The organism is Arthrobacter sp. ISL-65 (genome assembly GCF_018613795.1).
Taxonomy (GTDB): domain Bacteria; phylum Actinomycetota; class Actinomycetes; order Actinomycetales; family Micrococcaceae; genus Arthrobacter.
The window spans coordinates 40,293-96,183 of sequence record NZ_JAGGPN010000004.1; the positions used below are offsets into that span (position 1 = coordinate 40,293).

Annotated in this window: 52 protein-coding genes, 1 pseudogene and 2 riboswitches (1 of these 55 running past the window's edge); of the genes and pseudogenes, 22 read left to right on the plus strand and 31 right to left on the minus strand. The window is 67.3% G+C overall.

Translation table 11 applies throughout. The features are described from left to right. Positions 1–178: 178 nt before the first annotated feature. Positions 179–442, minus strand: a complete 264-nt coding sequence (locus tag J7I85_RS01040; RefSeq protein WP_214845513.1) for a DUF4235 domain-containing protein — start codon at positions 440–442, stop codon at positions 179–181. A 36-nt stretch (positions 443–478) separates the two neighbouring features. Then, positions 479–1,030, minus strand: coding sequence for a heme-degrading domain-containing protein (locus J7I85_RS01045; RefSeq protein ID WP_214845515.1), 552 nt, complete (start codon positions 1,028–1,030; stop codon positions 479–481). A 119-nt stretch (positions 1,031–1,149) separates the two neighbouring features. Next, positions 1,150–1,293, plus strand: a riboswitch (TPP riboswitch). A 71-nt stretch (positions 1,294–1,364) separates the two neighbouring features. Between J7I85_RS01045 and J7I85_RS01050 the strand changes: the two genes are divergently transcribed. The 3 genes from J7I85_RS01050 to J7I85_RS01060 are packed head-to-tail and all read left to right on the plus strand — an operon-like array spanning position 1,365 to position 4,437. After that, on the plus strand, positions 1,365–1,985 hold the full coding sequence (locus J7I85_RS01050; RefSeq protein ID WP_214845517.1) for an ECF transporter S component: 621 nt from the start codon (positions 1,365–1,367) through the stop codon (positions 1,983–1,985). Beyond that, positions 1,985–3,637: an ABC transporter ATP-binding protein gene (locus J7I85_RS01055; RefSeq protein WP_214845519.1), complete on the plus strand. Its 1,653-nt coding sequence runs from the start codon at positions 1,985–1,987 to the stop codon at positions 3,635–3,637. Before J7I85_RS01050 ends, J7I85_RS01055 begins: the two co-directional genes overlap by 1 nt. After that, complete coding sequence (locus J7I85_RS01060; RefSeq protein WP_214845521.1) at positions 3,634–4,437, plus strand: energy-coupling factor transporter transmembrane protein EcfT; 804 nt, start codon at positions 3,634–3,636, stop codon at positions 4,435–4,437. Before J7I85_RS01055 ends, J7I85_RS01060 begins: the two co-directional genes overlap by 4 nt. On the opposite strand, the gene J7I85_RS01065 is transcribed toward J7I85_RS01060, so the two are convergent. Together J7I85_RS01065 and J7I85_RS01070 are read right to left on the minus strand one after the other, a co-directional pair. Next, a complete protein-coding gene (locus J7I85_RS01065) occupies positions 4,434–4,946 on the minus strand; it encodes a GNAT family N-acetyltransferase (protein ID WP_214845523.1) in 513 nt (170 codons plus the stop codon). The two genes, J7I85_RS01060 and J7I85_RS01065, sit on opposite strands and share 4 nt — an antisense overlap. A gap of 29 nt (positions 4,947–4,975) precedes the next feature. Beyond that, positions 4,976–5,947 (minus strand): hypothetical protein, encoded by a 972-nt coding sequence (locus J7I85_RS01070; RefSeq protein ID WP_214845525.1) that lies wholly within the window; start codon positions 5,945–5,947, stop codon positions 4,976–4,978. A 239-nt stretch (positions 5,948–6,186) separates the two neighbouring features. Here J7I85_RS01070 and J7I85_RS01075 point away from each other — a divergent pair, with 239 nt between their 5' ends. The 3 genes from J7I85_RS01075 (at position 6,187) to J7I85_RS01085 (ending at position 9,883) form a co-directional block, all read left to right on the plus strand. Continuing rightward, on the plus strand, positions 6,187–7,710 hold the full coding sequence (locus J7I85_RS01075) for a UDP-N-acetylglucosamine 1-carboxyvinyltransferase (protein WP_214845527.1): 1,524 nt from the start codon (positions 6,187–6,189) through the stop codon (positions 7,708–7,710). 121 nt (positions 7,711–7,831) lie between these two features. After that, on the plus strand, positions 7,832–9,067 hold the full coding sequence (locus J7I85_RS01080) for a glutamate--cysteine ligase (RefSeq protein ID WP_214845528.1): 1,236 nt from the start codon (positions 7,832–7,834) through the stop codon (positions 9,065–9,067). Between the two features lie 162 nt (positions 9,068–9,229). Next, positions 9,230–9,883: an aspartate/glutamate racemase family protein gene (locus tag J7I85_RS01085; protein WP_214845535.1), complete on the plus strand. Its 654-nt coding sequence runs from the start codon at positions 9,230–9,232 to the stop codon at positions 9,881–9,883. A 31-nt stretch (positions 9,884–9,914) separates the two neighbouring features. On the opposite strand, the gene J7I85_RS01090 is transcribed toward J7I85_RS01085, so the two are convergent. From J7I85_RS01090 to J7I85_RS01110, 5 genes are all read right to left on the minus strand, one after another. Further along, positions 9,915–12,467 carry an AMP-binding protein gene (locus tag J7I85_RS01090; protein ID WP_214845537.1) on the minus strand — a complete coding sequence of 851 codons (2,553 nt, stop codon included), beginning with the start codon at positions 12,465–12,467 and terminating at the stop codon, positions 9,915–9,917. 182 nt (positions 12,468–12,649) lie between these two features. Continuing rightward, entirely contained in the window at positions 12,650–13,033 is a 384-nt protein-coding gene (locus tag J7I85_RS01095; RefSeq protein WP_214845539.1) for a YegP family protein, read from the minus strand. 326 nt (positions 13,034–13,359) lie between these two features. Further along, positions 13,360–14,568 carry an O-succinylhomoserine sulfhydrylase gene (locus tag J7I85_RS01100; RefSeq protein ID WP_214845541.1) on the minus strand — a complete coding sequence of 403 codons (1,209 nt, stop codon included), beginning with the start codon at positions 14,566–14,568 and terminating at the stop codon, positions 13,360–13,362. A gap of 1 nt (position 14,569) precedes the next feature. Next, positions 14,570–14,980 (minus strand): rhodanese-like domain-containing protein, encoded by a 411-nt coding sequence (locus tag J7I85_RS01105; RefSeq protein WP_214845548.1) that lies wholly within the window; start codon positions 14,978–14,980, stop codon positions 14,570–14,572. Continuing rightward, positions 14,977–15,285: a DUF1737 domain-containing protein gene (locus J7I85_RS01110; protein WP_214845550.1), complete on the minus strand. Its 309-nt coding sequence runs from the start codon at positions 15,283–15,285 to the stop codon at positions 14,977–14,979. Before J7I85_RS01110 ends, J7I85_RS01105 begins: the two co-directional genes overlap by 4 nt. 13 nt (positions 15,286–15,298) lie before the next feature. Then, positions 15,299–15,413, minus strand: a riboswitch (SAM riboswitch). A gap of 300 nt (positions 15,414–15,713) precedes the next feature. Between J7I85_RS01110 and J7I85_RS01115 the strand changes: the two genes are divergently transcribed. The 3 genes from J7I85_RS01115 to J7I85_RS01125 are packed head-to-tail and all read left to right on the plus strand — an operon-like array spanning position 15,714 to position 19,751. Further along, positions 15,714–17,009 carry an NtaA/DmoA family FMN-dependent monooxygenase gene (locus J7I85_RS01115; protein ID WP_214845552.1) on the plus strand — a complete coding sequence of 432 codons (1,296 nt, stop codon included), beginning with the start codon at positions 15,714–15,716 and terminating at the stop codon, positions 17,007–17,009. 52 nt (positions 17,010–17,061) lie between these two features. Beyond that, positions 17,062–18,705, plus strand: a complete 1,644-nt coding sequence (locus J7I85_RS01120) for an aromatic amino acid ammonia-lyase (protein WP_214845812.1) — start codon at positions 17,062–17,064, stop codon at positions 18,703–18,705. Continuing rightward, positions 18,702–19,751: a PLP-dependent cysteine synthase family protein gene (locus tag J7I85_RS01125; RefSeq protein ID WP_214845554.1), complete on the plus strand. Its 1,050-nt coding sequence runs from the start codon at positions 18,702–18,704 to the stop codon at positions 19,749–19,751. The genes J7I85_RS01120 and J7I85_RS01125 overlap by 4 nt, the downstream gene beginning before the upstream one ends. A gap of 52 nt (positions 19,752–19,803) precedes the next feature. Here J7I85_RS01125 and J7I85_RS01130 read toward each other — a convergent pair whose 3' ends face one another. Further along, positions 19,804–20,901, minus strand: a complete 1,098-nt coding sequence (locus tag J7I85_RS01130) for an EAL domain-containing protein (protein ID WP_214845556.1) — start codon at positions 20,899–20,901, stop codon at positions 19,804–19,806. Positions 20,902–21,069: 168 nt separating this feature from the next. Next, complete coding sequence (locus tag J7I85_RS01135; RefSeq protein WP_214845557.1) at positions 21,070–22,002, minus strand: aminodeoxychorismate lyase; 933 nt, start codon at positions 22,000–22,002, stop codon at positions 21,070–21,072. Between the two features lie 96 nt (positions 22,003–22,098). Here J7I85_RS01135 and cls point away from each other — a divergent pair, with 96 nt between their 5' ends. Then, positions 22,099–23,571, plus strand: a complete 1,473-nt coding sequence (gene cls, locus J7I85_RS01140) for a cardiolipin synthase (protein ID WP_251023797.1) — start codon at positions 22,099–22,101, stop codon at positions 23,569–23,571. A 66-nt stretch (positions 23,572–23,637) separates the two neighbouring features. On the opposite strand, the gene pabB is transcribed toward cls, so the two are convergent. The 5 genes and pseudogenes from pabB to J7I85_RS25470 all read right to left on the minus strand — a co-directional run bounded on the left by pabB (position 23,638) and on the right by J7I85_RS25470 (position 28,333). Beyond that, positions 23,638–25,704, minus strand: a complete 2,067-nt coding sequence (pabB, locus tag J7I85_RS01145) for an aminodeoxychorismate synthase component I (RefSeq protein ID WP_214845561.1) — start codon at positions 25,702–25,704, stop codon at positions 23,638–23,640. 143 nt (positions 25,705–25,847) lie between these two features. After that, positions 25,848–26,375 (minus strand): annotated as a pseudogene (locus tag J7I85_RS01150) (low molecular weight protein-tyrosine-phosphatase); the annotation flags it as partial. 115 nt (positions 26,376–26,490) lie between these two features. Continuing rightward, positions 26,491–27,114, minus strand: a complete 624-nt coding sequence (locus tag J7I85_RS01155; protein ID WP_214845565.1) for a LysE family transporter — start codon at positions 27,112–27,114, stop codon at positions 26,491–26,493. 171 nt (positions 27,115–27,285) lie between these two features. Next, the gene (locus J7I85_RS01160; protein WP_214845567.1) at positions 27,286–28,098 is read right to left on the minus strand and encodes a class I SAM-dependent methyltransferase; all 813 of its coding nucleotides are present in this window, start codon (positions 28,096–28,098) and stop codon (positions 27,286–27,288) included. Between the two features lie 103 nt (positions 28,099–28,201). Beyond that, positions 28,202–28,333 carry a hypothetical protein gene (locus J7I85_RS25470; RefSeq protein WP_285289496.1) on the minus strand — a complete coding sequence of 44 codons (132 nt, stop codon included), beginning with the start codon at positions 28,331–28,333 and terminating at the stop codon, positions 28,202–28,204. Between the two features lie 48 nt (positions 28,334–28,381). Here J7I85_RS25470 and J7I85_RS01165 point away from each other — a divergent pair, with 48 nt between their 5' ends. The 6 genes from J7I85_RS01165 to J7I85_RS01190 all read left to right on the plus strand — a co-directional run bounded on the left by J7I85_RS01165 (position 28,382) and on the right by J7I85_RS01190 (position 35,961). After that, positions 28,382–28,768: a hypothetical protein gene (locus J7I85_RS01165; RefSeq protein WP_214845568.1), complete on the plus strand. Its 387-nt coding sequence runs from the start codon at positions 28,382–28,384 to the stop codon at positions 28,766–28,768. Between the two features lie 236 nt (positions 28,769–29,004). Beyond that, positions 29,005–30,879, plus strand: coding sequence for a molecular chaperone DnaK (dnaK, locus tag J7I85_RS01170; protein ID WP_214845570.1), 1,875 nt, complete (start codon positions 29,005–29,007; stop codon positions 30,877–30,879). Positions 30,880–30,881: 2 nt separating this feature from the next. Next, positions 30,882–31,553 carry a nucleotide exchange factor GrpE gene (locus tag J7I85_RS01175; protein ID WP_214845572.1) on the plus strand — a complete coding sequence of 224 codons (672 nt, stop codon included), beginning with the start codon at positions 30,882–30,884 and terminating at the stop codon, positions 31,551–31,553. A 95-nt stretch (positions 31,554–31,648) separates the two neighbouring features. Beyond that, positions 31,649–32,623, plus strand: a complete 975-nt coding sequence (locus J7I85_RS01180; protein WP_214845574.1) for a DnaJ C-terminal domain-containing protein — start codon at positions 31,649–31,651, stop codon at positions 32,621–32,623. Between the two features lie 15 nt (positions 32,624–32,638). After that, complete coding sequence (locus J7I85_RS01185) at positions 32,639–33,061, plus strand: heat shock protein transcriptional repressor HspR (protein ID WP_214845576.1); 423 nt, start codon at positions 32,639–32,641, stop codon at positions 33,059–33,061. 143 nt (positions 33,062–33,204) lie between these two features. Further along, the gene (locus J7I85_RS01190; RefSeq protein WP_214845578.1) at positions 33,205–35,961 is read left to right on the plus strand and encodes a PEP/pyruvate-binding domain-containing protein; all 2,757 of its coding nucleotides are present in this window, start codon (positions 33,205–33,207) and stop codon (positions 35,959–35,961) included. A gap of 76 nt (positions 35,962–36,037) precedes the next feature. Here J7I85_RS01190 and J7I85_RS01195 read toward each other — a convergent pair whose 3' ends face one another. From J7I85_RS01195 to J7I85_RS01215, 5 genes are all read right to left on the minus strand, one after another. Then, positions 36,038–36,994, minus strand: a complete 957-nt coding sequence (locus tag J7I85_RS01195; RefSeq protein ID WP_214845579.1) for a D-2-hydroxyacid dehydrogenase family protein — start codon at positions 36,992–36,994, stop codon at positions 36,038–36,040. A gap of 93 nt (positions 36,995–37,087) precedes the next feature. After that, the gene (locus J7I85_RS01200) at positions 37,088–37,480 is read right to left on the minus strand and encodes a universal stress protein (RefSeq protein ID WP_214845586.1); all 393 of its coding nucleotides are present in this window, start codon (positions 37,478–37,480) and stop codon (positions 37,088–37,090) included. Further along, positions 37,477–39,153, minus strand: coding sequence for a tripartite tricarboxylate transporter permease (locus J7I85_RS01205; RefSeq protein WP_214845588.1), 1,677 nt, complete (start codon positions 39,151–39,153; stop codon positions 37,477–37,479). The genes J7I85_RS01200 and J7I85_RS01205 overlap by 4 nt, the downstream gene beginning before the upstream one ends. Beyond that, the gene (locus J7I85_RS01210; protein ID WP_214845590.1) at positions 39,154–39,657 is read right to left on the minus strand and encodes a tripartite tricarboxylate transporter TctB family protein; all 504 of its coding nucleotides are present in this window, start codon (positions 39,655–39,657) and stop codon (positions 39,154–39,156) included. After that, positions 39,654–40,664 (minus strand): tripartite tricarboxylate transporter substrate binding protein, encoded by a 1,011-nt coding sequence (locus J7I85_RS01215; protein WP_214845592.1) that lies wholly within the window; start codon positions 40,662–40,664, stop codon positions 39,654–39,656. The genes J7I85_RS01210 and J7I85_RS01215 overlap by 4 nt, the downstream gene beginning before the upstream one ends. Positions 40,665–40,940: 276 nt before the next feature. On the opposite strand from J7I85_RS01215, the gene J7I85_RS01220 reads away from it, so the two are divergent. Together J7I85_RS01220 and J7I85_RS01225 are read left to right on the plus strand one after the other, a co-directional pair. Continuing rightward, complete coding sequence (locus J7I85_RS01220) at positions 40,941–42,515, plus strand: sensor histidine kinase (RefSeq protein ID WP_214845814.1); 1,575 nt, start codon at positions 40,941–40,943, stop codon at positions 42,513–42,515. 12 nt (positions 42,516–42,527) lie between these two features. Continuing rightward, positions 42,528–43,196: a response regulator gene (locus J7I85_RS01225; protein ID WP_214845594.1), complete on the plus strand. Its 669-nt coding sequence runs from the start codon at positions 42,528–42,530 to the stop codon at positions 43,194–43,196. A 33-nt stretch (positions 43,197–43,229) separates the two neighbouring features. On the opposite strand, the gene J7I85_RS01230 is transcribed toward J7I85_RS01225, so the two are convergent. Then, positions 43,230–43,811 carry an adenylate kinase gene (locus J7I85_RS01230; RefSeq protein WP_214845596.1) on the minus strand — a complete coding sequence of 194 codons (582 nt, stop codon included), beginning with the start codon at positions 43,809–43,811 and terminating at the stop codon, positions 43,230–43,232. 166 nt (positions 43,812–43,977) lie between these two features. On the opposite strand from J7I85_RS01230, the gene J7I85_RS01235 reads away from it, so the two are divergent. Continuing rightward, the gene (locus tag J7I85_RS01235) at positions 43,978–44,532 is read left to right on the plus strand and encodes a cysteine hydrolase family protein (protein WP_214845598.1); all 555 of its coding nucleotides are present in this window, start codon (positions 43,978–43,980) and stop codon (positions 44,530–44,532) included. 101 nt (positions 44,533–44,633) lie between these two features. Here the strand turns inward: J7I85_RS01235 and J7I85_RS01240 are convergent, their stop codons facing one another. The 4 genes from J7I85_RS01240 to J7I85_RS01255 all read right to left on the minus strand — a co-directional run bounded on the left by J7I85_RS01240 (position 44,634) and on the right by J7I85_RS01255 (position 47,855). After that, the gene (locus J7I85_RS01240) at positions 44,634–45,920 is read right to left on the minus strand and encodes an RNA polymerase sigma factor (RefSeq protein WP_214845600.1); all 1,287 of its coding nucleotides are present in this window, start codon (positions 45,918–45,920) and stop codon (positions 44,634–44,636) included. A 46-nt stretch (positions 45,921–45,966) separates the two neighbouring features. Next, on the minus strand, positions 45,967–46,395 hold the full coding sequence (locus J7I85_RS01245; protein ID WP_214845602.1) for a YciI family protein: 429 nt from the start codon (positions 46,393–46,395) through the stop codon (positions 45,967–45,969). Positions 46,396–46,535: 140 nt separating this feature from the next. After that, positions 46,536–46,904: an SgcJ/EcaC family oxidoreductase gene (locus tag J7I85_RS01250; protein WP_308159353.1), complete on the minus strand. Its 369-nt coding sequence runs from the start codon at positions 46,902–46,904 to the stop codon at positions 46,536–46,538. Positions 46,905–47,003: 99 nt separating this feature from the next. Further along, positions 47,004–47,855 carry a Rieske (2Fe-2S) protein gene (locus J7I85_RS01255; RefSeq protein ID WP_214845604.1) on the minus strand — a complete coding sequence of 284 codons (852 nt, stop codon included), beginning with the start codon at positions 47,853–47,855 and terminating at the stop codon, positions 47,004–47,006. A 108-nt stretch (positions 47,856–47,963) separates the two neighbouring features. Here J7I85_RS01255 and J7I85_RS01260 point away from each other — a divergent pair, with 108 nt between their 5' ends. After that, entirely contained in the window at positions 47,964–49,196 is a 1,233-nt protein-coding gene (locus J7I85_RS01260) for a benzoate/H(+) symporter BenE family transporter (RefSeq protein WP_374102417.1), read from the plus strand. Here the strand turns inward: J7I85_RS01260 and J7I85_RS01265 are convergent. From J7I85_RS01265 to J7I85_RS01285, 5 genes are all read right to left on the minus strand, one after another. Then, positions 49,193–50,050, minus strand: coding sequence for a prephenate dehydratase (locus J7I85_RS01265; protein WP_214845606.1), 858 nt, complete (start codon positions 50,048–50,050; stop codon positions 49,193–49,195). The genes J7I85_RS01260 and J7I85_RS01265 overlap by 4 nt on opposite strands. A 48-nt stretch (positions 50,051–50,098) precedes the next feature. Beyond that, entirely contained in the window at positions 50,099–50,461 is a 363-nt protein-coding gene (locus J7I85_RS01270) for a cupin domain-containing protein (protein ID WP_214845608.1), read from the minus strand. Between the two features lie 122 nt (positions 50,462–50,583). Beyond that, complete coding sequence (locus tag J7I85_RS01275; protein ID WP_214845610.1) at positions 50,584–51,879, minus strand: ATP-binding protein; 1,296 nt, start codon at positions 51,877–51,879, stop codon at positions 50,584–50,586. A 296-nt stretch (positions 51,880–52,175) separates the two neighbouring features. Then, complete coding sequence (locus tag J7I85_RS01280) at positions 52,176–52,400, minus strand: sigma factor-like helix-turn-helix DNA-binding protein (RefSeq protein ID WP_214845612.1); 225 nt, start codon at positions 52,398–52,400, stop codon at positions 52,176–52,178. Positions 52,401–52,471: 71 nt separating this feature from the next. Continuing rightward, positions 52,472–53,215: a FadR/GntR family transcriptional regulator gene (locus J7I85_RS01285; protein ID WP_214845614.1), complete on the minus strand. Its 744-nt coding sequence runs from the start codon at positions 53,213–53,215 to the stop codon at positions 52,472–52,474. 214 nt (positions 53,216–53,429) lie between these two features. Between J7I85_RS01285 and J7I85_RS01290 the strand changes: the two genes are divergently transcribed. Together J7I85_RS01290 and J7I85_RS01295 are read left to right on the plus strand one after the other, a co-directional pair. After that, complete coding sequence (locus J7I85_RS01290) at positions 53,430–54,794, plus strand: MFS transporter (protein WP_214845616.1); 1,365 nt, start codon at positions 53,430–53,432, stop codon at positions 54,792–54,794. Positions 54,795–54,964: 170 nt separating this feature from the next. Continuing rightward, a protein-coding gene (locus J7I85_RS01295) for a dihydroxyacetone kinase family protein (RefSeq protein ID WP_214845618.1) crosses the window boundary here: on the plus strand, positions 54,965–55,891 show its 5' portion. The gene runs 846 nt beyond the window's last position; the window shows 927 of its 1,773 coding nt (coding positions 1–927); its start codon is at positions 54,965–54,967; its stop codon lies beyond the right edge, outside the window.

The following is a 55,891-nucleotide window of genomic DNA, read 5'->3' on the forward strand; positions in this document are numbered from 1 at the left end:
ACGGTTGCGGCGCCGGGTCCGAATGTTGCGAGCCCGGCCGAGGTCATCAGCACTGCCAGGTTCAGAACAGGTACAGATTGCCCTGTCGGGCTTGGAGGAACCCGGTCAGCAGGTGGAACCGGCGGTGGCGGACCCACCCCATGTGGGGGAGCCCAGGCCGCGTTGAGGGGTGCAGGGACTAGACGATGTCCTGGGTCTTGGCGAAGCGGGTGATGGCCCGCTGGGTGCCGCGGTTGGCCAGGACCTGGATGACCGCGCTCACAGATGCGGAGATAAGGGCGAACGTCAGGGCCGTGCGCAGCGTGGTGGGGACGTCGTCCTTGTCCCCCTTGGGGGGCTTCCGGCCCGTGATTTTTTCCCAGATGGTGTCGACGGCCTTGGTGCCGGCGAACCCTGCCAGCAGGCTGATGCCTGTGCCAAGCAGTTTGATGAAGAAACTCATTGCGGAACTCCTCGCGTGATGAACACTGGTCTTTCCTTAGCCTAGCCGCATAGACCGGTGGATCTCCCGCAACGCCTGCACCACGAGGTCGTGGTCCGCCTTTTGCGGCAGCCCGGACACGGTGACCACAGCCACCGCCCCCACGTCCCGCACATAGACGGGAAAAGCTCCGCCGTGGGCAGCATAGGTGGATTGGTCGAACCACGCATTGTCCTCGATGCGGCCTCCGCCAACCCTGCCGCGCAGGCCCACCAGCAGCGACGGCTCCTCGTAGCGCACGGCAGTCCGCTGCTTTGCCCGCACCCAGCCCTCGTTATCCGGGGTGGCACCCTCGAGCGCCACATGGAAGAGAACCTGTTCCCCCTTGGTGATGTCGATGGCGATTGGCATGTTTTCTTCCTTGCCGCGTTCCACCAGCTCGAGGCCCAGGGCGAGGGCATCGTCCTTGCTGAACCTCGGGAACTGCAGTTCGGCTATTTCGCCCTCGATTTGCCCGATCAGGGCTTCCAAGGATCCCGCCGGCTGAGCCTCGGCGGAATCGGGGTCGAAGGCGGGCAGGGCAGCGCTGCCGGAGTCCTGTTGCGTCATGGCCCCAATGTACTCCGGACGGCTGTTCCGACGGCGCAGGGAGACTCCCGGATTGTGACGCTGGCCCCGGGTTTGCGGGCCCGCCGAGGTGTAAACTGGACCAGCCCACAAGGGCAGATTTATCACGACAGGGGAGCGCCGCCGTCGGGATGCAAAGGCAACTGCCAGCGCAACCGCGGATGGGCGCTGAGAGTGCGGACCGCCGCAGACCCTCGAACCTGATCCGGCTAGTACCGGCGCAAGGGAGTCGAGTTCTCAGAGCGCCCGGCAGCAAGTGGCCCAGCCACCGGCACCGGGGGAACGCTTTCCCCTCCTGTTCCTCAGGAGGACCATCATGACAACTGCAGCAATCAAGAAGACCGGCTACAACTGGCGCGTGGCGGACATCGTGGTGGCGGCGCTCATCGCCGTTGCCGGCGGCGTCATCTTCTGGGCCTGGTCCCAGGGCGCCAACCTCATCTCCACCCCCATCAACGCCGTCTACCCGCCGCTGACCGGTCTCTACGCCGGCGGCTGGATGATTCCGGCGGTCCTGGGCATGCTCATCATCCGCAAGCCCGGCGCGGCACTGTTCTGCGAAACGGTGGCCGCCACCGGCGAGCTGCTCATGGGCTCGCAGTACGGCACCACGGTGCTCATCTCCGGTGTCCTCCAGGGCCTGGGCGCGGAGCTCGTGTTCGCCGCCCTGGTGTACCGGAAGTTCAACCTTCCGGCTTCGCTGCTCGCGGGTGCCGGCGCCGGGCTGTTCTGCGGGCTCAACGACTCCTTCGCCCCCTGGGGCTGGAACATCGCCTACGCGGCGGGTGACAAGCTCGCCTACATCGTGTTCTGCGCCATCTCCGGCGCGGTCATCGCCGGTGCTCTGTCCTGGATCGCCACCCGCGGCCTGGCCAAGACCGGAGTGCTGAGCTCCTTCGCCTCCCGCAAGGCAGCCACGGAGCCCGTCTTCAGCTGATGCCCGCACTTCACGACGGCGGCGTCCGCCCCGCCGCGGTCACCGCCCGCGGCTGGGGCTGGCGCCATGCCGGCCGCACCAAACCAGCGGTCCACGCCCTTGACCTGGAAATTCGACCCGGCGAGCGGGTCCTGCTGCTGGGCCCCTCCGGTGCCGGCAAGTCCACGCTGCTCCACGCCCTGGCCGGTGTGCTGGGGGACAGCGACGCGGGTGCCAGTTCCGCTGGGGGGAGTTCCGCGGACGACGCCGGGACTCCCGACGCCGGGACACGGGCCAGCGACGACGCGGACGAGAGCGGAGAGCTGCTCATCGACGGCGCGCCGCCCCGTTCCCGGCGCGGCCGCGCCGGGCTCATGCAACAGGACCCGGAAACCCAGGTTGTGCTGTCGCGCCTCGGTGACGACGTCGCCTTCGGTGCCGAGAACCTGTCGGTGCCCCGCGACGAGATCTGGCGCCGCGTGCATGAGGCGCTGGAGGACGTCGGGCTGGCGCACCTTCCGCTGAACCACCCGACGTCGTCCCTGTCCGGCGGCCAGAAGCAGCGCCTCGCGCTCGCTGGCATCCTGGCGATGCGGCCGGGACTCATCCTGCTGGACGAGCCGACCGCGAACCTCGACCCCGCCGGCGTCCTGGAAGTCCGCGACGCCGTGGGCCGCTGCCTCGACAAGACCGGGGCCACCCTGGTGGTGGTGGAGCACCGGGTCGCGGCCTGGAAAGACCTGGTGGACCGGATCGTCGTGCTGCAGCCGGGGTCCGCCGCGGACGGCGCGGTGCTGATCGACGGCACCCCGGACGAGGTCCTCGAACAGGCCCGCGGGATGCTCACAGCCGCCGGCGTCTGGGTCCCCGGCTACGTTCCCGAAACCCGGCGCCGTTCAAGTGCCGGTGTTCCGCCCTCCTCTGGACACAACACCGGCCAGCTACTGCTGGCGGCCGAAAAGCTTGCCGTGTCGCGGGAACGTTTCCGGCGCCGCGGCTTCCGCTCGGTGCCTCCGGAACCGGTGCTGCGGGACGTCACGGTACAGGTCCGGGCGGGCGAAGCGCTCACCGTCACAGGTCCCAACGGCGTCGGCAAATCCACGTTTGCGCTGACCCTCGCCGGGCTGCTCCCGCCGGTGGCCGGCAAGGTGTCCGCGACTATCGAGCTGAGCGGCGGAGCCGGTATCGACCCCTACAAGTGGAGGGCGGAGCAGCTGATCGCCCGGATCGGTACGGTGTTCCAGGAGCCCGAGCACCAGTTCGTCACCGGCCGCGTCCTGGACGAGCTGCAGTTCGGCCCCCGCCATCTGGGCCACGGCGAAGAGCGCGTCGACGAGCTGCTGGAGCGGCTGCGCCTCACGCATCTCGTGGACGCCAACCCTTACACCCTCTCCGGCGGGGAGAAACGCAGGCTGTCCGTGGCCACCGTCTTGGCGGCGCACCCGCAGGTGCTGGTGCTGGACGAGCCCACCTTCGGCCAGGACGCCAACACCTGGGCGGAGCTTGCCTCATTCCTTTCCGAACTCCTTGACGCCGGCACGGCCGTGGTGTCCGTGACCCACGACGAGGAGTTCACCCATGTGCTCGGCGGCACCGAGCTGCGGCTGGGCCCCGGGCTGGGCATCAACGCGCCCAGACCCGCTGAACCAACGTCAGAACAGACGGTGACATGAGGGAGGCACTGACACTTGCCGGAAACCGGTCGGTACTGACGCGCGCCAATCCATTGGCGAAATTTGCCGCGGTCTTCCTGGTCACCCTCGTCCTGGCGCTGTCCATCGACTGGATGTCGGCGTCGGTGGCGCTCGTGTGTGAGCTGCTGGTCTTCCCCTTGGCCGGCCTGACTTTCTCGCTGCTGTGGCAGCGCGGCTGGCCCCTGATCCTCGCGGCCGCCGTCGGCGGCTGGAGCACCTCCATCCTGTCGCCGGACAGCGGGAGGATACTGCTCGACGTCGGACTCTGGTCCATGAGCGAGGGTTCCCTTCAGCTGGGGCTGGCTTTTCTGCTGCGGGGCCTGGCGATTGCCCTGCCTGCGGTGCTGCTGATGAGCTGCACCGATCCCACCGACCTGGCGGACGCCCTGGCGCAAAAGGCGCGGCTGCCCCACCGCTTCGTGCTCGGGACCCTGGCCGCGATGAGGCTGGTCGGACTGATGGCCGAGGAATGGCAGACCATCGGCATGGCCAGGCGCGCCCGCGGCGTCGGATCGCGCGGCAACCCGTGGCAACGGATGCGGGCCACCCTGGGGCAGAGCTTCGGCCTCCTGGTCCAGGCCATCCGCCGCGCCACCCGGCTTGCCGTGACGATGGAGGCCCGCGGGTTCGGCGGGGCCAGCCGGACCTGGGCGCGCGTGTCCACCTACAGCGTGCTGGACGTCTGGGTGGTGCTCGGCGGAGTGCTGATCGCTGCCGGCGCCGTGGCTGCCGCGCTGTGGGCCGGCACGTGGAACATGGTGTGGCTGCAGGGCTCCTAACCCGCCGGGCGTGCCAACCCCGCCGGCCGCGCCATCCGGACCTCGGCCAGCCCCTCCCAGTCTTCGATCGTGTCCCTGGCGCCGGTGAAGACGAAGCCGTGGCGCTGGTAGAAGGCCTGGGCGCGCGGGTTGTCCTCGGCGACCCACAGCGCAGCCGCCTCGCTCCCGATCGCAGCCTCGAGCAGTGCCTGGCCGAGTCCCCTGCCATGGTGGGAGGCCAGGAGGTAGATGCCCCAGAGCTCGGCCTGCTCCCTCAGCCCTTCCTCGGGCGGAAGCGAGCCGGCAAACCCCACCAGCTTCCCGGCGTCGTTCGCTACGTACTGTCGGCCCGCGTGCGGGCCGGCCAGAAGGTGCCGCCACATGGCCAGCCGCTCTTCCACGCCTTGCCTGGCCATGAAGCCCGGTGAAAGCAGGTGAGTGTAGGTTTCGCGCCAGCATTCCAAGTGGAGCCGGGCCAGGGCCTCGGCGTCCTCGGGGGCGGCCTGGCGGACGCTGCAGGTGTGATCCATGGGCCGAGTCTAAATGTTCGCGGCGTGCGTCAGACGCAGGAGTGGTTGTAGTCGAAGCCTCCGGCCACGAACTGGGTGAGGACTACTTTGCCGCCTGCGGTGAGGGACGCCGCGGAGCACATGCTCCTGGCGTCGGCGGCAGCGTGCGCCCCGGCAATCCAGCTTGGCAGGTCGTAGAGGCTGCTGGCCGAACCTACCTCGCCGACGATCTGTCCCCACTGCCGCGCCGAGGAGTAGATGCCCACCCTGGCCCCGATGCTGTGGAAAAAATCGGTCATGCCCTCGAGGTCCGCCCGGTTGGCCGTCCTGTCGCCTGACCAGCTGTTGCCCGTCTCGACATCCAGCCACCAGAGGTACGTCTCAGGGTCGGAGATGGTGCGAAGGTATGCGTCGTCGAAGGCTTTTGCGTACCCGTACATGTAGGCGCACGCCGCATCCTCCTTGCCCTGGCAGGTGCCGTACGGGTTGGCCACGGCCTTGCCGCCGTACTCGTTGTTCACCGGCCACCAGGAGCCGCGCAGCCCGGGATTCGCGGTGTTCACATAAAGCGCAAGGCGGGGCTGGCCGGTCCCGCCAGCTGCGTCCTCCCCCCAGTCAAGCTGCTGGTGGAGGCAGGGGTTGGTGGTGTTGGCGCGCCCGTTGTTGACTCCGACAATCGCGAACTTAGGGTCGTCGGGCAGGCCGCCGCTGCACTGCGGCCAGGAGACATCGTTGCCCAAGGGGGCCCTGCCGGACTCTGACGGCTGTACGGGCTGACGGGCCACCGGCCGCGGGGATTGCGGGGACGCGGGCGGCTGCGCCTGCGCGGCGCCGCTGGAAGTGGCAGACGCCTTGGGCGACGCCTGGGTGACGGCTGATTCGGGTGCCGGCGGCGCGCCGTCGTCCAGCCTCGGTCCCGGAATGAAGCCCACGGTTGTAGCCACCACGAAGGACAGCAGCGCTGAAGCCGGACGCCCAATGGGGTACTTCCTGCCCAGCACGGGGGAGCTGAAAATGGACACGGCGGCCTCCCATTCCCTTGTGGCCGCAACAGGTACCGCTAGCTTGCTCCCGGATGCGCGCCCGGGTCAAGGCCAGTGCACGGTCCTTGACTGAGGCTGCGGAGGCCGTCACAGGTTCTGTCACACTACTGTAGCCCGTTATTGAATGCTTATGCGCATAACGGGTATATCACGGGCTGGACGCCCCTGAAGAGGTGGACTGATGCGACGAAATAACTCATAGCTGATATATTTTTCCCATGACACAACAGACTGTTGAACATGTTGGTCTTCTGCTCCGCGACGCCCGCGGCCAGAAGGGATGGACCCAGGGCCAGTTGGCCGCGGAACTAGGCACCAGCCAAAGTGCCGTGGCCCGCATGGAACAGGGCAAGCAGAACATGAGCCTGAAAATGATCCAGCGCCTGGAGGCTATCTTCGGCCGCAGCTTCGTCCAGCTCGGCAAATCCCAGATGACCCACCTCCGCGTAGAGGGCGGCAGGACGCTTTCGGGCTCCGTCGACGTCAACACCAGCAAGAACGCCGGCGTCGCTCTTCTATGCGCCAGCCTCATCAACCGCGGCACCACGACGCTGCGCCGGCTGGCCCGCATCGAGGAGGTCAACCGCATCGTCGAGGTTCTGAGCAGCATCGGCGTCGAATGCACGTGGCTCAACGACAACGACCTCCGCCTCCGCCGGCCAGCGGACCTTGACCTGGCGTCCATGGACGCCGAGGCTGCGCGCCGGACCCGCAGCGTCATCATGCTGCTGGGCCCGCTGCTTGATGTGACCGATGAATACCGGCTGCCCTACGCCGGGGGCTGCGACCTGGGCATCCGCACCGTGGAGCCGCACATGCAGGCACTGCGGCAGTTCGGTCTGTCCGTGGAGGCCAGTTCAGGCTTCTACAGCGTGCAGGCACCTCCCACCGACGAACTGGACAGGTCCTTCGTGCTGACCGAGCGCGGCGACACCGTTACGGAGAACGCCATCATGGCCGCCGCGCACCGCTGCGGCACCACGGTCATCCGCAACGCCAGCCCCAACTACATGGTCCAGGACCTCTGCTTCTACCTGCAGCGGCTGGGCGTCGAGATCGACGGCGTTGGAACCACCACGCTGAAGATCACCGGCAAAGCGACCATCGACGTCGACATCGAGTACTTCCCCTCGGAAGACCCCATCGAGGCGATGAGCCTCATCACCGCCGGCATTGTCACCAACTCGGAGGTGACCATCCGCCGCGTGCCCATCGAATTCATGGAGATCGAGCTGGCCACCCTGGAGCAGATGGGCCAGCAGCTGGAGGTCTCCGGCGAGTACATGGCCCGCAACGGACGCACCCGGCTGGTGGATGTGACCACCAAGCCCTCGGAGCTGCGCGCGCCGGAGGACAAGATCCACCCGATGCCGTTCCCCGGGCTGAATATCGACAACCTGCCGTTCTTCGCGGTGATCGCGGGCAACGCCGAGGGCCAGACCATGATCCACGACTGGGTCTACGAGAACCGCGCGATCTACTTGACGGAGCTGAACAAGCTGGGCGCCCGGATACAGTTGCTGGACCCGCACCGCATCTACGTCAACGGCCCCACGCGCTGGCGTGCCGCGGAGGTGGGCTGCCCGCCCGCGCTGCGTCCCGCTGCCTGCCTCCTGCTGGCGATGCTGGCGGCCCGCGGAGTTTCCGAGCTGCGCAACATCTACGTCATCGAGCGCGGCTACGAGGACCTCGCGGAGCGGCTCAACACCATCGGCGCCAAGATCGAGTACTTCCAGGACTGACGTTAACCAAGCGCGAACGGACAGTTAAGCCCCTTTTGGCGCGCCGGTTTGGGGCCACAAGTGTCCGTTCGCGCTTCGTCATGTCGGGGACGTTTTCGCTGGTCTGGCGCACAATGAAGGCATGCGGACTTTTGGCGTGGAGGAAGAGCTCCTGATCGTTGATCCGGTCAGCGGGGAGCCGCTGGCGCTCGCCGATGCGCTGCTGGCCGGCCGCAAACTCGCCGCCGACGACGCTCCGGGCAGGCCCCGGCTGCTCAAGAAAAAGGCCGAAGCCAAGTGCGACGACGACGAAATGGGCCTGAGTGCAGAACTCAAGCTCGAGCAGATCGAGACGCAGACACGCCCGTGCCTGGACCATGCGGAGCTGCTGCGCCAGATCCGCGCCGGCAGGGCACTTGCCGACGAAGCCGCTCAGGGTCACGGTGCGCGGATTGCCGCCCTGGCCACCTCGCCGCTGGCCCTCTCCAGCCACACGACGCCGGATCCGCGCTACGCCAGGATGCTGGAACGGTTCGGCCTGACCGCCCAGGAGCAGCTCACCTGCGGCTTCCACGTCCACACCTACATCGAATCTCCGGACGAGGGCGTGGCTGTGCTGGACAGGATCAGGGACAAGCTGGCCGTCCTGATCGCGCTCAGCGCCAACTCCCCGTTCTGGAACGGCGTGGAAACCGGGTTCGAGAGCTACCGGACGCAGGCGTGGAACCGCTGGCCGTCGTCGGGCCCGTCTGCCATCTACGGCAGCCTGTCCTCCTACCGGCGCGTGGTGACCCGGCTGCTGGACAGCGGCGTGGTGCTGGACGAGGGCATGATCTATTTCGACGCACGCCTGTCCCGGAACCATCCCACCGTGGAAGTGCGGGTGGCGGACGTCTGCCTCCGCGCCGAGGACGCAGCGCTGATCGCCGTCCTGGTCCGTGCGCTCGTGGAATCGGCATGCCGGGAATGGCGCGAGGGTGTGGAGCCCGCGCCCGTGCCTACGGTGCTGCTGCGGATGGCAGCATGGCAGGCCAGCAACTTCGGCCTGCGCGGCGAGCTGCTGGATTTCGGCAGCTTCCGGCCCGTGCCGGCCGAGGACGTGGTGAACTCGCTGGTCGACTTCCTGGAGCCGGTGCTGACCGAGAACGGCGAAATTGAACTGGCCCGGCGGGGCATAGAGGAGCTCTTCGCGCGCGGCACCGGCGCTGCTGAGCAGCGTAATGTCCGGCAGTTGGTTCTGGACAAAGCAGGGCCCGACGACGGCGGGCTGGGTGCCGTCGTCGCCCACGCCGTGCGCGCCACCCATAAGGGAGCCGACGGGTACGTCGGCCCCGACGCCGAGCCCGCTCCGGAACTGCTGCGCGTCCGCCAACTCTGACCCCGCACACTCTGACTCGCGCATCCCAAGAGTAGAACGGACAGTTAAGCCCCTCGCGCTGGTGGGGCGGGGATGTTTCCGGTGGTCATTTTCCGGTAAACCGCCTGAAATGTCGGCTGGCTAGGGTGGAAGCACAAGACCCGCCAGGGGAAGGAATGGACCATGCGCGTAGGAATCATCAGGGCTTTGACCACCACCGACCGGCGCCTGCTTAACTCGCACGGAAAGCTGCTCCGGGAGACCTTCGGCTTCGACGTGACAACGCGGTGCGTTCCGGACCAGCCCTCCGGGGTTTATGACGCAGAGTCTTTGCAGCGTGCGGTGCCCAAGGTGGTGGAACTCGCGCGGGACATGGCGCCGGACGTCGACGCGCTGGTCATCAGCTGCGCTGCCGACCCCGGATTGCCGGAGGTGCGGGCCCTGCTGGATATCCCGGTGATCGGTGCAGGCTCCGCAGCGGCTGCGGCAGCCCTCTCGTTCGGTGGCCGGGTGGGAGTGCTTGGCCTCAAGCAGTCGGTGCCCGGTCCCATTTCAGACGCCCTGGGCGACCGCATGCTCCTGATCGACGGCCCCGAAAGCGTGGAGACGCCCGACGGCTTCCTGCTTCCCACCGGCATCTTCGACGCGCTCGCAGCCGCCCACATGCTGGTGGACGCCGGAGCGGACGTGATCCTGGAGGCCAGTACGGGCCTGACGAGCATCGGCATGGCGGACGTCCTGCGGCGCAGACTGGGACTTCCGGTCATCGACCCCGTCACGGCCGCCGGCTCCATGCTTGTCTCCGCCCTGGCGTCGCGCGAGCTTCAGGCCGTCTGAGCCTAGGCGGTTTGAGCTCAGGCCGCCCGATTCAGGAGCTGTGGGCCTTGGGCATGTTGAGCCGGCGGCGGAGCGTGCCCAAGCTGCTCCGGCTCAACAGCCCCATGACGCGAGTGCACAGGGCCCAGTAAGCAATCCCGGCCGCCAGGGACGCCGCCACGGCAAGGGCCGGGCTGGTTGCGGCCAGCAGCGGGTAGACCAGCCAGTGCACGAGGTACGCGTAGAGGGAAGCGCTGGCCAGAAGCACCGTCAGGCGCTGCAGCCCCCTGGGCACGGGGAGGGTGGGCAACCAGGTGAGCAGCAGGATTCCGGCAACAAGCGTCAGCTCACGGTTCGCATCCCCAAAGAAGCACCCGGGGACCGTGAGGATCGCGAGGACTGACACCGCACACCGCTGAATCACCGTCCGGGTCCGGGCAATGGCCCAGCCCAAGACAAACAGCCACAGGGTCGGCGAGGGGTGGGGAATGCCGGGATCCACGATGTCGTAGCGCGAGAGCAGCGCTAGGCCAGTAAGGGCAAGCGGAAAGAGCAGCGGGAACCGCCGCTCGGCGCGGTCCGCCCAGGGTATGGCCAACAGGGCCGTCAGGCCCAGAAGGATGTAGACCAGCACCTCGATGAACCAGAAGTGCCACTGCGTGGTCACAGCTTCGGGCCCGACCACGGAGTTCAGGAGCAGGACATTGGCCAGCGTATACCGGTCGGTGATCAGGTAGGCCACGCCGATGAACGCCATGCTGGGCAGCGCCACCCTGGCGACGCTGGTGAGCTGGCGCCTGAACCGGGGAAGCCGTTCCCCGCTGAGCTGGAAACGGGCGAAGTTGTAGCCGGCCACTGCCATGAGCACGTGGGCCATCCCCGGCCATTTCATCAGCCCCACGTGCGTGCTGACAATGAGCACAATGGCCACGGCCCTCAACACGATGCTGGTCTCGATCGGGGCAAAGAACCGCCGCATCTTACCGGCAGGCTTTGTCCCCGGGTGCTGCTCCAGGTCGCAGACCGGCCGCACGTGCCAATCCGACGGGAGATGGCCCAGCAACTGCTCCAGGCGGACAGACGTGGCCACATAGGACAGCGAGTCGCCGCCGAGCGAGACGAACGTATCGCCGTGGCCGATGTCGGTGCGCTCCAGGGTGTCGCGGAAGATCCCCCGAACGGTTTCCGGTCGGTCCGGCCCCGCACCGGCCGGCGCTGGCTCTGACGGCGCCGGGGTTGAGAGCGCAAGGACCGCCGGGTAGTCCACCTTTCCGGTGGCCAGGCGGGGGAGATGCTCGACGGCGTGCAGCTCCAGGGCCGTACGGGGCAGCCCGATGCCCTGGGCGAGGACCTTGGCCAGCAGTTGCGTGTCGTGGCTGCCCTCGACGGCGACCACGAGTCCCTGGTCGGTGCCGGCGCTCGCCGCTTCAATGCCGAGGTCGGCCAGGATGCGCTCGACCTGGCCGAGGTCAACCCGGAGGCCAACGATCTTGACGAACCGGCTGCGCCGCCCCACGACTTCATAGACACCGGCGGGGTGTTTCCGGGCCAGATCGCCGGTGCGGAGTTCGTGAATCGCGCGGCCCGCGCCGAGATCTTCGGGTGTCTCCGCGTAGCCGAGCATGACATTGGGCCCGGTGTAAACGAGTTCGCCGTGCTCGAGGCCGGGAACCGGCTCGATGCGGAAGGCGCCGCCCGGCACAGGGATGCCGATGGCGCCGGGGTGTTCGGCGGCCAGCGCGGGCGGAAGGTAGGCCATCCGGGCGGTGGCTTCTGTCTGGCCGTACATCACGAACAGCTCCCAGCCCTTCCGGCGGCCGAGCTCGGCGTAGCTCTGCACACGATCGGGGGCGAGCCGGCCTCCTGCCTGCGTGACATAGCGCAGGCCGGGGAGGTCCATGCCGGCAAAGCCCACCCGCTCCAGCAGTTCGAAGGTGTACGGCACCGCCGCGAACGACGTCGCCCCGCCGGAACGGAAAAGCTCCCAGAAGCACGGGTCAACAACGGACAGGTCAGTGAGCACCAGGCCCGCACCCCGCAGCAGGTGGCTGTTGATCACGGACAGCCCGTAGCAGTAGGACATCGGCAGAGTGGTTGCGGCGCGGTCTGCCGGGCCGATGTCCAGGTACTCGGCAATCGACTCCGCATTGGCCTGCAGGTTGGCGGAGGACAGCCGCACAAGCTTGGGCGAACCCGTGGAACCGGAGGTGCTGAGCAGCAGCGCGAGGTCCGGATGGAGTTCGTGCCTGGTTCCGGGCCTGCGCTCCTCAAGCACCGTCGCTCCGTTGGCAGAGCGCAGCACGACGTCGGGGTCGTATGCGGCCACCAGGGACTCGAGCGCCGCCGGCTTGTCCTCCGGCAGCAGGATCAGCGGGTGGCCGCCGACCAGGGCAGCGAGATACGCGACCAGCGAGTCGACGTCGTTCGCCGCAGCCAGTGCCACAAGGCGCCGCTGGCTGCCCAGCCGGAGGGCGAGGGCATCAACCCTGCGTGCCAAGTCCCGGTAGGTGAGAGTGAAATTGTCGGTGAGAATGGCGGGCCTGTCCCCGTGGCACGCCAGATCGGCGGCAAAGGGCACCCGCGCGAAATCAAGCTGCGTGGTCACCGGAAGAGGATATTAGTTAAGGCTTACCTAAGTAAAACCGCCCACGTGCCTGTTACGCCGTGCGATACCCAAGCCATGACGCCGTCGCACGAGGCCAAGGCGGCCTTATGGCACTGTCCGGAAGATTCCGGCCGGCATTTCATTACGTCCGTCAGCCGCTGAGGAGCAGGTTGCGACGGCGGCTAAGCCACTCCGGTCCATCGGGCCGGCCCGGCAGGTGCCGCCGGCCTGCACAGCGGCGAACCGGGAGCCTCTGACGACGTACGCTTCTTGCCGAATCCCTGCCTGCGGTGGTCGACCCGTGCCGGGAGAACCTGGGCAGACGCAGTCGCAGGGGCCGAAACGGCCGTCTGAACCGGATCGGATTCTGTCATCGGAGCTGCCGCCGGCGAGAGGTCCGTGATGAGCCCCGTCCCGGCGCATTCGCGTACGTCGGCGATTCCGGCCGCAGCCGCGCGCTTGTCCTCGAAGGGTGCGGAGACAGCCAGCACGGATCCATCGGGGGCTTTCAGCCGGAACCGGAACTGGGACTCTGCGTCAACAAAAACTTCGAATACTCCGGCCATGGCTGTCCTTCCGGTCAGGGAGGCTGCGCGCAGCGTCTTCGCGGCCGCGGCCCCGAACGCATCGCTGCGTCTGTCCTTGGGTGGGGTGCTGAACCGACAGGGTTTGATCGGTTCATCGGTGTCATTAGAGTCTGCCCAGTGCACACGGAGCCTAACAAGACCATCCGTGTAAACCCTGGGTAAACCCTGCTGGTCCACCCACTAAACCGTGCCGCACCCGCGTTCTCAAGGACGCCAGAAATGAAGGGACGTGCAGCGCAACCCAGATTCACACCCCGCCATTGAAGGATGAAACAGCCGGCCCGTAAGAGCCAGATCTAAAAAGGTCAGATCTGCTTGAGCGCCTGCTCCAGGTCCGCCACGAGGTCATCCGCGTCCTCCAGGCCTACGGACAGCCGCACCACTCCATCGCTCAGCCCGATCGCGGCGCGTCCTTCCGGCCCCATGGCCCGGTGCGTCGTGGTGGCGGGATGGGTGATCAGCGACTTCGCGTCGCCCAAATTGTTGGAGATGTCGATGATCTTCAGGGCGTCCAGCAGCGCGAAGGCGGCTTCCTTGCCCGACTGGCCGGCCGTCGTCGCAAGCTCCAGCGTGAGGACGGTGCCGCCGGCCTTCATCTGCTTGGCCGCCAGTTCGAACTGCGGGTGCGACTTGAGCAGAGGGTACTTCACCCAGCTAACGGCGGGCTGGGCCTCCAGCCATTCGGCCAGGCGCAGCGCCGTGGCGGACGAGTGGTTCACGCGCAGCGCCATGGTCTCCAGTCCCTTGGTGAGGACCCAGGCATTGAACGAGGAGAGCGCCGGACCAGTGTGGCGCATGAGCTGCTTGACCGGGCCGTCGATGAATTCCTTGGTGCCCAGGATGGCTCCGCCCATCACCCGGCCCTGGCCGTCGATGTGCTTGGTGCCGGAGTAGACCACCACGTCCGCGCCGAGGTCTCCGCAGCGCTGCAGCAGCGGGGTGGCGAAGACGTTGTCCGCCACAACCTTGGCGCCGGCGGCGTGGGCGAGTTCGCTGACCGCCGCGATGTCCACGATTTCCTGCATGGGATTGGACGGGGATTCGAAGAAGACGGCCGTGGTGGGCACCGAGAGGGCCGCGCGCCACTGTTCGAGGTCCGGACCGTCCACGAACACCGTCTCCACACCCCAGCGCGGCAGGATTTCGTTGAGGATCACGAAGCAGGAGCCGAACAAGGAACGGCTGGCGACCACGCGGTCCCCGGCCCCGAGCAGGGCGCCCAGGGCGGTGAACACGGCGGACATTCCGGACGCCGTCGCAAAGCACGCCTCGGTGCCTTCGAGGAGGCGGAGCCGTTCCTGGAAGGTGGCCACCGACGGGTTGCCGTAGCGCGAGTAGACGAAGCGTTCGTCCTCGCCGGTGAAGGCGCGCTCGGCGGCTGCGGCGGACTCGTAGACGAACCCGGAGTTGAGGAAAACGGGCTCGGTGGTCTCTTGGAAATTGGTGCGGTCAAGCCCGCCGCGGACGGCCTGGGTATCGGGGCTCCAGCCGGCGGCGTCGTGATTAAAGGTCAACTTAGTTCTTTCCCAGGTTCGTCGGCAGGCCGCGGTTCTTCCAGCCGTTCACGGTGCGCTCACCGTAGCGGTCGGGTTCGCCCTCGAAGCCTTCGAGCACGTTGTAGGCGGTGAAACCCGCCTGGGTGGCGGCTATTGCCGCCGCGATGGAGCGCTGGCCGGAGCGGCACAGGAAAATCAGCTCCACGCCCGTGTCCTCCGGCGCCTGCTGCTTCAGCTGCTCGACGAAGTCGGGGTTGGGAATGCCGCCGGGGAAGGTCCACTGGATGAACAGGGGATCGTTGTCCGTCGCCTTAGTGTCCGGAACGCCGATGTGCGCCCATTCGCCCTCGGTGCGGACATCCACCAGGACGGCGCCCTGTTCGAGCTTGGCCCAGGCGTCCTGCGGGGTGAGGTCTCCGGCGTAGCTCATGCGTGGCCCTCGTAAGCTTCTTCGGCGAGGTCCTCGTCGGAGTCCAGCCGGTCCACAGCGGTGGCGACGGCGGCGTCAGCGGTGGCGATGGCGGCGGGCAGGATCAGGGCCTGGGCCACGATGACGGCGGTGCCGTTGAAGGTGGCGGCAGGGCTGCCGTGCAGCACGTACCCCTCCGCGAGGGCGGCCGAGATGCGCTCACAGAACGCACGGTCGTCCGGTCCCGTGATCAGGCGGTAGGACAGCTTTTCCTCGGGTTTATCCTGCTGGGATGGCAGCGTTGCAACGGCGGGGGCGTCTGACACGACGGATCTCCTTTTCTCACGCTTGCAGCTCGAAGTGGTCGATATGCCGAGTATTCACCTGAGGCACCCCGCCGTGGAAGGAGGGTTGCCGACCGGCCAGTCAGGGCTTAACACCGGTACTCATTACTCCCCAAAAACGTAACACTCACGACGGCGGCGCGCACCGCCGCCGTCGTCATCTTGCGTAACGCATCAAACAGCAACGTGGGCCCACGCCCGCCGGATTCCCTGGCCGAGCCTGCGAGGGAAGGGAGCGGGTGCGGAGGGTCACTTACGGCCCAATCGGGGCTGCGGAAGCGACCGTAAGTGACCCCGCGTTGCGGTTACAAAGCAGGTGGCCGGGAGGATAATGACGGGAGATGAACCGCCGTAACGCCGGATGAAACCAGGCCGCAGTGAATGATTCGACCCCGAATACAGTGACTCCCATGCTGCACTTTGGATGGTTTGTGGGCCATGGCTTCGGGGTCCAGGGCTGGGGGACGCCCGGCTACGGAATAGGCTACGACTGGAGGAAGCCCGCCCCCTACCAGCATGCGGTCCGCGAGTTTGAGCGGGCGGGACTGGACCTGTTCATCATCGAGGACTCCCTCACCGTCCCCGACACCTACGGCGGCAGCGCGGAGGTTTCGCTGGCACAGGCGTCCTTTGCGCCGAAGCACGATCCGCTGGCACTGGTGCCGTACCTGCTCTCCGCCACGGAGCACCTGGGCATTGTGCCCACCATCAGCGCCTCCTTCTACCCGCCGTTCACCGCGGCCCGGCTGCTGGCCACGCTGCAGCACTTCTCCAACGGGCAGCTGGGCTGGAACGTGGTGACCTCCGGCAGCGATCTTGCCGCGCAGAACTACGGACTGGACCAGCAGATCGAGCACGACCTCCGCTACGAGAAGGCCGAGGAGTTCGTGGACGTCGTGCGCAAGCTCTGGCGCAGCTGGGAACCGGACGCCATCCGGGAGGACACCCGGGCAGGGATCTTCGCGGACCACACCAAGGTCCGGCCGATCCACCACGAGGGGGAGTTCTTCAGGGTCCGGGGACCGCTGAACACGGCCCCGCTGCCGGAGGAGCCGGTGCTGGTGCAGGCCGGGGCATCCCCGCGGGGCAAGGCCTTCGCCGGTGCCAACGCGGATGTTGCGATCGCCCTGGCCCGCGGCGCCGACGGCATGAAGGCGTACCGGGACTCCATCCGCGCCGAGGCCGCCGCGGCCGGCCGGAACCCCGGCGACGTCAAGGTGCTGTTCGTCCTCAAACCCACCGTGACCGGTTCCAGGGCCGAAGCGGAGGAGCTGCGGGCCGCGCGCCGGGAGCTCACCCAGCGGGACATCGACAGCCAGCTCAACTCAATCTCCTACCTGTCCGTCATCGACTTCAAGCAGTTCGATCTGGACGCGCCGCTCCCGCAGCTCAGCACCAACAGCAACCAGGGCACACTGGAGCACTTCTCCAAGGCTGCGCCCCCGGGATCCACCCTGCGGCAGATCCTGCAGGCGCGGAGCGGCGGGGCCGGGGACAGCATCATCGGCACTGCCGAGGAGATCGCCGACCACCTCGAGGAAACCGGGGCCGCAGTGGGCGGGGACGGGTTCCTCTTCTCCGGCTTCGTGGATCCGGCGACCATTCACGGGGTGCTGGACAGGCTGGCGCCCGTACTGCGCCGGCGGGGGCTGCTGCGGACGAGCTACGGCAACGGCGGCTTCCGCCGCAACCTGCTGGACTTCTAACGCCATGGCCGGGGCTGGTGCAATGGCCGGGACCGGGGGACACGACGGACTGATGCCGGGTGTCCGCCGCGGCAGGTTCCTGATCGGCACGGCCCACATCCGTGCCGACGACGTGGCTGCCGCGGCGGCCGATCCCGCGGTGGAGGTGGTCCTCAGCGCCGACGCCCTCGAGCTCGTGGGCCTGTCCCGCGAGGTGGTGCAGGCGGCCATCGATTCCGGCCACCGGGTCTACGGCCTGAACACCCTGCTCGGCTCCGGCCGGGACACGGCCGTGGGCCAGGAATCCATCCTCGACTTCCAGCTGCAGGTGGTGCGCTACCACCACAGCGGCGTCGGCGCGCTGCTGGACCGGGATGAAGTCCGGGCCCTGATCCTGGCCAGGCTCATCGGATTCACGCGGGGCGGCTCGGGGGTGCGGCCGGAAACTGTGCGGTTTTATGCCGAACTGCTCAACAGGGGCGTGGTGCCGGCTGTTCCGTCCGAGGGGTCCGTCGGCTCGTCGGACCTCACCCAGCTGGCGGCGGTTGCCGCCGTCGCCATCGGGGAGGGCCAGGCGCTTGCTCCCGACGGCGGCCTGCAGGACGGCGCGGAGGTGCTCGCGGCTGCCGGGCTGGAACCTCTGGTCCTGGCGCCGGGCGAGGCACTGGCGCTGGTCAGCGCCAACTCCTATTCGATCGGTGCCGGCGCGCTGGAACTCCGCCGCATCCAGTGGCTCGCCGATTTGGCGGACACCGCGCTGGCGCTCTCGCTTGAGGCCACAGCAAGGTACGACGGCGGCGGGAACCTCAGCCCGTTTTCGCTGGCCGTGCAGTCGGCCAAGGCCGTTGACGGCCAGCGTGTCTCGGCGGCCAATGTCAGGCGCCTGGTCCGGGGCGGCTGGCTGGGGGACCCGCGGCGGCAGGTGTCGGTCCAGGATGCGCTGTCCTTCCGCGCCGCGCCGCAGACGCACGGTGCGTTCCGGGGCCAGGTGACCGCCCTGGCTGACGCGCTCGAGGTGGAACTCAACGGCCGGGGCGACAACCCGCTGACGGATGTGGCCTCGGGCCGGATGGTGTCTGGCGGAAACTTCCAGCCCATGCAGCTGGCCCTGGCGTTCGAGGCGCTGCGGCTGGGACTGGCCCATGTCGGAATCAGCAGTGAGCGGCGGATCGCCAAGCTCTATCCGCCGCAGCGCCTGATCCGGCAGCTCAACCTCGAGGCAGCGCGGGCCGGGACGCAGCTCGCGTCCGAGGACCTGCCGGGACTGCTCTGGTACTCGGCCGCTGGCCTGCTGGCGGAGCTGAAGTTCCTGGCGGCACCTGCCACGCTGGGTGCACCCACCCTGTCCGCGGACGTGGAGGACCACTCCACGCTGGCCCCGCTGGCCCTCCAGCAGCTGCAGCGCTCGGTGGAGGCCGCGGCCAAACTCCTCACCATCGAGGCGTTGACGGCCTCCTACCTTTTGGCGGAGGCACAGGGTACGGCTCTGCGGGAGGCGGAAATCCGGGAGCTCGGATCAGGCACCGGCGTCGTCGTGGCGCGGCTGTCGGGCCTGCTGGCCGGGCAGCTGCCGGCAGCGGTGCTGGTTGACAGTGCTCGTGCTGCGCTCGCGGACCTGCTGGCACGACTGCCCGAATTGCGGACACCTGACCCAGACGGTCCGAATGACGGGGGGCCGAATGGCGGCGGTCCGGACGATGGGGGAGGAACGTCATGACCACTGTGACGGGAAGCGGCCGCCAGCCAAGGCATGTGGCGCCGATCGTGGATGCGGGCGTGGACGCTGGCGCTGTGCTGGCGCGGGTGGGGAACACTCCGCTGGTGCCGCTGAACGTGCTGAGCCGCGGGCTGGGGAGCACCGTCTTCGTCAAGCTCGAATCGGAGAACCCTGGCGGTTCCATCAAGGACCGGACCGCGCTGAGCATGGTCCGCGCGGCCGAGCGGAGCGGCGAGCTGCAGCCCGGCGGGACCATCGTGGAAAGCACCTCCGGAAACACCGGAATCGGGCTCGCCCTGATCGGGGCGCTGACCGGGCATCCGGTGGTGGTGGTCACCGGTGATTCCATCTCCTCCGAAAAGCTGGAGGCCCTCAACAGGTACGGGGCGCGGGTGGTGTTTACGGACTGGAGCGCACCCTCGGATTCGCCGGAAAATGCGCGGGCGGTCGCGGCCCGGATCACGGCCGAAATTCCCGGCGCGTGGCGTCCGCTGCAGTTCGACAACCCGGCCAATCCGCGGGCGCACTACGAGGGGACGGCGCCGGAAATCTGGGAGCAGACGGCCGGCCGGGTGACGCATTTCGTCGCAGGCGTCGGCACCGGCGGCACCATCACCGGGAACGGACGGTACCTCAAGGAGAAGTCCGGCGGGCATGTGGAGGTGATCGGCGCGGACCCGTACGGTTCGGTCTACAGCGGCGGGCACCCGGGCCAGATCCTGGTGGACGGTGTGGGCAACTCCTGGCCCAAGCCCGACTGGCCGAAGGTCTTCGACCGCGGACTGCTGGACCGGTTCCTGCGGATCCCGAATGACGAGGTGTACACCATGCTGCACCGGCTGCTCAACGACGAAGGCCTGTCCCTCGGGCCGTCGTCGGGACTGACGGTGGCGGCAGCTGTCCGGGTGGCCAGGGCGGCACCGCACGGGTCAGTGGTGGTGGCGATCGCCCCGGACACCGGCAGCAACTACCAGAGCAAGGCCTTCAACCCGGTGTGGCTGGCGGACAACCACATCCGCCTCGCCGCCGATCTTGCGGAGGACTAGCGCCAAAAACTGCCGGCTCGCCGTCGGGAAACCCCTCAGGAAGTGAAACCCGTCAGGAGGCCGGGCCGCTGGCGGCCGTCTCGCTCTCCGAGCGGATCCAGGCATTCCAGTCCAGCGGGTGGACGGAGGGCCGGCCCAGCAGGTAGCCCTGCGCAGCCGTCATGCCAAGTTCGGTCACGGCCTCGAGTTCCCCGGGAGTCTCGACGCCCTGGGCGCCGATGACGGCGTCAATGTGACGGGCGAGTTCATTCATGGCGGCGGCCCTCAGGCGCTGGCCCGGGGAGTCCTCGATGCCCGCGATGAAGCTCCGGTCCAGCTTGATGATGTCCGGGTGCAGTTCCAGGACCTGGTCCATCGACGTGAAGCCGACCTCGGCACCGTTCACGGCGATCCGCAGCCCACGGCGCCGCAGCGGAGCGATGGCGGCCGTCAGCGGCGCGTACTGCTCAAGGGGGACGGGGCCATTCAGGTCGATGACGATCCGGTCCATGGCCAGCTGGGAATGTTCCAGCAGCCCCGGGATCCTTGGGTCCGCGCACGTTGCCGGAGTCAGGTTCAGGCCGATGAACATGTGATCGGGCACGGCCTGCGCCGCAGCAAGGGCCCGGTGCAGCGCCGCGAGTTCAAGCTCGGTGCCCAGCCCCACGGATTCGGCCTCATTGAACCAGTGATCCGCGCTGGCACCGTCGTCGGTGACGAACCGGGTCAGGGCCTCGACACCGATCACGTGACCCTCCGGAAGCCGGCGGATCGGCTGGAACGCGGTCATCAGCATCTTGTCGGCAAGGATGGCTTCAATCCGGTTCCTGCTGCGCCGGGTGAAGGGCACGGGCTCGGGCGCGGCCAGGTTCTGGGCGGAGACGCTCACCGGGATGGCGCCGTTTTCGGCGTTAACCAGCTCCGTGGTGGCGGTGAGGTGCTCAAGCAGCACGTGTTCGGGATTATCCGGATGGGCTTCGAACAGGGCGCGCAACTGGGTTCGCGGCCATTCGCTCGCCGGATCTGTTTCGGCGAGCAGTTCGGTAATGATCTGGTGGGCTTGCCAGCGCACAGTAATTTCCCCCATGTCCCCCGGCAGCGCTGCCTGGGCCCCCCAGCCCGTGGGTAGTGAGTTTGTCAATGCGTGCAGGGAGTTGTCATCCCAAGACATCGGCTATTCCTTTATACGTACTCATTCCGGCTGAGCCCGGAACCAAGCCACGTGCCATCACCGCCGCGGGGCGTGGGCAAGTGGCCGTGGAAGAAGACTACAACGCAGGGCACCGGCTTGTCCCACATTTTTTCGAACGGTGCCTTTTCGTTATGCGGGACGTCCGGGTTACTCGATTCCGGCGAACAGTTCGTTCAGCTCGGCTGTCAGCTGCTTGCGGAGTGCCGGCGTGCCGATTTCGCGGCCGTCGATGTGATTGACCGGGGCCAGGAGGCGGATGCTGGAAATCAGCCAGACGGCGTCGGCGTCGGCCAGGTCCTGTGGCTTCAGCGGGCCGTAGCCCAGTTCCCAGCCGGCGGCCTTGGCGGCGGCGAAGAGGGCGCCCTGCGACGTTCCGGGGAGAATGCCGCTGTCCAGCTGCGGTGTTACGAGGCGCTTGACTGTTGTTCCGGCGTCGTTCTTCTCCACGTTCGCCAGCAGCACGGTGGACGTGGGGCCCTCCAGTACGCGGCCGTCCGAGGACGTAAAGATGACGTCATCCGCCCCTTGCTTGTGGGCATGGCGCAGCGCGGCCATGTTCACCGCGTAGGACAGGGTCTTGGCGCCGAGCAGCAGCCACGGGGCGCGCTCGGCAGCGTCGCTGTCATAGCCGCGGTCAAGGAGGATCACGTCGATGCCGGTCTCGCGCTGGCGCCGTCCGGCCACGGCCACGGGGGAGACCTGAACCCAGCAGGTGGGGGCGGCGGCGCCCTCGACGCCGCGGGTGACAATAAGCTTGACCACGGCCTCGTCCAGCTCCGGGGAGGGCGCCGGGTTGTCGGAGCGGAACGCCGCGACGCCCGTCCCGACTGCACGGCGCCAGTCGTCCGGCCCCGGAATCCCAAGGTCCAATGCCTGCGCCGAGCGGGCCAGCCGGTCCAGGTGGGCCTGAATCTTCCGCGTGTGGCCGGCGACGGCGAGCATGGACTCAAACACCCCGTCACCGCGGGTGGCGCCCAAATCAGTGGCCATCAGCTGCGGCTTTTCGGGATCGGCAATCCGGCCGTTCTCATAGTCCGGATCCAGGAACACCAGCACTGTGTGGGAGGTACGAGACGTCATGCCTCAAGCTTAGTGCGGCCGGTGCCCGATAGGCTGGCTTCACCGCTCCATACGGAATGGCTGCGAGGGTAAGAAATAACGGGGGTTTCAACTGTGTTGTGGCCGTTTCCGCTGGCAGAATCACTGCCGGCCTGGCTGATCCTGCTGCTCAGCGGCGTGGATCTGGTCATCAGGGTCCTGGCCGTCGGCATTATCCCTGGCAACCGGCGGCCCACCACGGCCATGGCCTGGCTGCTCGGCATCTTCTTCGTGCCGGCTTTGGGGCTGATCCTCTTCCTGCTCTTCGGCAACTTCAAGCTGTCGCGCCGCCGCACTGAGCAGCAGCAGCTGGTCAACGAGCGGGTCCGTGCCGGCAGCGCGGCGCTTTCCGACGTCGCCAGTGAGTATTCCGGCCCCGAATGGGTCCAGTCCGCGGCCGAACTCAACCGCCGGCTCGGGTCGATCCCGCTGGTGGACGGCAACCAGGTGGAGCTGATACCCGGCTACCCGGACTCCATCGGGGCCATGACCGAGGCCGTGCGGAAAGCCAAGCGCTTCGTCAACGCCGAGTTCTACATCATGAGCACGGACCATGTCACGGACGACCTCCTCACGGCCCTCGAGGAGGCGGCGGACCGCGGCGTCCAGGTCCGCGTGCTGTTCGACCACATCGGAACCCTGCGCGTGAAGGGGTACAACAAGCTGCTGAAACGCCTCAAGGCGAGCCGCATCCAGTGGCGGCGGATGCTGCCGCTGCTGCCCATCCACGGCCAGTGGCGCAGGCCGGACCTGCGCAACCACCGCAAGATCATGGTGATCGACGGCGAAGTCGCGTTCACGGGGTCGCAGAACCTGATCGAGCCCTCCTACAACAACCCCAAGCACCGCAAGGCCGGCCGGGAATGGATCGAGCTGATGGCCTGCCTGCGGGGTCCGATCGTTCCTACGCTCAATGTTGTTTTTGCCACCGACTGGCTCAGCGAGACCGACGAGTCACTCGAAGACCAGCTACAGCTGACTGCCGAGCCGTCGCCGGGCGGCGTCTCGGCCCAGGTGGTGCCCAGCGGCCCCGGCTTCACCACCGAGAACAACCTCCGGCTCTTCAACACGCTGATCTACTCGGCGCAGCACCGGATTTCCGTTTGCAGCCCCTACTTCGTGCCGGATGATTCCCTGCTCTACGCCATCACCACCGCGGCCCAGCGCGGGGTGGACGTGGAACTGTTCGTCTCCGAGAAGGGCGACCAGTTCCTGGTCCACCACGCCCAGCAGTCCTACTACGAGGCCCTGCTGCGGGCCGGCGTGCGGATCTACCTCTACAAGGCGCCGTTCGTGCTCCATGCCAAGCACTTCACCATCGACGACGAAGTGGCGGTCCTGGGCTCCAGCAACATGGACATGCGGTCCTTCTCGCTCAACCTGGAGGTTTCGGTGATGCTGCTGGGTGCAGACGCCGTCAACAGCATGCGCGCGGTGGAGGACACCTATCGCGACATCTCCCATGAGCTCCGGCTCGAGGACTGGATGCGCCGGCCTCTCGCGGCAAGGTACGTGGACAACGTCGCCCGCCTCACGGCCACCGTCCAATAGGTCCGGAGTTTTTGTCCACGTGTCACGACTTAGAGGCCCATTAGCTCGCGAAATCTGGACAGAAACTCACTCCGGGAAGGTGGAACCCAGGGTGGACAGCACGCCGTAGGCCTTGGTGCGGATCTCCTCGTACTCGTCCTGCGGCACGGAATCGGCGGTGATGGCGCCGCCAACACCGAGACTGAGCCGGACCTTTTCGCCTTGGCCGCCGTCCTGCACCACCAGGGTGCGGATGGCCACGGCCAGATCGGTGGCACCGTTCAGCGAGAAGTACCCGATAGCGCCGGAATAGACACCGCGCGGTCCCTCCTCGAGCCGGTCCAGGATGGCCATGGTGCTGATTTTCGGCGCCCCGGTCATCGAGCCGGCCGGGAAGCAGGCAGCCACCGCCTCGGCCCGCGGCGACCCCGGCAGGAGAAAGGCGTCGATGGTGCTCACCAGCTGGTGCACCGTGGCGTAGCTTTCGATCTCGCACAGCCGGCTGACAGTCACCGACCCCGGCTCGGCGAAATGGCTGAGATCGTTCCGGAGCAGATCCACGATCATGATGTTCTCCGCCCGGTCCTTGAGGGACGTGGCCAGATCGTGGCGGAGGGCGGCGTCGGTGTCCGGGTCGGCAGCCCGGCGGCGGGTGCCCTTGATCGGCTCGGCACGCATGCCGCCGTCGGACGCTATCCGCAGGAAGCGCTCCGGCGACGTGCTGGCCACCGTGAGCCCGCCAAACCGCAGGTAGCTTGCGAACGGTGCCGGGTTCCGCCGGCGCAGGGCAAGGTACGCGGCCCACGGATCGAGCGCCGACACCTCCGCCGCGAGGGTGGTGGTGAGGCAGATCTCGTAGGAGTTACCCTCGGCTATCTGGTGCTGCGCTTCGGCGATCTTGCGCTTGTAGCCCACCTCACTGTCGCGGCCGGCAAATGCCGGCGGAGTGGCACCGGCTGGCAGTGCGGCAGTTGCCGCCGGAAGTACGACGTCGTTGCTGCCGCCGGCTTCCGGTGCGGCGGTCACCGCATCACGGGCTTGGGCAAGCCAGTCCGCGGCATCCGGCGCGTCGAGGGCGAGCAGCCACACCGTGTTGTCCGTGTGGTCCAGGACCACGCCCCGGCCGGCGAAGATCAGCCCCGCATCAGGCGTGTCCGCGGGGACGTCCCGTCCGCCGGTTTCCCGCTTCAGCTCGTAGCCGAGGTAGCCCAGCCAGCCGAGCGCGAACTCGCACGGGTAATCCTCCGGGCCGCGCACCGCCCTCCGTCCCCACACCGTCTCCAGCCAGCGGAAGAACGGGCCGGACACGCTGGCCGTGGCGCACCCGGCGGTGACCCGGGTGACGCCGGAACTGTGCAGGACAGACTGGCCGAACGTGCCGCCGTCGTCCGCCAGAATACTGAAACGGCTGCGTTCTGCGGCGGGAGTCTCCCTGCCCGCGCCGGCCGGGCGCAGGGAGGAGTCCAGCCAGACCGCATTGGCGGACGTGCCGTACAGCGCCCGGAAGAGTTCGGCGGGATCCGGGCTGGCCTCGATGCGTTCGGACAGCAGGCGTAGGCCGCGCCGCGAGGAGAGCTCGGGAACCAATGCCGTGGTGAGCGCTGGGAGGTAGGTCAGTGCCTGCAGGGCGCCCGCGGGGGCGGTGCCGTCCGCACGGTTGAGGACCCGGACATGGGCATGCTGCGGGATGTCGTCCGCGGCCAGGAGCTCGGCCTCCTGGCCGGCCCACTGGTCCCAGAACGGCCCGTACGTCTCGCCGTCACGTGCCAGCGCGCGGGTGCGGCGCTCGCCGTCGGGGGAGTCCGCCCAGATGACGGCGTCCAGAAGCGGCCTGGCGGCGGCCGCGGCTGCGCCAACGCCCTCGACGATCACGATCTCGGCGGGAAGGGTGACCCGCGGGTCGCCGTCGGTATGGTTTTCCCAGTCCCAGCTGACCCACGTGGCCGCTTCGCCGCGGCTCAGGGGCGCCAGCACCGTGGTGACGTAGCGTTCGATGCCGGCGGACAGTCCGTCCCAGCCGGGATAGATGTCCTCCAGGTGGAACATCGAGACCTTGTGGTGGTTCCGCAGCGTGGCCGCGAGCTCGATGGCCAGTGTGGTTTTTCCTGCGCCGGACCGCCCGTCAATGGCGATGATCACAGGTGCGGGGGTCATGAAATAGAGCGTACCTGCTGGCTGTCCTGAACCTGGACGTTGTGAAGCGGGCTGTCGCCGGCCGGGTGGCTGTGACGCTTGCCGTTGCGTGCCCGGTGCTCGTCTATCCGGACCGGGGCCGCCTCGGTGCCGGCATCGTTGCCGCCGTTCGCGACCGCATCCTGCGCGATAACGTCCTGAACGTAGCGGACGATGCCCGGAACCGCCGCCTGGACCTGGTCCCACACGGCCTCGAAGTCAGCGTGGCCGCCGTACCAGGGGTCCTCGATGCCCTGCTCCAGGGGATCGCCGTCCGCCAAGGCGGGGTCGAAGCTGCGGAGCATGCGGATCCGGGACAGCGTCTGGTCATCGGGGGCGGAGGCCCGGAGCCAACCGTAGTGGTCCACGTCCAGCGCCAGTATCAGGTGCCGCTCGGTGTACCACTCGGAGCGCCATTCCCGTGCAACGTGCCGGTCCGACAAGAGGTTGTGGGTGGTAAGTTTCCGTGCCGCCCGCGGGTCGATGGGGCGTCCGGCCTCGTAGGCCGTGGTGCCTGCGGAATCGACGATCACGAGGTCGGCGAGCCCGGCTTCAGCGAACGCGGCGCTCAGCATCAGCTCGGCCATGGGCGAACGGCAGATGTTGCCCGTGCAGACGGCGATGACGCGGTATGGGCTCGTCGTTGAGTTCATGGGCTAAGCATGGAGGATGCCAGCCCCGCTTGGCTAGTAAGTGACCTTATTATCGACAAGCCGCGTAAAGTTTGCCGGTCTTACTGTCACAAAATTGCCATGGAGCCGGCAGGGCTTAGTGGATGAGCGCCAGCAACACGCCCACCGCGACGAACAGGACGCCGAAAATCCTGTTGAGCAGGGTTTGGCCATGGGCGTTGTGGGTAAAGCGCTGGAAGGATTTTGCTGCCGCTGCGAAGAAGAACCACATGACGAGGACGTCGATGAGGACCACAGTTGCCGCAAGCACGGAGTACTGGGGCAGGAGCGGGCTGGCGGGCCGGATGAACTGCGGCATGAAGGCCAGGAAGAACACGATGGCCTTGGGGTTGAGCAGGTTGACCCACAGGCCCCGGCGGAACATGGACCAGGCAGGCTCGTTGCGGAGTGCCGCGACTTTCTCCTGGTCCAGGTCCGGTTTCCGCAGGAACTGCCTGATGCCGAGGTACACCAGGTAAGCGGCCCCGGCGTATCGGATGGCATTGAAGGCAACGGGGGAACCGGCGACCAGAACGCCGACGCCCAGGGCCACCACGATGACGTGCAGAATCAGGGCGGCCTGCTGCCCGAGGATGCCCCAGATGGAGCGCTTGAACCCCGCGGTCAGCGAGTTGCTCATGGTGTTGATGGCGCCTGCGCCCGGAGTGAAGCTGATGAGGGTGCCGGCACCCGCGAGGGCCAGCCAAAGGGAGAATTGCACCCATCAAGTTTAGTAGGTCTGCGGGGCGGGCTGTGCCGCCCCGCGATTTACCAAAAGTGGCCGCTCCGGCGGGTGGCCGGGCCGCCACTTTTGGCTAAAGGATGACGCCTTTGGCGCAAGGACGACGCCGGTGCCCGTGTTGCGCGGCGAGCGCGCGTTTGCCCGGGCTGCTTAGGCCCGGGCGATAACCTCTCCGTTGGGAATGAGGAACCAGCCGTCGTCGGTGGAGCCCCAGCGGTGCCATCCGGCTGAGATGCGCGTGAGGTCGGCCTCCTGCGCGAAGCCGTACTCGAGGGCCTGCTCCGCGAACGCCGAATGCAGCACCCGTTCGCCCCACACCCTGGCCTGCCAGCGGCGCTGCTGCCCGGTGGCGTAGAGCCAGTTGCTGCTGGACGGCGCAACGTCCGTGAAGCCGGCAGCCTGGGCCCACGAGACTAGCCTGCGGCCGGCGTCGGGCTCGGCACCGTTCCGGCGCGCGATCCGCTGGTAGAGCTCCATCCACTCGTCGAGCTCGGGAATGGCGGGATACCAGCTCATGCCGTGGAAGTCCGCGTCGCGGACAGCAACGATGCCGCCGGGCCTTGCCACCCGCCGCATTTCCCGCAGCGCCTCCACCGGATCGGTCAGGTGCTGCAGCACCTGGTGGGCGTGGACCACATCGAAGGTGTCGTCCTCGAAGTCAAGGTCGTAGATGTTGCCCGCCACGAACTCCACGTTCTCCACGCCGCGGTCGGCCGCCAGCTCTCGGGCGTGGGTGATCACGTCGGGAGAGCGGTCCATCCCTGTCACTGTCCCGGGCGCCACCAGAAGCGCGAAGTCGCATGTGATGCTGCCGGGCCCGCACCCGACGTCGAGCGCTGATACTCCCTGGGTGAGGTGCGGGATGACGAACGCGGCCGAATTTTCCGCCGTTCGCGAGGCATGGGCCCGGACCACGGACTCGTGGTGGCCGTGAGTGTAGACATCTTCCGGCTGCGTGCTCATAGGGAAACGCTACTCCTTCTGCGCATTTCGGGTAGGTAGCAGGAGCCCCGGAGCCTAGGGCGTGCCGGAGGCCTAACCCGGCCATGGCCCGGGGAACTGAGGTTCAGCTCCTTCCGCAGGGTTCCCTGAGCTGCACCTGCCGCCGGTCCTGGCCTTCGCGGACGCGGACCATGGCGGCGAGGGCGTTGCTGTTCCGGCCCCTGTTGCTGCCCGCGCCGGCTGAGTAGACTGCCACTGCGCCCGGACCAGGCGCGCCCAGTCCTTTCGAAGGAGTGATCAACCGATGACCGAAAACAGTGAGTCCGGCGCCGCAGGAAAGGCCCACACCGGTTCCAAAAATCCGGCGCTCGAGGGGGACAGCGGACAGTACGTTGAGGGGGATTACGGCGATGCCGGTGTGGCAGGGGATGAGGCAGCCACCGAGCCCCAGGGGGAATATTCGGTGGGGGATTACGGCGACGCAGGGGTGGTTGAGCCGTCCGCCCCGGTGGACGAAGGCGAATATCCGGAAGGCGACTACGGCCGGGCCGGAGCCGTCGGCCAGGAGCTGCCCGGGGATGAAGAGGGCGACTACCCGGAAGGCAACTACGGTGCTGCCGGAACCGCCCCCGAAGGCGGCGCTGCCGAAGAACTGAAGGAGGACGACGGCGGCACCTCCTCGGGGGGCTAGGCGCACGTTCACGCTGGGCGAAATCAGGCTGCTTCAGCTCATCAAACCCCCGGTTCTCCGCGGAATTCCACCGAGCACCGGGGGTTTCCTGCGTCCAGAGGGCTTCAGGCGAACCAAAGTTGAGCGTGGTGGACTCAAGTTTGGATTGACTTAAATTCCGTGCTGGGTAAAGTTGAGTGCAGATCGCTCAAGGAGTGGGCGAACCCCAAGTTTCCACGGAAAGAAGGAAGCAACACATGTCACGTGCAGTAGGTATCGACCTCGGAACCACCAACTCCGTCGTCTCCGTTCTCGAAGGTGGCGAGCCCACCGTTATTGCCAACGCCGAGGGTGGCCGCACCACGCCGTCGGTCGTTGCATTCTCCAAGTCCGGCGAGGTCCTGGTCGGCGAAATCGCCAAGCGCCAGGCCGTCAACAACATCGACCGCACCATCGCCTCCGTCAAGCGCCACATGGGCACCGACTGGTCCGTGGGTATCGACGACAAGAAGTACACCGCGCAGGAAATCTCCGCCCGTGTCCTCATGAAGCTGAAGAACGACGCCGAGTCCTACCTCGGTGAAAAGGTCACCGACGCTGTGATCACCGTTCCGGCCTACTTCAACGACGCCGAGCGCCAGGCTACCAAGGAAGCCGGCGAAATCGCCGGCCTGAACGTCCTCCGCATCGTCAACGAGCCCACCGCGGCCGCCCTGGCCTACGGCCTGGACAAGGGCAAGGAAGACGAACTCATCCTGGTCTTCGACCTCGGTGGCGGAACGTTCGACGTCTCCCTGCTGGAAGTCGGCAAGGACGAAGATGACTTCTCCACCATCCAGGTTCGCGCCACCGCCGGTGACAACCGCCTCGGCGGCGACGACTGGGACAACCGCGTCGTCGAGTTCCTGCTGAACCAGCTCAAGGTCAAGGGCATTGACCTGTCCAAGGACAAGATCGCCCTGCAGCGCCTCCGCGAAGCTGCCGAGCAGGCCAAGAAGGAACTCTCCTCCTCCACCAGCACCAACGTCTCGCTCCAGTACCTCTCCGTCACCCCGGACGGCCCGGTCCACCTGGACGAGCAGCTGACCCGCGCCAAGTTCCAGGACCTGACCAAGGACCTGCTCGAGCGCACCAAGAAGCCGTTCCACGACGTCATCAAGGAAGCCGGCATCAAGCTTTCCGACATCGACCACATCGTGCTCGTCGGCGGCTCCACCCGTATGCCCGCCGTCTCCGAGCTCGTGAAGGAACTGGCCGGCGGCAAGGAGCCCAACAAGGGCGTCAACCCGGACGAGGTCGTGGCCGTTGGCGCAGCCCTGCAGGCCGGCGTGCTGAAGGGTGAGCGCAAGGACGTTCTCCTGATCGACGTCACCCCGTTGTCCCTGGGCATCGAAACCAAGGGCGGTGTCATGACGCACCTGATCGAGCGCAACACCGCCATCCCCACCAAGCGGTCCGAGACCTTCACCACGGCCGACGACAACCAGCCGTCCGTGGCCATCCAGGTCTTCCAGGGCGAGCGTGAGTTCACCCGCGACAACAAGCCGCTGGGCACGTTCGAGCTGACCGGCATCGCACCGGCCCCGCGCGGCGTCCCGCAGGTCGAGGTCACCTTCGACATCGATGCCAACGGCATCGTGCACGTTTCGGCGAAGGACAAGGGCACGGGCAAGGAACAGTCCATGACCATCACCGGCGGCACCGCGCTCTCCAAGGAAGACATCGACCGCATGGTCAAGGACGCCGAGGAGCACGCAGCCGACGACAAGGCCCGCCGCGAAGCCACCGACACGCGCAACACCGCCGAGCAGCTCGCCTACTCCGTGGACAAGCTGATCGCCGACAACGCCGACAAGCTGCCTGAAGAGGTCAAGACCGAGGTCCAGGCCGACGTCGACGACCTCAAGAAGGCCCTCGAAGGCACCGACGACGCCGCCGTCAAGACCGCGTTTGAGAAGCTGCAGGCTTCCCAGACCAAGCTCGGCGAGGCCATCTACGCCCAGGCCGGTTCCCCGGACGGCGCCACCGGCGCTGCAGGTGCCGAAGGCGCCGCTGGTGGTGCCGCAGGCGGAGACAAGGCCGACGAAGACATCGTCGACGCCGAGATCGTCGACGAAGAAGAGAAGAAGTAACCATGCCGCATCACGGTAACGAAGAAGAGCACGACTCTTCCCGAGACCAGGGCAGCAACCGCGACGAGCCGATCATCCGGGACCACCGCAAGGTGGACCCGGTGACCGGGGAGGCCCGGCACCCGGAAGGCGGACAGTCCTCTGCCTCGGAAGCCGGCGCTTCTCCGGATTCCGACGGCGACGCCCTCGCCCAGGCTGAGGAAATCCTCAACCAGGTTGAGGTGCCGGCCGAGGATTCCGTGGCGCAGGGTACCGAGGCCGCCGCGGCGGCGGAGCTGAAGAACGACCTGCTCCGACTGCAGGCCGAGTACGTCAACTACCGCAAGCGCGTTGAACGCGACCGCGCCGTGGCAGGGGAGATGGCCGTCATCGGCGTCCTGAACTCCCTGCTGCCGGTGCTGGACGACGTCGACGCCGCCCGCCAGCACGGTGACCTCGCGGACGGCCCGTTCGCCGCGATCGCCACCAAGCTGGAGAACGCGCTGAAGACGTACGGCCTGACCCGCATCGATGAGACCGGAGTGGAGTTCGATCCGACCATCCACGAGGCCCTCATCCAGCAGCCCGGCGATGACATCGAGGTTGACACCGTCAGCCAGGTCCTCCGCTCTGGCTACAAGTCAGGTGAGCGGGTCCTCCGCGCGGCCCAGGTGATTGTGGCCGTTCCGGCTTAGCATTACCCCTATCGAGATGACAGTTCGCGGCAGTGTTGGGCAACCACATTGCTGTGAACTGTCATCTCGACACAGATTTTTGAAAGGAAACGCCATTGGCTAGCCAGGACTGGGTGGACAAGGACTTCTATAAGATCCTTGGTATTGCCAAGGACGCTTCCGACGCTGACATCAAGAAGGCTTACCGGAAGCTCGCCCGGCAGTACCACCCTGATACGAACTCCGGGGATACTACTGCGGAGAAGAAGTTCAAGGACATCTCCGAGGCGTACTCCGTTCTGTCGGATCCTGATGAGCGGCAGCAGTATGACGCCATCCGGGCCATGGGCGGCGGCGCGCGCTTTGCCCCGCACGGCGCGGGCAGCACCGCGAACGGCGGCTTCGAGGACCTCTTCGGCGGCCTGTTCACCGGCGGTGGCCGCCAGTCCGGCGGGTTCAGCCCCGCTGGCGGCGTCCCGCCCGAGTTCGCCGACCTGTTCGGCGGCGGTTTCGGTGGCGGCCCGGCCGGCTACCAGCGCGCCCCGCAGAAGGGTGCCGACCGGACGGCCAGCACCAGCATCTCCTTCGCCGGGTCCATCCGCGGCACCACCATCGGGCTGCGTGAACCGGACGGCGAGGTGATCGACGTCCGGGTGCCCGCGGGCATCAAGGACGGCCAGAAGGTGCGCGTCCGCGGCAAGGGCCAGTACGGCCCGGCGGGCAACGGCGACCTGCTGGTCACCGTCAACGTCAAGAGCCATGACTTTTACTCGCGCGACGGCGACAACCTCCGGATCCATGTGCCCGTCAGCTTCCCGGAGGCTGCTTTGGGTGCCGACATCGAGGTTCCCACGATCGACGGCGAACACGTCCGGGTCCGCGTTCCCGCCGGCACTCCGTCGGGGCGCACACTCCGGGTGAAGGGCCGCGGCGTAAAGACGTCGAAGGCTACCGGTGACCTGCTGGTGACCATCGACGTCGCCGTACCGCAAAACCTGAGCAAGGAAGCCGAGGAGGCCGTGAAAGCATTTGCGGCCGCCACCACCGGAGCGGACGTCCGCCAGGGCCTGGCAGCCAAGGCCCGGCTTTAGCGACGGGTGCTGGCCGTGGACATCAACTTCGATCAGCCGATCTTCGTCATCTCGGTGGCCGCCGAGCTCGCCGAGATGCACCCGCAGACGCTCCGCCAGTACGACCGGCTGGGCATCGTTTCGCCCAGCCGGGCGCCGGGGAAGTCCCGCCGCTACTCCCAGCGGGACGTGAACCGGCTCCGTGAGGTGCAGCGGCTATCCCATGAGGGCGTCTCGCTCGAGGGGATCAAACGCATCCTGGAGCTCGAAAACCAGGTGGCTGCCCTGCAGCACCGGGTGGCCGAACTGACCGAGGAACTGGCCCGCCGTCGTGAGCCACTGGAATCCCGGATCTTCGCCGCGGGCACCGCCGGCGACGTCGTGAGCCTGGCGCGCGGCCAGCGGCCCCGGCCCCGTTCGCAGGCCGTGGTGGTGTGGCGGCCGCGCGGCGACATCTAGCCAGCTCCCCTGTGTAGCCATTCCCGCTGGCCTTCCCCATTGCCAGAAGCACGTGCAGTGCCAAAAATAGGGTGCAGCGCCGGAATGGGGTCACCAGCCGCAATGCCGCGGTCCCGGCTCCCGGGCAGAAGGGACGCGGGGTCATGACCTACATCAAGGACTTTGACCAGCTGGGACGCAGTGATTTGGACGAGGCAGGCGGCAAGGGTGCCAACCTCGGCGAGCTGGCCCGGGCCGGGTTCCCGGTGCCGCCGGGTTTCGTACTCACCACGCCGGCCTACCAGGACTTCGTCAACGCCAACGGGATCGCCGGCCGCATCCTCGAGCTCGCCGCCCTTCCCGCCGGCGCTTCGAACGACGACTACGAGGCCGCCGCGCGGCAGATCCGCTCCCTGTTCACCGAGAGCACGATGCCCGAGGAGATTGGCGCCGAACTCCGCGCGGCCTACGGCCGGCTGAGCCACCAGGCGGCGGCCCTAGGCGAAGAGACCGGTGCAGAGTCCAGCGGCGACCACGTCGTGCGGGTGGCGGTGCGTTCCTCGGCCACAGCGGAGGACCTCGCCTCGGCCAGCTTCGCCGGCCAGCAGGACACGTACCTGAACGTCGCCGGGCCAGACGCCGTCGCCGCCGCCGTCATCAACTGCTGGGCGTCGCTGTGGAATGCCCGCGCCATGGCGTACCGCGCACGGAACGGCTTTGATCCGTCCAAGGTGCGCCTAGCTGTGGTGATCCAGGAGATGGTCGACGCCGGGGCCGCCGGCGTGCTGTTCACCGCCAACCCAGCCACCGGCCGCCGCGACGAGGTAGTGATCAGCGCCGCCTGGGGGCTGGGTGAATCCGTGGTCAGCGGGGCCGTCACCACGGACGACGTCATAGTGGATGCCCCGACGGGCCGGGTAGGGCAGCGCCGGACAGCGGACAAAGACGTCATGACGGTCTACGACGGAACAGGCACCAAGGAGCAGCCGGTGCCTGAAGGTAAACGCAGAGCGCCCGTGCTCGGGGACGACGCGGCGGCCGTGCTGGCCCGGCAGGGAACGGCCATTGCGCAGCACTTCGGGGTGCCCCAGGACATTGAGTGGGCGCAGGCGGCAGGGGACTTCTTCATCCTGCAGGCCCGTCCCATCACCGCGCTGCCGGAGCCCTCGGCCGAGGCGCCGACTGAATGGCCGCTGCCCTATCCGAACGGGATGTACTTCCGGGCCAGCATCGTCGAGCAGCTGCCGGACCCGTTGTCGCCCCTCTTCGCCGACCTCATCGACGGCGCCGTGGTGCGGTCCCTGAACGCCCTGATGGCCGAGGCTGTTGGCAAGGACGTGGTGCGGCCCGGAGACGTCTCACTGCCCACCATCAACGGGTACGCGTACTACTACTACAACAACGCCGGTATGCGCCGCGTGCTGGGCAAAACGCCGAGGGCCATGCTCGCACTGGTCCAAGGCAAGGCCCACATGGGGATCAAGGGCTGGCGCGACCACTCGCACCCGACGTACCGCGGACTCGTGAAGTTCTGGGCGGCCAAACAGCCAGCAGACCGTCCTGCCCCTGAATTGCTGGCGGGCATTTCTGCGCTGCTGGACGCAGGCGCGGCGTATTACACCGCTGTGCAGTCCATCATCCCCATCGCCGCAACCAGCGAGATCATGTTCCGGAGCTACTACGACAAGCTTGTCCGGCGGCCCGGCGACCCGTCCGCGGAGGTCTTCCTCCTTGGCTACGACAGCGAGCCCATCCGCGCGGAGAAATCCCTGTATGACCTGGCGGGGTGGACCCGCGAAAGGCCGCAGCTTGCCTCGGCCATCACGGAGGGATCAGCGGCCGGCATTGCCGAAGCTCTCCGCAGCGGCACGCCTCCCTCAGGGCCCCGCGGAGGCGCGGGCGTGGATCAGGACCAGTGGGACGAGTGGCGTTCCCGCCTCCAGCGGCACCTGGACCGCTACGGGCACGCCGTCTACAACCTGGACTTCGTCAACCCAGTGCCGGCCGATGACCCCTCCGCCCTCCTCGAGACCCTGAGGTACTTCGTGCGGGGGCAGGGAAAGGATCCGCATGAGCGCCAGCGGCGGTCTGCCGACCGGCGGGAGGAGCAGGGCCGGCTGATCAGCGCCAGGCTGGGGACGCGCCGCCGCGCCGTCTTCCGCAGGTTGCTGCGCTGGGCGCAGAAGGCGGCGCCCGTCCGTGAGGACGCACTGGCCGACGTCGGACTGGCCTGGCCGCTGATGCGCCGAATGTTGCTGGAACTAGGGGAGCGGCTCACGGCCTCGAGCGTCATCGCCGCTCCGTCCGATATCTTCTGGCTACGCGTCGACGAGCTCCGCAACGCCATCGACTTCGGCCTGGCCGCGCCGGGCGCGGCCATCACCGGCACGGACCGGCCCGTGCGGGCAGAGGCCGGTGAGCAGCGCAAGATGCTATGGCGGGGGCAGCGGAAAGCCGCGGCCCCGCAACTGCTGCCCGAAAGCCGCTGGATGGAGCGTGCGTTTGGCAGCATGATGCCCGCACGAACCCAGCAACTGGCGGGGGACGTCATTACCGGTGTCGGCGCCAGCTCCGGACACGTGAGCGCACCGGCCCGGCTGCTGCACGGCCCCGACGACTTTGCCAGCATGCAGCCGGGCGAGGTGCTGGTGGCGCGAATGACCACCCCCGCCTGGACACCGCTGTTTGCGATGGCGGCCGGCGTGGTCACGGACGTTGGCGGCCCACTGAGCCACAGCTCGATCGTCGCCCGGGAGTACGGCATCCCCGCCGTCCTTGGAACGGGCGTGGCCACGCAGCGCGTGTCCAGCGGACAGCAGGTGACGGTCGACGGCGACGCCGGCACCGTCACGCTCGACAGTTCCGGGACCGCCGAGCGTGACGGTGCGCTTGAAGGTACGGGCAACCGGCCAAGTAGGTAGCACTTCAGGGCGTTCCCAAGGCTGGGAACGCCCTGAGCTGCTACCCACTCTTCGTTGTCTCCGAGCCAGCAGTCTCCTACGGCGCCAGCACCCGGATCGGGGAACCGTCCAGCCACGCCGTGACGTCATCGAGCGCGCCGCCAAAGAAGGCCCGGTAACTGGCGTCGGTCACATATCCCAGGTGCGGGGCCAGCAGGGTCCGCGGTGCGTCGAGGAGCCGATGGCCGGCTGGCAACGGCTCCTGGTCGAACACGTCGAGTGCCGCCCCGCGGATCCACCCCTCATGCAGTGCCGTGACCAGCGCCTGCTGGTCCACCAGGGGACCGCGGGCGGTATTCACCAGCACGCCGTCCGGGCCGAGCAGCCGCAGTTCACGTTCACCGACTATTCCCTCCGAACGCGCCGACAGCCGCAGATGCAGGGACACGACGTCGGACTCCCGGAACAACTCGTCTTTGCCGACCTTCCGGGCGCCTGCCGCCGCGGCGGCCTCTTCGGTCAGGTTCTGGCTCCAGGCCAGCACCTCCATCCCGAAGGCCAGGCCGTAGCTGGCGATCCGCTTCCCGATTTTCCCCAGCCCTACAATCCCGAGGGTCTTGCCGGCCAGTTCGAAGCCGACGCCGGTCTGCCAGCGCCCCTCGCGCAGGGCGGCTTCCTCCTGTGTCAGGTCGCGGGCAAACGCCAGCAGCAGCGCCCATGTCAGTTCGGGCGCAGCCGTGGGGGAGCCGCCCGTTCCGCAGACGGTGATCCCCAGCCGTGCAGCTGCCTCCACATCGATCGAGGCATTGGCGGCGCCGGTGGTGACCAGCAGTTTCAGCCGCGGCAGCTGTTCGAGGATCCGGCCGGGAAAGGGCGTTCGCTCCCGCATGGCAACTATGATGCTGGCGTCCTGCAGCGTTTCCACAACCTCCGCTTCAGTGGCGAGGTGCTGGTTGAACACGGTGACGTCCACGCCACGCTGTTCGAGGGAGCCCCAATCGGCGAAGCTGTGGGCCACGCGCTGGTAGTCATCGAGAATCGCGAGCTGCTGCATGCTGTCCTTCTGCCTTAAGACCAAAGAGGCAGGAACCCGCCGGGAGCGGGCCCCTACCTCTTGAGGCTAGTCGAGCGGTGCCTGGTTATGGGACTAGCTGGCCTTGACGGCCAGCACCGGGCAGGATGCCTCCAGCAGGATCTGCTGCGCAGCACTGCCCATGATCAGCTTGCCTACGGGAGTGCGGCGCCGGAGGCCGATCACAATAAGATCAGCCGGGTACTTCTCCGCCGCCTCCAGCACCTCGTTGGCCGCATCGTTGCCGCGCACCGGCTGCAGGACCAGATGCTCAATCCCTTCCCGGTCCAGCCGCTCCGTCAAAGCGGAGATGTCCTCAGCCTGGGCGTAGCGCTTGTCAACGATGGCGTCTCCCCGGGAGGAGTTGATGATGACCAGCCGGCTCTGGCTCTTCTGCGCCTCGGTGATGGCCCGGTCCAGGGCTGCGATGCCCTCGGCCGTGGGGATGTAGCCGACAATGATGCTCACGATTTCTCCTGTCCGTGGTTGGCATGGGTGGCATCCGCGCGGCGGTGGCCTGCCTCAGGCCCCCGATCAGCGGGTGCCTCAACAGCAGGCCCCTCCACGGCAGGCGACTCGACTGAGGGCGCGGCAGCGGGTCCAGCGGCGGGTCCGTCAACAGCAGGTCCGCCGGCCATGACGAGTCCGCCCGTCCGGGGACGCCGGGCGCGCCAGAGCCGTGCCGCCAGCGGCCAGAGGAGTACCAGTGCCACGATGATGTAGACCACGACGGCGATCGGTTCGTTCCAGAGGCCGGACACGTCGCCCGCGCTCAGCTGCAGCGCCTGGCGGAGCTGCTTTTCGAGGCGAGGTCCCAGGATCACGCCGAGGATGAGCGGCAGGACAGGCAGCCCGTAGCGGCGCATCATGAAGCCAAGGGCGCCCAGGACCAGCAGGAGCATCAGGTCGAACGCCTGCAGGTTCACCGAGTAGGCGCCCAGCGTGGCGAAGAAGAGGATGCCGGCGTACAAGTAGGGGCGCGGCAGCCGGAGCAGCTTCGCCCAGACCGGGGCCAGGGGGAGGTTGACAAGCAGCAGCAGGAAGTTGCCGATGAACAAACTGGCGATCAGCGCCCATACCAGCGGACCCTCGTTTTGGAACAGCAGCGGCCCCGGCTGGATGCCGAACTGGGTGAACGCGGCCAGCATGACGGCGGCGGTGGCGTTGGTCGGCAGGCCAAGGGCCAGCATCGGGGTCAGGGTGCCGGCTGCGGCCGCGTTGTTGGCCGCCTCGGGCCCGGCGACGCCTTCGATGGCGCCCTTGCCGAACTCCTCGGGGTGCTTGGAGAGCCGCTTTTCGGTCACATAGGAGAGGAAAGTGGGGATCTCGGCGCCGCCGGCGGGCAGCGCGCCGAAGGGGAAACCGAGGGCAGTGCCGCGCAGCCACGGCTTCCAGGACCGCTTCCAGTCCTCCTTGCCCATCCACGGCCTGCCGACCGGGATGATCTGCAGCGGGGTGCGGCGCAGGTGCGCCGCCACCCACAGGGCTTCACCGACGGCGAAGATCGCCACGGCGATCACAACGACGTCGAGGCCGTCGGAGAGCAGCGGCAAGCCGAAGGTGAGACGGGCCTGGCCGGAGACGAAGTCGAGGCCGACGAGGCCGATTGCCAGACCGAGTCCAAGGGACGCGAAGCCGCGCAGCTTGGACGTGCCCAGGACGGCGGTGACGGCGAGCAGGGCCAGGACCATGATGGCGAAGTAGCTTGGAGCGCCAAGGCTCACGGCGAACTGCACGACGATCGGCGCGAAGACCACAAGGAGCGAGGTGCCGATGGCGCCGGCGACGAACGAGCCGATGGCCGCCGTCGCCAATGCCTGGGCAGCCCTGCCGGCCTTTGCCATCAGGTTGCCCTCGATGGCGGTGATCACCGAGGACGATTCGCCGGGGGTGTTAAGCAGGATCGAGGTGGTGGAACCGCCGAACATGCCGCCGTAGTAGATGCCGGCAAACATAATGAACGCGCTGGTCGGTTCAAGGACGGTGGCCACCGGGAGCAGCAGTGCCACGGTCATGGCCGGGCCGATGCCGGGCAGGACGCCGACGGCGGTGCCCAGGATGACGCCGATCAGGGCGTACAGGAGGTTCATGGGGGTCAGCGCGGTCGCGAACCCGTCCATGAGTGAGGACAGGACGTCCATCTAGAGAATCCCTTCAAGGAGCCCGGCTGGCAGGGCGATGCCCAGGCCGAGGTAGAAGCCGTAGAAGGTCAGGAGCGCCAGTGCCAGGGAGATCAGTCCGTCGCGGACGTAGTGGCGGCTTCCGAGCGCCCAAACGCTGCCCCAGAAGAGCACCGTTCCGGAGATGACCCAGCCGGCCCAGTCGATCAGCAGGATGTTGGCGATGAAGGCGCCAGCCAGAGGTAGGACGGTCTTCCAGTCGCTCGGGTGGGTCAGGTCGACGTCCTCGCCGGCCTCGGCCTCACCGCTTCCGCCCCGGAGAACGTTCACTGCCAGCAATACGGCGCAGATGAGCAGGAGTCCTCCCACGATCATCGGCAGGGCCTTGGGGCCTACCGGATCCGACTGGGAGTACGGCACAACCAGGCGCGCTGCGTCAATGAGGACCAGGGCGCCGACCGCCCCGAGCAGGGCTGCGACACCCAGCTCGGAGCGGCCTTTGAGGCGGGAGGCCAAGGAGGTCACGCCAGGCCGAGCTTCGTCAGGACGTCGGCAACGCGCTTGTCCTGGTCGGTGAGGAAGGACTTGAATTCGTCACCCGTGACGAAGGCGTCGGTCCAGCCGCGCGTCTTCAGCGTCTCCTTCCAGGATGCTGATTCATGCATCTTCTCCAGGGTGGCGATCAGGGCGTCGCGGTCGGCGTCGCTGATGCCGGGAGGGGCCACGATGCCGCGCCAGTTGGTGAAGACCAGGTCGATGTTGGATTCCTTGAGCGTGGGGGCGTCCACTCCCTCAAGCCGGTTCTCGCCGCTGGTTGCCAGGACCCGGATATCGCCGGCCTTGATCTGCTGGATGTATTCACCGGCGCCGGAAGCCGCGAAGCCCAGCTTGTTGCCGATAATGGCCGGAAGCAGGTCGCCGCCACCGTCGTAGGAAACGAAGTTAACCTTCTTGGCGTCGATGCCGACGGCACCGGCGAGCTGCATCGGCAGGAGGTGGTCCGGGCCGCCGGCTGAGGAGCCGCCGCCGACGCTGACCTTGGACGGGTCCTTCTTCCACGCCGTCACCAGATCGTCGATGGTCTTGTACGGCGAGTCCTTGGAGACCATGATGGCGCCGGGCTCTTCGATGAGCCGGGCCAGCGGGGTGGTGTCGGTCAGCTTCGACTGGGACTTGTTGGTGTAGCTTGCGCCGACGACGCCAAGGCCCATGAGCATGGCGAGGTCGCCGTTGCCCTTTTCGTTGACGATGCGGGCCAGGCCAACGGTGCCGCCGGCGCCGGCCAGGTTGAAGACCTCGGGGTTGGTGGCAAGCTTCTCGTCCTCGAGAACCTTCGCCGCGGCGCGCGCCGTGGTGTCGTAGCCGCCGCCGGGCGTGTTCGGCACCATGATGCGAAGCCCGGCAAGGGGTGCGGTGCTTGCTCCGCTCGTGGAGGGGCCGGCGGCAGTCTTGCCGGTTGCTCCGCAGCCGGACGCCATCAGGGCGATGCCTGCGGCTACTGCGGCCACGCGCAGTGCGCTCATTCCGCGCATGTTGTTCCTCTTCTCGTTTTGATCCGTTTGATCGGGTGCTTCCGATGCTAGGGCCGAACGTGACGGGGCTCACGCTTGTGTAAGCAGAGAAAGTTAAGTTCATTTCGTTCACGTTTCCGGCTCCCAACCAAGTTGCCCGCCGAGGCGTCCCGTGCGGGGTTCAGGCGCTGCGGACTAGCGGAACACAGCGCCCAAAGTCCGGTAGCGTGTCCCGTATAGTCACCCCCACCCGCGAACCCACAGGAAGAACAGCAGCACATGACTCGACGGCGAGGAATGTCCCTTGCGGGGCAGTATCTTCGGCTGCAGCTCCTGATTGTGCTGGCCGTGCTGGTGGCCGTGGTGGCGATTTCGCTGGCCCAGTCGGCGGCAGCTTTTGAACGGGTCGAGGGCCGACGGGCGCTTTCTGCTGCGGAGACGCTGGCGGCTACCCCCGCAGTGCGAAGCCTCCTGCCGGATGCCCAGCCGCAAAGCGGATCGGTGCTTCCCTCAGTGTCCGAAGCGGTGCGCACGATTTCGGGGTCCTCCCAGGTTGCGCTGGCCCGGTCCGACCGGACGATGGTGACGTCGTCGGATCCGTCTCTGGTGGGCCACCAGCTGGAACTCGGCGACAGTGCCGTGATGTCCGGGCGGGCATGGACCGGGGTGGTCGGAACCGGGGCAGAGGAGGCCGTGGTGGCCCACGTGCCGGTGCTGGACGACGCCGGCAAGATGGTGGGGATCGCCGTCGTCGGTAGGAGCTACCCCTCGGTGCTCGAGCGGCTGGGCGATGCCGTCCCGAACCTGCTGACCTACCTGGGAGTGGCGAGTGTCCTGGGCGTGGCAGGCTCGCTCCTGCTGGCCCGCCGCGTCAAACGCCAGACGCTGGGTATGGAGCCGGACGAGATCACCGGCCTCGTGGAGAACCGGGAAGCGATGCTGCACGGGCTCAAGGAAGGCGTGGTGGCGCTGGACCCCCAGCAGCGGATCACAGTAGTGAACGACAGTGCGCGGAGCCTGCTGGGTCTGCCGCACGACTGCGTCGGGAAGAACCTGGCCGCTCTAGAGGTGCCGCCGGCGCTGCGCGAAGTCCTCACCCAGGACCAGCCCGGCCCGGACCGGCTGGTCCTGGTGGGGGAAAAGCTGGTGGTCCTGAACCGGATGCCGATGCGCTCGCACGGACGCGTAATTGGCTCCGTCACCACCCTCCGCGACCGGACGGAGCTGGCTTCGCTGGAACGCGAGCTGGGCACGACGCGGACGGCGACGGACACCCTCCGGGCGCAGGCACACGAGTTCGCCAACCAGCTGCACACGATCTCGGGCCTGATCCAGATCGGCGAGTATGACGCCGTCGTCCAGTTCGTCAACGGCACTACGTCGAACCGGACCCGCCTGAACGACGACGTGACCAGCAGGATCGAGGACCCCGCCCTCGCCGCGCTGCTGATTGCCAAATCGAGCCTTGCCGCGGAGCGCGGTGTGTCCCTGCAGCTCGCCGAGGAATCCCGGCTGGGCACGGTGGATGAGGAACTGTCCCGCGACCTGACCACCGTGGTGGGCAACCTGGTGGACAACGCACTCGATGCGGTCACCAACACCGCCGAAGCGAACGTCGAGGTACTGATCGGAGAGAACGACGGCGGCGTGCGGGTTGACGTCCGGGACTCGGGGCCGGGGGTCCCGGTGGAGGTCATGGACGACATTTTCAGGCAGGGGTTCAGTACCAAGAATTCGCCTGACGGCGGCCGCGGCTACGGCCTGGCGCTCGCCAGGGTGGTTTGCCAGCGGCGCGGCGGCCGGCTCGCCGTGCGGAACGACCGCGGTGCGGTGTTTACGGCACTGCTGAGGCGCAAAACTGCCGATGCTTAGGGAGGAGCGGCCTTGATCAAGGTACTTATCGTCGACGACGACTTCATGGTGGCCAAAGTCCACGCGGGCTTTATCCAGCGTACGCCGGGGTTTGCCGTCGTCGGGGTGGCACACACCGGCGCGCAGGCGGTGCTGGAGACCGAACGGCTGCAGCCGGACTTGGTGCTGCTGGACATCCACCTGCCCGACGTCAACGGCCTGGACCTGATGCACCAGTTGCGTGAAGTGGCGCCCGAGCTGGACGTGCTGGTGATCAGCGCCGCGCGTGAGGTGGAGACGGTGCGGAAGGCCCTCCGCGGCGGGATCGTGCACTACCTGATCAAGCCGTTTTCCCAGACCGACCTGCAGGAGCGGCTGGAGCACTACCGCACCACTTACCAGAGCCTCGATTCGTCCAAAGATGTGGCGGAGCAGTCGGACGTCAACCGCGTTTTCGGGCTGGAACGCGCGGACCGGCCGCTGCCGAAGGGCTGCAGCGCCGAGACGCTCCAGGTGGTGGAGAAGGCGCTGCGCGCCGGTGGCGGCGACGTGTCGGCCGCAGAACTGGCTGTGCAGGTGGGGACGTCGCGCGTCAGTGCGCGCCGCTACCTGGAGTACCTCAACGACGAGGGGCTGGTGGACGTGACACTCAAGTACGGCGTCGGACGCCCCGAGCGGAGGTACGTGTGGAAGGCGGGGTGAACGGCCCGCTGTTCAGGGCTGTGTCTAGGGTGTTCAGGGCTGCGCCCTGACGGCTTCGATGCCCTGCAGTGCGCTCACGGTGACCGCGTCCATGTCCGCCGTGCCGTCGACGCTGACCAGGAGGCTGCGCCGGCCGTAGCGGGCGATGACGGGTTCCGTTTCCCGCCGGTACAGTTCCAGCCGGTGGCGGATGACGTCCTCAGTGTCATCGCTCCGCCCCTCGGCCTGGGAGCGGAGCAGCAGCCGCCGGACGATCTCGTCGTCGTCGGCGGTGATTTCCACCACGGCATCGAGCCTGGTCCCGGTGGCGTCCAGGATGCCGTCGAGGTCGTCCATCTGGCTCACGGTGCGCGGGAAACCGTCCAGGAGGAAGCCGTTCCTCGCGTCCCGTTCCTGCAGCCGGTCCCGCAGCATGGCGGTGGTGAGATTATCCGGGACGAGGTTGCCGGCGTCGAGGAATTCCTTGATTTCCCGGCCCAAGGGCGAACCGTTGGCCAGATGGCTGCGGAACATGTCGCCGGTGGAAATCTCCGGGATGTGCAGCTGCCCGCTGAGCCGGTGGGCCTGGGTGCCCTTGCCTGAGCCGGGCGGGCCGATGAGCAGGATGTGGGTCATGCTTTTGGTCCGATCTGCCGAGAAAGCACGCTAGGGCCATTCTTCCGCCCGCCCGCTCCGCCTGCAATGGGTGGGTGCTCATGTGCCGGGTGTTCCCAAGGGCGGTGGCGGCTCCTACGCTGGGACCCACCATCAAGGAGCTCATTATGACCATGCCGAGACCCTCATGACCACGCTGCCGGACCGGCCCCACACCGCCCTGATGGTGCTTGACATGCAGAAGGGGGTGGTGGCCGAAGCGCACCAGCGGGACGCCGTGGTGTCCAACATCGCCGCACTGGTGGACAGGGCACGCGAAGCCGGGGTTCCGGTCGTCTGGGTCCAGCATTCCGATGACCGGCTGGAGAAGGGGAGCGAGGCCTGGGAGTATGTGCCCGAACTGGGGTGCCGCGAGCAGGAACCGGTGGTGCACAAGTCATTCAGCGACGCCTTTGATGACACCGGGCTGGAGCAGGTGCTGGCCGCCGCGGCGGTGGGCCGGCTGGTGGTCGCCGGGGCTCAGACGGACGAATGCATCAGGTCCACAATCCACGGGGCGTTCGTCCGCGGCTACGACGTGACGCTGGTCAGCGACGCCCACACCACCGAGGACCTGACCGAATGGGGCGCCCCACCGCCGGACCAGGTCATTGCCTTCACGAACCTCTACTGGAAATACCACGAAGGGCCGGGCCGGACCGCCGCCGTGGAAGAGACCAAGGACGTCACCTTCAGCGGCTGAACCGGACTGAGCCGGCCCGAGCGGGGGTGGTGCCGGACTGAGCCGGGGGGGTGCCGGTGCCGGATGCCGGGTGGCGGACCGGTGCCGGTGCCGGATGCCGGTCAGGTGCCGGGTGCCGGCAATATGCCGGCGGCGCGCTCCTCCAGAAGCTCCCGCGTGCGCTGGTTCCTGGCCAGTCCGGCCGCCGTCATGAACTCGGAGCGCGCCTCCCCGGCCCTCCCGAGCCGGACCAGCAGTTCCCCGCGGACGCTGGGCAGCAGGTGCGTTCCGCGCAGCGCCCCTGCGGAGGCGAGGCCGTCCACGATGGCCAGCGCGGCCGCCGGTCCGGTGGCCATGGATACCGCGACTGCCCTGTTCAGTTCCACCACGGGGCTGGGAGCGATCCTGCCCAGCGCCTCATAGAGCAGCACGATCCGCTGCCAGTCAGTGTCATCGACGCTGGGTGCCATCGAGTGGCATTCGGCAATGGCGGCCTGCAGCGAGTAGTTGCCGCGGCCCCGTCCCAGCGCGTCGCAGCGGCGCAGGGCGGCACGGCCCCGGCCGATCTGCGCCCGGTCCCACCGGGTCCGGTCCTGGTCCGCCAGCAGGACCGGAGACCCGTCCGGTGTGGTGCGGGCGGCGAAGCGGGACGCCTGGAACTCCATCAGGGCCACCAGCCCGTGGGCCTCGGGTTCGCGGGGGACCAGCCCGGCCAGCATGCGCCCGATCCGCAGGGCCTCGCGCGCCAGGTCGGGCCTGATCCATGCATCTCCTGTGGTGGCGGCGTACCCTTCCGTGAACATGAGATAGACGACGCCGAGGACAGCTCCCAGCCGGGCCCCCCACTCGTTGGGCTCGGGAACCTCGAAGGGCACCCGGGCCGCCGCGAGCGTTTTCTTCGCCCGCACTATGCGCTGCTGCGCGGTGGCGACGGGAACCAGGAACAGCCGTGCAATCTCCTCGGTGGTGAGGCCGCCCACCACCCGCAGCGTCAGGGCCATCTGGGCCTCCCGGGAGAGGACGGGGTGGCACGCGGTGAACACGAGCCTGAGCACGTCGTCCTCCAGCGGAACCCAGGCCACGCCGTCGTCGTCTTCCATGTCCCGGGCAATGGCCCGGTACCGCTCCTCCAGCCGCTCGGACCGTCGCCACGCGTCGATGGCCTTGCGCTTGGCGACGGCGGTGAGCCAGGCGGCAGGATTATCAGGAGTTCCGGATTCCGGCCATTGGACCAAGGCCTCGGCCAGGGCTTCCTGGGCCAGGTCCTCGGCGAAACCAACGTCCCGGGTGGCGCGGGCGAGGACCGCGACGATGTGGGCGCCCTCGATGCGCCACAGGGCATCAAGCCGCCGCCGTATGGCGGCCCCCGCCTGTTGGTTCACCGACTCCTCGCTCACCGCCTCCTCCATTCCTGCCGGGCCTTCACCCGGATCCCGCCGTTGTCCGCCTGCCTGCTCAGGGCTGGTTCAGCTCCTGGCGCCACACCGCTTCCTTCTGGATGTACTCGTTGTCCGCGAAGTCAGCGAAGTCGTCCGCTTCAGCTATCCGGCGGACCTCAAGCTTCGATCCTGGACCAAGCGGGCAGCGGCTGGCCCACTCCTTCGCCTCTTCCTTGGAGGCCACCTGGACAATCCAAAAGCCGTTGAACAGCTCATGCGTTTCGCCGTATGGGCCATCCGTCACCACCGGCGGTTCCTCATCAAAGTTGACCACGAAGGCCGAGCCTTCGGACAGGTCGGTCAGGCCCTCGCCGGCGAGCATGACGCCAGCCTTGATGAGCTGTTCGTTGTAGGCGCCCATCTGGTTGAGGATCTCCTCGAACGGAACCTGCTTCGACGCTTCGATGGCTTCGTCCGTGGCGCGCATGATGAACATGTACTTCATGGTCTTCTCCTTGCCTTGACGTGGACGCCGTGTGCGTCCGTCTACTATCCCGTCGAACGGGTCTTGCAGAAATCGACAGGCTGGCCTGGATTTTTTTGGCTGGCCGGGTTTTGCAGCGCGGGACGGGTTCAGGCCGCAGTTCAGGCAGTGCCGAAGGGGTTGTCGATGGCGAACTTCCAACCCTCGCGTCCTTTGCGCAGGACGTCGGCCGTCCTGCCTTGGAGGTCCACATCGCTGCCGTCGGCCGCAGTGCCCTTGATGGTCCATTCGGCGATGGCGAGGGCAATATCGCCGAGGACGTAGACATGGCGAGTGGTCATCCTGATGGGCAGTCCCGCCTGCAGGAATCCCATCATCGCGTTGACGCTGTCCTCGCCGGTTGTGGGCACTCCCGGCTGGGGAACAAACACCGCATCCGGCTCGAAGAACTCAAGCATTCCGTCAACGTCCCTGGCATTGAAGCGCGCGGCCCACGCCATGTGCAGCGCATGCGGATCGGGTATTCCCACGGTGCCCTCCCCAGGACTCCTGCCGGTCTGAGGTGGGCAATCTATCAGCAGCCGGGTGCGGAAGCTAGAGGGAAACTGCGCGCTCCCGGACAGCGACTGCTAGCCGCGCCGGCGGACCTCAATCTGGCCCCCGTTCACCCTGGCTTCATAGCTTGGCTGGGGCGTGGTTGCCGGCCCGCGGACTATGTGGCCGTCCTCAAGCCGGAACGTGCTGCCGTGCCAGGGGCAGGCAACGCAGCCGTCGGTGATCTCTCCCTCCTCGAGCGGACCTCCCATGTGGCTGCACACGCTGTCCAGGGCCAGGATCCGGGACCCGGAGCGGTACAGCAGAACCGAGACTTTGCCCGCGTCCATTTTCCGGGACTCCCCGTCCAACAGTTCGGACTCCGCCAGTACGCGCTTCCACTCCCGGGGGCCCGTCCTGCCTGCTGTCTTGTTGACGTTGACCGCGTTGCCGTAGCTGAGGTGGCCGCCGAGGAAGCCGCCAAACATCAGGACGCCGAAACCGGCCAGCCCAAAAGCCTTACCGACGGTCCGGCTGCCGGAAGCCCGCGCGACGGCCGAGGACGAGAACAGGCACAGCGCCGTTCCGTTGGCGACCGCGTGGACCAGCCCCACCCGCCGTGACTTTCCCTGCGTGTCGGACCAGTCGTTGAGGCCGGCGGCTGCGGTTGGAATGGCCGTTGCTATTCCCACGGCAACCAGGATGTCCGCGGCCGGCTCGGAGGCGGGCCCTCCCACCGTGTCCAGGACAGTTGCCATGCTCCAGGCGCCGATGGGGAAGTCTGTCAGTACGGGGTGCAGTGGATGGCCCAGCGGCGTGCCGCTGAGGGTGTTGCGGACCGGCCGCGGCTGTACAGCTTTCCCAACGGCCTTGGAGATGGCGGACGCCACCCCGTCCAGCCGGTCGAAGTGTTCAATGGCATCAACTAACGCGTGCAACGGGTTCAAGGGCTACTCCTTCGGCCTGGCGGTCAGGACAGGTGGTGCACCAGTCTGCATCGCCGGGGACACGATGACAAGGTGCCGGCAGGCCAGTCTCCGGTAACGTACCTTCACATGCCGCTGTCTTCCCCCCGAATATCCCGCGACCCCGCTGCCTCCGTTTCCGAGGGGCTGGTAAGGCCGGTCATGGCGGGCATCGTGACGGCGCTTGTCGGCTTCACTTCGACCTTCGCCGTGGTCCTCTCCGGCCTCCGTGCCGTGGGGGCGAACCCGCAGCAGGCGTCGAGCGGCCTCCTGGCCCTCTGCCTGGTGGTGGGCGCCGGCGTCGTGCTCCTGGCCTGGCGGAGCCGGATCCCGGTGACCCTGGCCTGGTCAACGCCGGGGGCCGCCCTGCTGGCCGTCGCGGGAGTTCCCGACGGCGGGTGGCCGGCCGCCGTCGGCGCCTTTCTGGTGACCGGGGTTCTGATCGCTGTGACCGGGCTCGTCCGCCCTTTGGGGCGGTTGATCAGCAGCATCCCGACACCCCTGGCGCAAGCAATGCTGGCCGGGGTTCTCCTGCCGTTGTGCCTTGCCCCGGTGGAGGGCCTGCAGAGCGCTCCGCTGCTGGTGGTACCGGTGCTGCTCTGCTGGCTGGTGCTGTCACGGTTCGCGCCCCGCTGGTCGGTTCCCGGCGCGCTGGCCGTCGCGCTCGCCGGCATTGTGGTCCAGTTGGTTGTTGAAGGACGGGCCGTGCCGGCGGCGGGCCTGCTGCCGGCGATGGAGTGGACCATGCCGTCCTGGTCCTTGGGCGCGGTGGCTGGCATCGCCCTGCCGCTATACATCGTCACCATGGCGTCCCAGAATGTGCCTGGGGTGGCAGTGCTGGGGTCCTTCGGTTACCAGGCGCCGTGGCGGGCCTCCATGCTGGTCACCGGTGCCGGCACGCTGCTGGCCGCGCCGTTCGGCGGCCACGCCGTCAACCTTGCCGCGCTCAGCGCTGCGCTGGCAGCCGGGGAGGAAGCAGGCGCAGACCGCGGTCGGCGCTGGGTGGCAGGTTTCGTATCGGGTCTGGCCTACCTGCTCCTGGGAGCTTTCTCCGCCGGGCTCGCCGCCGTCGTGGTTGCGGCTCCTCCGGGGGTGCTGGAAGCCGTCGCCGGACTCGCGCTGTTGGGCACACTCGCGGGGTCTGCCGCCTCGGCGCTGGCAGAGCCGGGCGAGCGGACGGGCGCCGTGGTGACCTTCCTCGTGGCCGCTTCGGGGCTGAGCTTCATGGGCATCGGGGCAGCGTTCTGGGCCCTGCTGGCGGGGCTCCTGGTCCGCGAGGTCCTCAAGGTCCGGAACAGGCCGCAGGGCAAAACTGCGGGTTAGTTGCTGGCCACCCGCTGTGTTCTGTGTTCGGCGGCCGGGTAGACACCAAGGATCCACACCTCGGTGGTGAAGAAGTCGAGTTCCTCCAGGGCGCGGCTGAGGGGCAGGTCCTCGGGGTGGCCTTCGACATCTGCCATGAACATGGTCGCGGCAAACTCGTTGCCCACCATGTAGCTTTCCAGCCGGGTCATGTTCACGCCGTTCGTGGCGAAGCCGCCCAGGGCCTTGTAGAGCGCAGACGGAACGTTCCGGACACGGAACACGAAGCTGGTGACCGCCGGTCCGGGCAACGCTTCCCGGGCCGGCAGTTCCGTCTCCCGGGCCAGGACCACAAAGCGGGTGGTGTTGGAGGGGTCGTCCTCGACCGCCGAGGCCAGAACTTCAAGGCCGTAGAGCTCGGCAGCCAGCGGCGGCGCGAGGGACAGCTTGGTGGGATCGTTCCACTCGCGCACCTCGCGGGCTGACCCGGCGGTATCGCCGGCGATCACAGGTTTGAGGCCGGCCTCGCGGATCAGCTTCCGGCACTGGCCCAGGGCGTGGATGTGGCTGTGAACCTCGGTGGCCGCCTCGATGGTGCTGCCCGGGATGCCGAGCAGGTCGAAGTGGATGGGCAGGAAGAACTCTCCCACGATCCGCAGGCCCGAGTGCGGCAGTAACAGGTGGATGTCCGCCACCCGGCCCGCAATGGAGTTCTCGATCGGGATCATGGCCAGATCCGTCTCGCCGCTGGACACCAGCTCGAAGGCGTCCTCGAAGCTGGCGCACGGAACGCTCTCCAGCCCCGGGAACATCTGCTTGCAGGCAATATCTGAGTTGGCGCCGGGCTCACCCTGGAACGCAATTTTCTGGGCCATGCTCCGTATGATGTCACGCCCGGCGCCGGCTAATCCAAACGGCGCTGCTCACCTCTTCGCGTAGTCAGTAAACCCCTGCCAGTCGATTACCACGCAGGCTTCATCGCCAACGGTCCAGGCATCATGTCCGGGCTGCATGATGGCGAAATCGCCCGGCCCGTACTCCATCTCCTCGCCGTCGTCCATGACCACCTTCATCCGGCCGGAGATGAAGTATCCCATGTGGGCAGCCTGGCAACTTTCCGTTTGCGCGATCGGTTTCACGTGCTCCGACCACCGCCAGCCCGGCTCGAACGTGGCCCTGCCAACGCCGCCGCCCTCCAGGTTCACTAGTTGGAGCTGGCCCTTGCCGCCCTCAAACGGCCGGGTTTCCTCTGGGGAGTCGAAACTCTTGCGGATTAGACCTGGCATCTTGACCTCCTGTTGTAGATATTCCTGTTGTGGGGATGAAGGCTTGGATCGCAGATGCTGCTGCCTGTTATGCCACGTTCTAGGCCCGGCCGGCCCGCATGTCAATAACGGGAAATATAGGTCTAGGTACGGGCGAGCCGCTCGATGTCCTCCCTGAATTCATTGACCATGGCTTCGGTAACTGTGGCCTTGGTCTGACTGACAGCCTTGAGGTAGCTTTCCGTGGTCAGCGAGTCCTCGGCAGGCCGTCCGGCGCCTTCCGGTGCATCCCGTACTGCGCATTGCAACGCGCGCTGTGAGGCCTTCCGCGCCGCGAATTCGATGTCTGCGGGGGAGAAGCGTTCCGTTTGCCGGGCCAGGGCCTGAACATTCACGTGCCGGGCGGCTGCCTCCGGAATGTACTTGGTCCAGATGGCTTCCCGGGCCGCGGGATCGGGCAGCCCTATCGGAATCACGTAGTCGAACCGCCCATGCCGCAGGAACGCGGTGTCCAAAGCCCGGATGAAGTTTGTGGCACAGATAAGGATCCGGCCTTCCTGCTCACGGAAGGCGGGAATGATCTTCAGCAGTTCATTCGTAACCCCCTGAAGGGGCGAGGGCGGCTTCCCGCCACGCTGGGCCGCAATCTCCTCCACCTCATCGATGAAGACAACGGCATGGTCGAGGTGCGAGATGTCCTGGAAGGTCTGTCGCAGCGCTGCGGCCAGGCCCCGCGGGTCGGAGGCGAGGCGGGAAGGGGAGACCTCGACGAACGGCCATTCCAGCCGGGAAGCCACTGCCTTCGCAAAGGTGGTCTTCCCGGTCCCCGGCGGGCCGAACAGCATGACGGCGCGCGGCGGAACGACGCCGAGTGAGGCGGCGAGATCGGTCCTCGCGAGGGGGAGAATCAGCCGCTGCTCAATGAGTTCCTTCTCCTTGTGCATGCCGGCCATCGACTCCCACAGCCCGCGGGGCAGAACGCGGCCGCCCAGCTGGCTCAATGGTCCTATCTCCTGGCGCTGGACCGGGACCACGCGTTCAAAATACAGGAGGCCGTCCTCGACACCGTATTTGCTGTTTGAGAAGGCCTTGACGGGCGATTCGGTTGAGCGCACCAGCGCGGATATCCTCAGCACTCCGCGGGCCATGAGCCGTGACTCCAGACCGGTAAGAAGTGCGCTGCCCAGACCCTGGTCACGCCAGTCCGCAGCCTGGGCGAGCATGATCACCCAGGCGCGGTCCTCTTCGATGGTGGCAGCGGCGGCCCCGATCAGCCGGTCCCCGGCGACCGCGACGACGGCCTGCTGGTCCGTGCAGGCGGAAAGGACCTCGGAGAGGCTGTAGACCGCAGGCTTGCCCGTATTCCGGGACTCCTGCCAGACCTCTACCAGTTGGTCCAGGTCCTCGGGGTGGAACTCGCGGAGACGCCAGGGTTTCATATGCGCTGCCCCGGGTGCAGGGGCCGGGACTGGAGGGCCATCAGTCGGTCTCCGGCCCGTCGCAGTAAAAGCAGTAGGCGGCGTCGTCGCAGACGTCATCTACTTCGGCATCTTTGCGTGGATTCGTACGGTAAGCAGTTGCGGTGCTGGTCATGGCAGTCTCGTTCTCTTCTGGGGGGCCGACACCAAAAGTATGAGCCCGGAAATCACATAAGATAAAGCGATCTTTTCCACGTAATACGAGTTAGAAAAACTGTTTCTTCAAACCCTGCAGCCAACCGGCAGGTAGCGAAGAGTTACGGGGCCTGTGCGCCCTGGTCAAGCAACCGGCGGAGGGTCCTCAGGGCTGCGAGGGCGCGGCGGCTAACCAGGGCGGGGGAAATTCCGAACTGCATTGCCACCTCGGCGACCGTAAGCCGCCCGTAATGCAAGGCCAGCAGGACGTCCCGCTGCTCCATGTCGAGCATCATCAGGGCCTCGCTGACGCGGGAGCCCGCCGGCTCGCTCTGGGCATTGACCATGGAGACAACTTACGTCGCGGCCTTCGAGATTTCCTAGGGGGGCACCCCCGGATTGGGCAGCATCACGCGCCCTACTGGGCGGCGTCGAACCCCGCGAGCAGCCGCCGGGTGGCAGTCTGCATGTGTGAACGCATGGTCGCGGTGACGGCAGCGGGATCGTGGGCTTCGAGGGCGGTGAAGATTTCGCGGTGTTCCTTCAGCGCCGCGGCCGCATGGCCTTCATCGGTCAGTGCCCGGTCCACCCAAATGCGGAGCAGCGAGCGGATGCTTTGCAGCAGCTCGCGGAGCACCTGGTTGCCCGAACTGACAGCGATCTCCCGGTGGAACGCGGCGTCTGCCTCGACGAAGGCGGCCAGGTCCTCGAGGTTGTCTTCCATTGTCTGCAGGTTGGTGCGCATGCGGTCCAGCGCCGCATCGTCGATGCGTTCAGCCGCCAGCTGCGCGGCCTGCACCTCGAGCCCGCTCCTAAGCTCCACCAGCTCGCGGGTGCGGGGGGCGCCCAGCATGAGGCCCCAGCTCAGGGTCCGGGGCAGCAGCTCCGAGACGCCGTCCCGCAGATACGTGCCGGAGCCCGGCCGCACGATCACGATGCCCAGGATCTCCAGGGCTGCCAATGCTTCGCGGACTGCGGACCGGCCAACGCCGAGGGATGCGGCAAGCGTCCGTTCGGCAGGAAGCCTGGTGCCGGCCGCTATGTCTCCGCTGGTGAAGTAGGCAAGCAGGCGCTCCGCGACCTCGGACACCACCGACCCGTGTTCCATGGGGCCAAGGGCGGCGCTGATCTTGGCCGTGGCGGCTGCGGAGTTGGCGGACATCTTCAAAGGGTAGCAACCGGCTGACCAATTTCGGGGGCTCCCCGGCAAGCGCTCAAGAAATCCGTCAACCGGTTGACCAATTTGCTTTACCGGTCGTATGGTTGATCTCACAACGCGTAGCCAATGCCGGTCTCCTGCCGGCGGAGGGCATTGAGACAACCCCCAAGCATCCAGAGCAGGACGCGGCCGGGGATACCAATATCTAGGAGTCAATGTGGACACCACACAATCGGTGGTCGAAAGATCTGCAATCAGGAAAGTGGCAATCCGGCTGGTGCCGTTCGTCGCTTTGATGTTCTTCATCAACTACCTGGACCGCACGGCCATCTCCTTTGCTGGCCCCAACGGCATGAACACGGACCTCGCCCTCTCTGCGGCACAGTTCGGCTTCGCTTCCGGCGTCTTCTTCATCGGCTACATCCTGCTCGAGGTCCCCAGCAACCTGGCCCTGCACAAGTTCGGCGCCCGGCGCTGGCTGGCCCGCATCATGGTCAGCTGGGGCATCGTTTCGCTCCTGTTCACCTGGGTTGGGAACGTTGAGCAGCTGTACATCCTGCGCTTCATCCTCGGTGTGGCCGAGGCCGGCTTCTTTCCGGGTGCCATCCTCTTCCTGAGCCTTTGGGTTCCGGCCCGGCACCGCAGCAAGATCCTTGCCCTCTTCTACCTGGCCCAGCCGCTGACCACCGTCATAGGTGCCCCGCTCGCCGGCCTCCTCATCCAGCAGCACGGCCTCTTCGGCCTCGCAGGCTGGCGGGTCATGTTCTTCGGCGTTGCCGTCCCCGCGATCATCATCGGCATCATTGCCTGGTTCTACCTGGCAGACTCCCCGGCGAAGGCCAAGTGGCTCACCGCCGAAGAAAAGACCTGGCTGACCGGTGCACTGGAGAAGGAAAAGAAGGAAACCGCTGCCAGCAACAAGCACGTCAGCGTCCGCACCGTCTTCGGCAACGGCCGCGTCTGGATGCTCTCCGCAATCTACTTCGGCTTCATCTACGGCCTGTACGCCCTCGGCTTCTTCCTGCCCACCATCATCGCGGGCTTTGAAGGCATCTACGGCACCAAGTTCGATGTCTTCCAGAAGGGCCTGATCACCGCGATCCCGTACCTGCCGGCCGCCTTTGCGCTGTACTTCTGGTCCAAGGACGCCACCAAGCGCGGCGTCAAGACCTGGCACATCGCCGTTCCGGCCCTCATCGGCGGCCTGAGCATCCCCCTGGCCCTGTTCGCAGGTTCGCCGGCAGCCACCATCGCCGTCATCACCGTCACGGCCATGTCCATCTTCGCGGCACTGCCCAACTTCTGGACCGTTCCCACGCAGTTCCTCACCGGCGCAGCCGCCGCTGCCGGCATCGCCCTGATCAACACGGTCGGCAACCTGGCAGGCTTCAGCGCCGGCTACGTCACCGGCTGGCTGAAGGACCTGACCGGAAACTACACGGTGCCGATGTTCGTCGTCGGCGGCTTCATGCTCCTGTCCTGCATCCTCATGGTGGCCCTGAGCCGCTCGGGCAAAATCAGCGAGGGAGTGCCCGCCGAGGCGCTGGATCCCGCCGGCGCCGGACACCACTCCGAGCCCTAGCAAGCCAGATGCCCAAAGCCGGTTGCGCCCTCCGCCAAGGAGGGCGCAACCACACCAGACCGATTTCGTCCCCAACCGCCCCCTAATCCTCGCAAGCTCGGTTAGGGAACCCAGCGGTCGGGGGCCCAGCGCCCAATCACCGGCCAACAGCCACTTCAGGAGAAACCGCAATGACCCGCCTGTTCAATGAACCCGCAGCGTTCGCTGATGAGATGATCGAGGGCTTTGTTGCCTCCCACGGCCGGTGGGTGCGGCGTGTTTCCGGCGGCGTGGCCCGCAGCACGAAGAGCACCGCGGATACGGTGGCGCTGGTGATCGGCGGCGGCTCCGGGCACTATCCGGCGTTCGCCGGGTTGGTGGGCCAGGGTCTGGCCCACGGTGCCGCGATGGGTAACCTCTTCGCATCCCCTTCGGCGCAGCAGGTCTACAGCGTGGCCAAGGCCGCCAACAACGGTGCCGGCGTCCTGCTGGGTTACGGCAACTACGCCGGCGACGTCCTGCACTTCACCCAGGCACAGGAGCGCCTCCGCCGTGAGGGCATCGACTGCCGCAGCATCGCCGTCACGGACGACGTTTCTTCCGCCCCGCTGGAGGAGCGCGCCAAGCGGCGCGGCATCGCCGGGGACCTGACGGTCTTCAAGGTCGCGGCCGCCGCAGCCGAGGCCGGCTACAGCATGGACGCCACGGTGGAAATCGCCGAGCGCGCCAACGACCGCACCCGGTCCTTCGGCGTCGCGTTCACCGGTTGCACCCTACCCGGGGCCGAGAACCCGCTGTTTACCGTCCCGGAGGGCCGGATGGCCGTGGGCATGGGCATTCACGGTGAACCCGGCATCGATGAAACGGGTATCCCGACGGCGGATGAGCTCGCCGTACTGCTTGTTACCAAGCTCCTCACCGAGGTCCCGGACGGGCTCGAGTCACCGCCTGAGACCAACAAGCGTGCACGCGTAGTCCCGATCCTCAACGGTCTCGGCAGCGTCAAGTACGAGGAACTGTTCGTGGTTTACCGCCGCGTCGCCCAGCTCCTGGCCGCGGCCGGCCTGGAAGCCGTTGACCCGCAGGTCGGCGAGCTGGTCACCAGCTTCGACATGGCC

What these genes read in the sequence shown, in the direction of transcription:
- J7I85_RS01040 (WP_214845513.1), bottom strand. Translation starts at nt 442, where the DNA reads ATGAGTTTCTTCATCAAACTGCTTGGCACAGGCATCAGCCTGCTGGCA.
- J7I85_RS01045 (WP_214845515.1), bottom strand. Translation starts at nt 1,030, where the DNA reads ATGACGCAACAGGACTCCGGCAGCGCTGCCCTGCCCGCCTTCGACCCC.
- J7I85_RS01050 (WP_214845517.1), top strand. Translation starts at nt 1,365, where the DNA reads ATGACAACTGCAGCAATCAAGAAGACCGGCTACAACTGGCGCGTGGCG.
- J7I85_RS01055 (WP_214845519.1), top strand. Translation starts at nt 1,985, where the DNA reads ATGCCCGCACTTCACGACGGCGGCGTCCGCCCCGCCGCGGTCACCGCC.
- J7I85_RS01060 (WP_214845521.1), top strand. Translation starts at nt 3,634, where the DNA reads ATGAGGGAGGCACTGACACTTGCCGGAAACCGGTCGGTACTGACGCGC.
- J7I85_RS01065 (WP_214845523.1), bottom strand. Translation starts at nt 4,946, where the DNA reads ATGGATCACACCTGCAGCGTCCGCCAGGCCGCCCCCGAGGACGCCGAG.
- J7I85_RS01075 (WP_214845527.1), top strand. Translation starts at nt 6,187, where the DNA reads ATGACACAACAGACTGTTGAACATGTTGGTCTTCTGCTCCGCGACGCC.
- J7I85_RS01080 (WP_214845528.1), top strand. Translation starts at nt 7,832, where the DNA reads ATGCGGACTTTTGGCGTGGAGGAAGAGCTCCTGATCGTTGATCCGGTC.
- J7I85_RS01085 (WP_214845535.1), top strand. Translation starts at nt 9,230, where the DNA reads ATGCGCGTAGGAATCATCAGGGCTTTGACCACCACCGACCGGCGCCTG.
- J7I85_RS01095 (WP_214845539.1), bottom strand. Translation starts at nt 13,033, where the DNA reads ATGGCCGGAGTATTCGAAGTTTTTGTTGACGCAGAGTCCCAGTTCCGG.
- J7I85_RS01105 (WP_214845548.1), bottom strand. Translation starts at nt 14,980, where the DNA reads ATGAGCTACGCCGGAGACCTCACCCCGCAGGACGCCTGGGCCAAGCTC.
- J7I85_RS01115 (WP_214845552.1), top strand. Translation starts at nt 15,714, where the DNA reads ATGCTGCACTTTGGATGGTTTGTGGGCCATGGCTTCGGGGTCCAGGGC.
- J7I85_RS01120 (WP_214845812.1), top strand. Translation starts at nt 17,062, where the DNA reads ATGCCGGGTGTCCGCCGCGGCAGGTTCCTGATCGGCACGGCCCACATC.
- J7I85_RS01125 (WP_214845554.1), top strand. Translation starts at nt 18,702, where the DNA reads ATGACCACTGTGACGGGAAGCGGCCGCCAGCCAAGGCATGTGGCGCCG.
- J7I85_RS01130 (WP_214845556.1), bottom strand. Translation starts at nt 20,901, where the DNA reads ATGTCTTGGGATGACAACTCCCTGCACGCATTGACAAACTCACTACCC.
- J7I85_RS01135 (WP_214845557.1), bottom strand. Translation starts at nt 22,002, where the DNA reads ATGACGTCTCGTACCTCCCACACAGTGCTGGTGTTCCTGGATCCGGAC.
- pabB (WP_214845561.1), bottom strand. Translation starts at nt 25,704, where the DNA reads ATGACCCCCGCACCTGTGATCATCGCCATTGACGGGCGGTCCGGCGCA.
- J7I85_RS01160 (WP_214845567.1), bottom strand. Translation starts at nt 28,098, where the DNA reads ATGAGCACGCAGCCGGAAGATGTCTACACTCACGGCCACCACGAGTCC.
- J7I85_RS01165 (WP_214845568.1), top strand. Translation starts at nt 28,382, where the DNA reads ATGACCGAAAACAGTGAGTCCGGCGCCGCAGGAAAGGCCCACACCGGT.
- dnaK (WP_214845570.1), top strand. Translation starts at nt 29,005, where the DNA reads ATGTCACGTGCAGTAGGTATCGACCTCGGAACCACCAACTCCGTCGTC.
- J7I85_RS01175 (WP_214845572.1), top strand. Translation starts at nt 30,882, where the DNA reads ATGCCGCATCACGGTAACGAAGAAGAGCACGACTCTTCCCGAGACCAG.
- J7I85_RS01190 (WP_214845578.1), top strand. Translation starts at nt 33,205, where the DNA reads ATGACCTACATCAAGGACTTTGACCAGCTGGGACGCAGTGATTTGGAC.
- J7I85_RS01195 (WP_214845579.1), bottom strand. Translation starts at nt 36,994, where the DNA reads ATGCAGCAGCTCGCGATTCTCGATGACTACCAGCGCGTGGCCCACAGC.
- J7I85_RS01205 (WP_214845588.1), bottom strand. Translation starts at nt 39,153, where the DNA reads ATGGACGTCCTGTCCTCACTCATGGACGGGTTCGCGACCGCGCTGACC.
- J7I85_RS01215 (WP_214845592.1), bottom strand. Translation starts at nt 40,664, where the DNA reads ATGCGCGGAATGAGCGCACTGCGCGTGGCCGCAGTAGCCGCAGGCATC.
- J7I85_RS01220 (WP_214845814.1), top strand. Translation starts at nt 40,941, where the DNA reads ATGTCCCTTGCGGGGCAGTATCTTCGGCTGCAGCTCCTGATTGTGCTG.
- J7I85_RS01230 (WP_214845596.1), bottom strand. Translation starts at nt 43,811, where the DNA reads ATGACCCACATCCTGCTCATCGGCCCGCCCGGCTCAGGCAAGGGCACC.
- J7I85_RS01235 (WP_214845598.1), top strand. Translation starts at nt 43,978, where the DNA reads ATGACCACGCTGCCGGACCGGCCCCACACCGCCCTGATGGTGCTTGAC.
- J7I85_RS01240 (WP_214845600.1), bottom strand. Translation starts at nt 45,920, where the DNA reads ATGGAGGAGGCGGTGAGCGAGGAGTCGGTGAACCAACAGGCGGGGGCC.
- J7I85_RS01245 (WP_214845602.1), bottom strand. Translation starts at nt 46,395, where the DNA reads ATGAAGTACATGTTCATCATGCGCGCCACGGACGAAGCCATCGAAGCG.
- J7I85_RS01260 (WP_374102417.1), top strand. Translation starts at nt 47,964, where the DNA reads ATGCCGCTGTCTTCCCCCCGAATATCCCGCGACCCCGCTGCCTCCGTT.
- J7I85_RS01265 (WP_214845606.1), bottom strand. Translation starts at nt 50,050, where the DNA reads ATGGCCCAGAAAATTGCGTTCCAGGGTGAGCCCGGCGCCAACTCAGAT.
- J7I85_RS01270 (WP_214845608.1), bottom strand. Translation starts at nt 50,461, where the DNA reads ATGCCAGGTCTAATCCGCAAGAGTTTCGACTCCCCAGAGGAAACCCGG.
- J7I85_RS01275 (WP_214845610.1), bottom strand. Translation starts at nt 51,879, where the DNA reads ATGAAACCCTGGCGTCTCCGCGAGTTCCACCCCGAGGACCTGGACCAA.
- J7I85_RS01280 (WP_214845612.1), bottom strand. Translation starts at nt 52,400, where the DNA reads ATGGTCAATGCCCAGAGCGAGCCGGCGGGCTCCCGCGTCAGCGAGGCC.
- J7I85_RS01285 (WP_214845614.1), bottom strand. Translation starts at nt 53,215, where the DNA reads ATGTCCGCCAACTCCGCAGCCGCCACGGCCAAGATCAGCGCCGCCCTT.